49 protein-coding genes and 7 tRNA genes (1 of these 56 running past the window's edge) are annotated in these 57671 nt (G+C 57.1%); 21 read left to right on the top strand and 35 right to left on the bottom strand.

The window, feature by feature from the left end; translation table 11 throughout:
- Positions 1 to 456, top strand: the 3' portion of a protein-coding gene (gene cysZ, locus BW958_RS07660) for a sulfate transporter CysZ (protein WP_076575147.1). It extends 297 nt beyond the left edge of the window; only the last 456 of its 753 coding nucleotides appear in the window; its start codon lies beyond the left edge, outside the window; it ends in the stop codon at positions 454 to 456.
- A gap of 27 nt (positions 457 to 483) precedes the next feature.
- On the opposite strand, the gene BW958_RS07655 is transcribed toward cysZ, so the two are convergent.
- The 4 genes from BW958_RS07655 to BW958_RS07640 form a co-directional block, all read right to left on the bottom strand.
- Positions 484 to 735: a DUF3862 domain-containing protein gene (locus BW958_RS07655; RefSeq protein WP_076575146.1), complete on the bottom strand. Its 252-nt coding sequence runs from the start codon at positions 733 to 735 to the stop codon at positions 484 to 486.
- Positions 736 to 804: 69 nt separating this feature from the next.
- Complete coding sequence (locus BW958_RS07650; protein ID WP_076575145.1) at positions 805 to 1350, bottom strand: peptidoglycan L,D-endopeptidase MepK; 546 nt, start codon at positions 1348 to 1350, stop codon at positions 805 to 807.
- Between the two features lie 145 nt (positions 1351 to 1495).
- Entirely contained in the window at positions 1496 to 2965 is a 1470-nt protein-coding gene (locus BW958_RS07645) for a L,D-transpeptidase family protein (RefSeq protein ID WP_076575364.1), read from the bottom strand.
- A 35-nt stretch (positions 2966 to 3000) separates the two neighbouring features.
- Entirely contained in the window at positions 3001 to 3774 is a 774-nt protein-coding gene (locus BW958_RS07640; protein ID WP_256701907.1) for a substrate-binding periplasmic protein, read from the bottom strand.
- A 268-nt stretch (positions 3775 to 4042) separates the two neighbouring features.
- Between BW958_RS07640 and BW958_RS07635 the strand changes: the two genes are divergently transcribed.
- From BW958_RS07635 to BW958_RS07615, 5 genes are all read left to right on the top strand, one after another.
- Positions 4043 to 4570 (top strand): hypothetical protein, encoded by a 528-nt coding sequence (locus tag BW958_RS07635; RefSeq protein ID WP_076575143.1) that lies wholly within the window; start codon positions 4043 to 4045, stop codon positions 4568 to 4570.
- 34 nt (positions 4571 to 4604) lie between these two features.
- Positions 4605 to 5597: a glycosyltransferase family 2 protein gene (locus BW958_RS07630; RefSeq protein ID WP_076575142.1), complete on the top strand. Its 993-nt coding sequence runs from the start codon at positions 4605 to 4607 to the stop codon at positions 5595 to 5597.
- A complete protein-coding gene (locus BW958_RS07625; RefSeq protein ID WP_076575141.1) occupies positions 5594 to 5965 on the top strand; it encodes a GtrA family protein in 372 nt (123 codons plus the stop codon). The genes BW958_RS07630 and BW958_RS07625 overlap by 4 nt, the downstream gene beginning before the upstream one ends.
- Complete coding sequence (locus BW958_RS07620; protein WP_076575140.1) at positions 5965 to 7110, top strand: glycosyltransferase family protein; 1146 nt, start codon at positions 5965 to 5967, stop codon at positions 7108 to 7110. The genes BW958_RS07625 and BW958_RS07620 overlap by 1 nt, the downstream gene beginning before the upstream one ends.
- Positions 7111 to 7262: 152 nt before the next feature.
- Entirely contained in the window at positions 7263 to 9356 is a 2094-nt protein-coding gene (locus BW958_RS07615) for an alpha-amylase (RefSeq protein WP_076575139.1), read from the top strand.
- A 73-nt stretch (positions 9357 to 9429) separates the two neighbouring features.
- Here the strand turns inward: BW958_RS07615 and pnp are convergent, their stop codons facing one another.
- From pnp to rlmE, 14 genes are all read right to left on the bottom strand, one after another.
- Positions 9430 to 11511, bottom strand: coding sequence for a polyribonucleotide nucleotidyltransferase (gene pnp, locus BW958_RS07610; RefSeq protein WP_372629378.1), 2082 nt, complete (start codon positions 11509 to 11511; stop codon positions 9430 to 9432).
- 219 nt (positions 11512 to 11730) lie between these two features.
- Positions 11731 to 12000, bottom strand: coding sequence for a 30S ribosomal protein S15 (gene rpsO, locus BW958_RS07605; RefSeq protein ID WP_076575137.1), 270 nt, complete (start codon positions 11998 to 12000; stop codon positions 11731 to 11733).
- Positions 12001 to 12123: 123 nt separating this feature from the next.
- On the bottom strand, positions 12124 to 13074 hold the full coding sequence (truB, locus tag BW958_RS07600) for a tRNA pseudouridine(55) synthase TruB (protein ID WP_076575136.1): 951 nt from the start codon (positions 13072 to 13074) through the stop codon (positions 12124 to 12126).
- Positions 13075 to 13076: 2 nt separating this feature from the next.
- Positions 13077 to 13484: a 30S ribosome-binding factor RbfA gene (gene rbfA / locus BW958_RS07595; RefSeq protein WP_076575135.1), complete on the bottom strand. Its 408-nt coding sequence runs from the start codon at positions 13482 to 13484 to the stop codon at positions 13077 to 13079.
- A 50-nt stretch (positions 13485 to 13534) separates the two neighbouring features.
- Positions 13535 to 16234: a translation initiation factor IF-2 gene (infB, locus tag BW958_RS07590; protein WP_076575134.1), complete on the bottom strand. Its 2700-nt coding sequence runs from the start codon at positions 16232 to 16234 to the stop codon at positions 13535 to 13537.
- Positions 16235 to 16253: 19 nt separating this feature from the next.
- Positions 16254 to 17753: a transcription termination factor NusA gene (gene nusA / locus BW958_RS07585; RefSeq protein WP_076575133.1), complete on the bottom strand. Its 1500-nt coding sequence runs from the start codon at positions 17751 to 17753 to the stop codon at positions 16254 to 16256.
- A gap of 14 nt (positions 17754 to 17767) precedes the next feature.
- Positions 17768 to 18226: a ribosome maturation factor RimP gene (gene rimP, locus BW958_RS07580; RefSeq protein WP_083687270.1), complete on the bottom strand. Its 459-nt coding sequence runs from the start codon at positions 18224 to 18226 to the stop codon at positions 17768 to 17770.
- 163 nt (positions 18227 to 18389) lie between these two features.
- Positions 18390 to 18466: transfer RNA gene (locus BW958_RS07575), tRNA-Met, on the bottom strand.
- Positions 18467 to 18552: 86 nt separating this feature from the next.
- Positions 18553 to 18637: transfer RNA gene (locus BW958_RS07570), tRNA-Leu, on the bottom strand.
- Between the two features lie 7 nt (positions 18638 to 18644).
- A complete protein-coding gene (gene secG / locus BW958_RS07565) occupies positions 18645 to 18971 on the bottom strand; it encodes a preprotein translocase subunit SecG (RefSeq protein WP_076575131.1) in 327 nt (108 codons plus the stop codon).
- 211 nt (positions 18972 to 19182) lie between these two features.
- A complete protein-coding gene (glmM, locus tag BW958_RS07560; RefSeq protein ID WP_076575130.1) occupies positions 19183 to 20517 on the bottom strand; it encodes a phosphoglucosamine mutase in 1335 nt (444 codons plus the stop codon).
- Between the two features lie 17 nt (positions 20518 to 20534).
- A complete protein-coding gene (gene folP / locus BW958_RS07555) occupies positions 20535 to 21380 on the bottom strand; it encodes a dihydropteroate synthase (RefSeq protein WP_076575129.1) in 846 nt (281 codons plus the stop codon).
- 69 nt (positions 21381 to 21449) lie between these two features.
- On the bottom strand, positions 21450 to 23393 hold the full coding sequence (gene ftsH, locus BW958_RS07550; RefSeq protein WP_076575128.1) for an ATP-dependent zinc metalloprotease FtsH: 1944 nt from the start codon (positions 23391 to 23393) through the stop codon (positions 21450 to 21452).
- 45 nt (positions 23394 to 23438) lie between these two features.
- Positions 23439 to 24068: a 23S rRNA (uridine(2552)-2'-O)-methyltransferase RlmE gene (gene rlmE / locus BW958_RS07545; protein WP_076575127.1), complete on the bottom strand. Its 630-nt coding sequence runs from the start codon at positions 24066 to 24068 to the stop codon at positions 23439 to 23441.
- A gap of 97 nt (positions 24069 to 24165) precedes the next feature.
- On the opposite strand from rlmE, the gene yhbY reads away from it, so the two are divergent.
- Positions 24166 to 24462 carry a ribosome assembly RNA-binding protein YhbY gene (yhbY, locus tag BW958_RS07540; RefSeq protein WP_076575126.1) on the top strand — a complete coding sequence of 99 codons (297 nt, stop codon included), beginning with the start codon at positions 24166 to 24168 and terminating at the stop codon, positions 24460 to 24462.
- Positions 24463 to 24564: 102 nt separating this feature from the next.
- Positions 24565 to 25140: a PilZ domain-containing protein gene (locus tag BW958_RS07535; protein WP_076575125.1), complete on the top strand. Its 576-nt coding sequence runs from the start codon at positions 24565 to 24567 to the stop codon at positions 25138 to 25140.
- Between the two features lie 50 nt (positions 25141 to 25190).
- On the opposite strand, the gene greA is transcribed toward BW958_RS07535, so the two are convergent.
- The 3 genes from greA to pomA form a co-directional block, all read right to left on the bottom strand.
- Complete coding sequence (greA, locus tag BW958_RS07530; RefSeq protein WP_076575124.1) at positions 25191 to 25667, bottom strand: transcription elongation factor GreA; 477 nt, start codon at positions 25665 to 25667, stop codon at positions 25191 to 25193.
- Between the two features lie 113 nt (positions 25668 to 25780).
- On the bottom strand, positions 25781 to 26680 hold the full coding sequence (locus BW958_RS07525) for a flagellar motor protein MotB (RefSeq protein ID WP_076575123.1): 900 nt from the start codon (positions 26678 to 26680) through the stop codon (positions 25781 to 25783).
- 5 nt (positions 26681 to 26685) lie between these two features.
- The gene (gene pomA / locus BW958_RS07520) at positions 26686 to 27444 is read right to left on the bottom strand and encodes a flagellar motor protein PomA (RefSeq protein ID WP_076575122.1); all 759 of its coding nucleotides are present in this window, start codon (positions 27442 to 27444) and stop codon (positions 26686 to 26688) included.
- Between the two features lie 201 nt (positions 27445 to 27645).
- Here pomA and xseB point away from each other — a divergent pair, with 201 nt between their 5' ends.
- Genes xseB through dxs form a run of 3 tightly spaced genes read left to right on the top strand, consistent with a single transcriptional unit; the run spans position 27646 to position 30675 of the window.
- Positions 27646 to 27897 (top strand): exodeoxyribonuclease VII small subunit, encoded by a 252-nt coding sequence (gene xseB / locus BW958_RS07515; RefSeq protein WP_076575121.1) that lies wholly within the window; start codon positions 27646 to 27648, stop codon positions 27895 to 27897.
- Entirely contained in the window at positions 27898 to 28788 is an 891-nt protein-coding gene (gene ispA, locus BW958_RS07510) for a (2E,6E)-farnesyl diphosphate synthase (protein ID WP_076575120.1), read from the top strand.
- A gap of 21 nt (positions 28789 to 28809) precedes the next feature.
- Positions 28810 to 30675 carry a 1-deoxy-D-xylulose-5-phosphate synthase gene (dxs, locus tag BW958_RS07505; protein WP_076575119.1) on the top strand — a complete coding sequence of 622 codons (1866 nt, stop codon included), beginning with the start codon at positions 28810 to 28812 and terminating at the stop codon, positions 30673 to 30675.
- Between the two features lie 99 nt (positions 30676 to 30774).
- Here dxs and BW958_RS07500 read toward each other — a convergent pair whose 3' ends face one another.
- Genes BW958_RS07500 through dapA form a run of 3 tightly spaced genes read right to left on the bottom strand, consistent with a single transcriptional unit; the run spans position 30775 to position 33926 of the window.
- Positions 30775 to 31878: a phosphoribosylaminoimidazolesuccinocarboxamide synthase gene (locus BW958_RS07500; RefSeq protein ID WP_076575118.1), complete on the bottom strand. Its 1104-nt coding sequence runs from the start codon at positions 31876 to 31878 to the stop codon at positions 30775 to 30777.
- Between the two features lie 58 nt (positions 31879 to 31936).
- A complete protein-coding gene (gene bamC / locus BW958_RS07495; RefSeq protein WP_143233047.1) occupies positions 31937 to 33046 on the bottom strand; it encodes an outer membrane protein assembly factor BamC in 1110 nt (369 codons plus the stop codon).
- Entirely contained in the window at positions 33039 to 33926 is an 888-nt protein-coding gene (gene dapA / locus BW958_RS07490; protein ID WP_076575117.1) for a 4-hydroxy-tetrahydrodipicolinate synthase, read from the bottom strand. The genes bamC and dapA overlap by 8 nt, the downstream gene beginning before the upstream one ends.
- 115 nt (positions 33927 to 34041) lie before the next feature.
- Between dapA and BW958_RS07485 the strand changes: the two genes are divergently transcribed.
- The 3 genes from BW958_RS07485 to BW958_RS07475 all read left to right on the top strand — a co-directional run bounded on the left by BW958_RS07485 (position 34042) and on the right by BW958_RS07475 (position 35683).
- Entirely contained in the window at positions 34042 to 34575 is a 534-nt protein-coding gene (locus tag BW958_RS07485) for a glycine cleavage system transcriptional repressor (protein ID WP_076575116.1), read from the top strand.
- A gap of 20 nt (positions 34576 to 34595) precedes the next feature.
- Entirely contained in the window at positions 34596 to 35063 is a 468-nt protein-coding gene (gene bcp, locus BW958_RS07480; RefSeq protein WP_076575115.1) for a thioredoxin-dependent thiol peroxidase, read from the top strand.
- Between the two features lie 119 nt (positions 35064 to 35182).
- Positions 35183 to 35683: a YfbU family protein gene (locus BW958_RS07475; protein WP_076575114.1), complete on the top strand. Its 501-nt coding sequence runs from the start codon at positions 35183 to 35185 to the stop codon at positions 35681 to 35683.
- Between the two features lie 49 nt (positions 35684 to 35732).
- Here BW958_RS07475 and yfbV read toward each other — a convergent pair whose 3' ends face one another.
- Positions 35733 to 36167, bottom strand: coding sequence for a terminus macrodomain insulation protein YfbV (yfbV, locus tag BW958_RS07470; protein WP_076575113.1), 435 nt, complete (start codon positions 36165 to 36167; stop codon positions 35733 to 35735).
- 291 nt (positions 36168 to 36458) lie between these two features.
- Between yfbV and BW958_RS07465 the strand changes: the two genes are divergently transcribed.
- From BW958_RS07465 to BW958_RS07455, 3 genes are all read left to right on the top strand, one after another.
- Positions 36459 to 37661, top strand: coding sequence for an acetate kinase (locus BW958_RS07465; RefSeq protein WP_076575112.1), 1203 nt, complete (start codon positions 36459 to 36461; stop codon positions 37659 to 37661).
- A 70-nt stretch (positions 37662 to 37731) separates the two neighbouring features.
- Positions 37732 to 39900 carry a phosphate acetyltransferase gene (gene pta, locus BW958_RS07460; RefSeq protein ID WP_076575111.1) on the top strand — a complete coding sequence of 723 codons (2169 nt, stop codon included), beginning with the start codon at positions 37732 to 37734 and terminating at the stop codon, positions 39898 to 39900.
- 418 nt (positions 39901 to 40318) lie between these two features.
- Positions 40319 to 41215, top strand: a complete 897-nt coding sequence (locus BW958_RS07455; RefSeq protein ID WP_076575110.1) for a TIGR01777 family oxidoreductase — start codon at positions 40319 to 40321, stop codon at positions 41213 to 41215.
- Between the two features lie 60 nt (positions 41216 to 41275).
- Here the strand turns inward: BW958_RS07455 and BW958_RS07450 are convergent, their stop codons facing one another.
- Together BW958_RS07450 and BW958_RS07445 are read right to left on the bottom strand one after the other, a co-directional pair.
- Positions 41276 to 43723 carry an ABC transporter permease gene (locus BW958_RS07450; protein ID WP_083687269.1) on the bottom strand — a complete coding sequence of 816 codons (2448 nt, stop codon included), beginning with the start codon at positions 43721 to 43723 and terminating at the stop codon, positions 41276 to 41278.
- Complete coding sequence (locus BW958_RS07445; RefSeq protein WP_076575109.1) at positions 43720 to 44403, bottom strand: ABC transporter ATP-binding protein; 684 nt, start codon at positions 44401 to 44403, stop codon at positions 43720 to 43722. Before BW958_RS07445 ends, BW958_RS07450 begins: the two co-directional genes overlap by 4 nt.
- On the opposite strand from BW958_RS07445, the gene BW958_RS07440 reads away from it, so the two are divergent.
- The gene (locus tag BW958_RS07440; RefSeq protein ID WP_076575108.1) at positions 44402 to 45013 is read left to right on the top strand and encodes an arylesterase; all 612 of its coding nucleotides are present in this window, start codon (positions 44402 to 44404) and stop codon (positions 45011 to 45013) included. The genes BW958_RS07445 and BW958_RS07440 overlap by 2 nt on opposite strands.
- Before the next feature lie 40 nt (positions 45014 to 45053).
- Here the strand turns inward: BW958_RS07440 and BW958_RS07435 are convergent, their stop codons facing one another.
- From BW958_RS07435 to gltX, 7 genes are all read right to left on the bottom strand, one after another.
- The gene (locus BW958_RS07435; protein WP_076575107.1) at positions 45054 to 45992 is read right to left on the bottom strand and encodes a chemotaxis protein CheV; all 939 of its coding nucleotides are present in this window, start codon (positions 45990 to 45992) and stop codon (positions 45054 to 45056) included.
- 269 nt (positions 45993 to 46261) lie between these two features.
- A tRNA-Ala gene (locus tag BW958_RS07430) sits at positions 46262 to 46337 on the bottom strand.
- A gap of 34 nt (positions 46338 to 46371) precedes the next feature.
- Positions 46372 to 46447 (bottom strand) — tRNA-Ala (locus BW958_RS07425).
- 47 nt (positions 46448 to 46494) lie between these two features.
- Positions 46495 to 46570 (bottom strand) — tRNA-Ala (locus BW958_RS07420).
- Positions 46571 to 46620: 50 nt separating this feature from the next.
- Positions 46621 to 46696 (bottom strand) — tRNA-Ala (locus BW958_RS07415).
- Between the two features lie 27 nt (positions 46697 to 46723).
- Positions 46724 to 46799, bottom strand: a tRNA-Ala gene (locus tag BW958_RS07410).
- A gap of 202 nt (positions 46800 to 47001) precedes the next feature.
- Positions 47002 to 48417, bottom strand: coding sequence for a glutamate--tRNA ligase (gltX, locus tag BW958_RS07405; protein WP_076575106.1), 1416 nt, complete (start codon positions 48415 to 48417; stop codon positions 47002 to 47004).
- A 250-nt stretch (positions 48418 to 48667) separates the two neighbouring features.
- On the opposite strand from gltX, the gene BW958_RS07400 reads away from it, so the two are divergent.
- The 3 genes from BW958_RS07400 to BW958_RS07390 all read left to right on the top strand — a co-directional run bounded on the left by BW958_RS07400 (position 48668) and on the right by BW958_RS07390 (position 51997).
- Positions 48668 to 50770, top strand: coding sequence for a methyl-accepting chemotaxis protein (locus BW958_RS07400; RefSeq protein ID WP_076575105.1), 2103 nt, complete (start codon positions 48668 to 48670; stop codon positions 50768 to 50770).
- A gap of 196 nt (positions 50771 to 50966) precedes the next feature.
- The gene (locus BW958_RS07395; protein WP_256701900.1) at positions 50967 to 51569 is read left to right on the top strand and encodes a LysM-like peptidoglycan-binding domain-containing protein; all 603 of its coding nucleotides are present in this window, start codon (positions 50967 to 50969) and stop codon (positions 51567 to 51569) included.
- 218 nt (positions 51570 to 51787) lie between these two features.
- A complete protein-coding gene (locus tag BW958_RS07390; protein ID WP_076575103.1) occupies positions 51788 to 51997 on the top strand; it encodes a cold-shock protein in 210 nt (69 codons plus the stop codon).
- A gap of 102 nt (positions 51998 to 52099) precedes the next feature.
- On the opposite strand, the gene BW958_RS07385 is transcribed toward BW958_RS07390, so the two are convergent.
- Positions 52100 to 57655 carry an Ig-like domain-containing protein gene (locus BW958_RS07385; RefSeq protein ID WP_218641746.1) on the bottom strand — a complete coding sequence of 1852 codons (5556 nt, stop codon included), beginning with the start codon at positions 57653 to 57655 and terminating at the stop codon, positions 52100 to 52102.
- Positions 57656 to 57671: the final 16 nt, after the last annotated feature.

The following is a 57671-nucleotide window of genomic DNA, read 5'->3' as shown; positions in this document are numbered from 1 at the left end:
GCCGCGCCGTTTAACGGCTTGCTGGCCGAGAGAGTGGAGCGCGAGTTAACCGGTGTGGGGCCAGCGGATAGCGGGATGGTTGATGTTGTAAAGGATATGCCGCGCACCTTTCGCCGCGAGTGGGCCAAGCTCAAGTACTATCTGCCCAAAGCCATTGGCTGCCTGATCCTGTTTCTGATCCCTGTGGTTGGACACACAGTGGCGCCCGTGCTCTGGTTTTTACTTAGCGCCTGGATGATGGCTGTGCAGTATGTGGATTATCCGTTTGACAACCATAAGGTCGATTTTGTCACCATGCGCGACACCCTCAAGCAGCACAGAGGCAAGTGCCTGAGCTTTGGTGCGCTGGTCACCCTGTTTTCGGCCATCCCAGTGGTCAATCTGTTCGTGATGCCGGTGGCCATCTGCGGGGCCACTGCGCTGTGGGTCGACGAGATGCGCGAGAAAGTGAAATAACATGAGGGGCCACAAGCCCCTCTTCTGTTATTCCAGTCCGGCGGCGCTAAACAGTACCGCCTTACCGGCGAGAAACTGCACCTTGATATTGCGCCCCTCTTTACCCCAGCTGCACTGCCGGGTGCCAAGCAGGTCATCACACTGATCGGCCTTACCCAGCAAGGCGGTCACCTCATCCTGGCTCATCCCGATTTTGAGCTGATCGTAGTGTTTGAGATCGACCTTGCTGCATGCGCCGAGCAGGCTCGCTAGCAGCAGAACGGTTGCTATACGTTTCATCGCGCCCCATCCAATAACAAACGGCCGTCAACAGGGCGGCCGCGAGTCAGAAAGGATAGTGGAAAAGCATTACCAGTGGCGTATCGGACCGGTGTCGAGGTGTACGAAATTGTCGCGTGGATAATAACCAACACCACCCACCTGTAGTTGCAGTGCGGCTTGGCGCAGATGATTAAGTGCCACCCCCGGCACCCGCACATCAACAGCCTGTCCAAGCGTATGGTAGCTGTGCTTGGCCACACCGCGACTCACTTTACGCTTGCTGTTATTGGTCTGGGCCGAGCGATAACCGCTGATAAGCTCAAAATAGCCTTTGCGATCGAGCTTATGCTGCAGCAGGAACAGTTGATCGAACAGATGGGGATCCATGTCGATCACTTCGTTGCGGCGATGATCGCGCAGGACATGGTTGAGTTCGGCCATGCCATCCTTGAGATAACGTCCGTTTTCCCAATAGCTGGCACTGACCTTTTCACCGGTATTGAGATTATGGATAACCAGTTCACGGCTGGAGGTACTGCGGCTGGCTAGCGCCGTCTGCGGCATCAAACCGGCAGTTAGCAAGCAACCGGCTCCCAGCAGCAGTTTTCGGCGATTCAGCCCCAAATCCAGCATCCGACCGGCACTCCTTCCCATAAAGTGATATGACCGTCCGAAACTACCGGCTGGCGACGAGTCGAGTCAAACCCGGGGCGTAAAAAAGGACGCCAAGTCACAGTCTGGCGTCCTTTTTTGTGATCATGGTCACAGGAAAATGGGGTTAAAGGACGCTCTTGAAGCTGCCTTGATCGAACCCATAAATGTCATTGCGAAAATGCTGCGTGCCCGCACCATCCACCCAGCTACTCCAGTAAACGGTGAAGACCGGGACTGGCGAAGTGAGCGGCATCCAGCGGGTGGTGGTCTCTTTGAGCAGATCCTGAATCTCGTCGAGCTTTTTCGGCGTAGCCCCCAACAACAATTCGGCCAGACTTTCGGCTTTTTCCACTCGCACGCAACCCGAGCTAAGAGCGCGAGCACCCTGATCAAACAGCCCCATTTTGGGTGTGGAATGCAGATAAATGGAGTCATTGTTTGGCAGATAGAACTTGTAGCGACCGAGCGCGTTGTGATCGCCCGGCTTTTGCCGCAACCGATAGGGGAAGCCACTAGCCAGCGCCTGGCTCCACTGCTCGGCGCTCAGTGCCACCGGATTACCCTGCTCGTCGATCACTTCCAGCTGCTGACTGGCCAGATAACCGGGGTCCTTGGCCAGCTTGGGCAAAATGTCCTTGCTCAAGATTGAGCGCGGCACATGCCAAGCCGGATTAATCACGACCGAACGGATCTCGCTGGCCAGAATTGGGGTAGCCCGCAGCTGCTGACCAACGATCACGCGGCTGGTGAAGATCTCACTGCCCTTCTCGACCACGCTCAGGCGATAGTCGGGAATATTGACCAGCACGTAACGCTGATCCGGCAGACGATCGACCACATCCCGCCGCCACAGGTTACGCAGCAGCAGACGAGCCCGCTCTTCAGGGCCGGTGTTGAGCCATTTTTGGGTCTGCCGCCCAACCACTCCGTCAGCCGTCAGGCCGTGACGGGCCTGGAAGGTCTTGACTGCGCTGAAGATGTCACCGCTGTAGACATCGCCCCGCTGATGATCGCGAGGCAGGTCACCGAGGGCGACCAGAATGTCACGAATATTGTCCAGTGCCGGCGATGCATCGCCTTCATGCAAAGAGGGCGTGGAGACCGACGGCCAGCGTTCGGCCATTGGCAACGCCACCAACTTCTTCACCTGAGAACGCACGGCGTTGTATTCGGCAACCGCTGGACGCAGCGAGGTCACCGCCTCAAGCAGATCGCGACCGGGCGGAACCGGGGTAGCCCCCGCCAGATTGAGCGTCATGCTTCCTATTTGCTCGCGTGCAACAAAATCCAGGCTGCGCCAGCGCTGCTGGAAACGAGCCAGCGTGCTAAACGCCTCATCATAGACAGGACCACGCTGCGCGGCAGGTGTGCGCTGCAACGTTTTCCACAAACGGACAAAATCCGGGTGCAACTGAGCCAGCGCAGCTTCAAACAGTTGTTCGGTCAGCTCGTTACGAGCGGCCTCTTCTGTCATCCAGCTATGCGAGAGCTGCTCTGTTGCATCCGAAACCGGCACATGCTCCTGCGCCTGAGCCGATACGGCAGGCCAGCACGACAACCAGGCAGCCAGTGCCAGCCAGAACCTCATTCCCATAGTCACCTCAAAATACCCAGCCATCCCTGTGTCACCTAGCCTTGCGCGGCGGGTGACGGCGTCGATAGAGGATGGATCACTGCCGGTGCATATCGACGCAGCAGCGCATCATACTCTGCACTGCGTAGAAAGGCAGCCAGCGCTGCGTTGAAATCTGTCACAAAGGCCGGGGCGAAATGCTTTCTGCTCAGCATGAAGTGAGACGGCATGGCAGAAACTCGGGTGGCTAGCGGAACAATCTGCTGGGTGAGTCCCTGCTGCTGCAGTCCCCAATGGGTGGCCAACGCATCGCCCAGAAAGCCATCAATGCGGCCACGCAGCAACTTGCCGTAGTTTTGCTGTTCACTCACCAGTGGCGACACCAGGCCGGGATAGCGTGCCAGTTCGCTCATGACCGCGTCACCGTAGAAAAAATCACGCGTGGTACCCAAGCGCCGTCCCTGCTCCAACCAGCGACTCAGGGTACTGTCGCTGTGACGATCTGACGCCTTGACCCACAACAGGGTGCCACCTGGATTATAGGCAGCGGAAAAATAGGCATAACGGGCACGCTCGTCGGTAAACGCAGCCTCCATCGCCATATCGAGGTCTCCGCTGGCCACCAGTTGCAGCGTTCGCTTCCACGGCCGCTCGACAAACTGAACCGAGCACCCCATCTGACGAGCCGTCCCTTGCAACACGGCAGCAGCAAACCCCTGCACCGATTCACCGGGTTTGAGGTAATAGTGATAGGGCGGCCAGTTATCATATCCTACCCGCCAAGGATGGTCGCAGGCGCCCCAGGCCAGATTGCCCGTCAGCAGAAGCATCAGAGCGCACAATCGCATCATCATAAAGTCCCTTATGAGCCTCCTGTGGTCGCTCATTTCACCACTCATGGAGAACACAGACAACCAACCAATCAGGTTCCGATTAAGTCATATCGGCGTTGCACAATCTTTGCACCAGGTAAACATAAAGGGGTAACATATGATCCGGATTTATTTTTGTGATCCCCTAGGCTTTTTCCGCAAATCCTTTAGCATTGGCGGGGAATCGCCCCGTTGGCGTCGCGTAAAGAATTTATAGAGAGTTGTCATGTACAAGAGAGCCGTTTTTGCCTCTGCCATCCTGGCCCTGAGCGGGTTCTATCTCTACACCCTCTATCTGGCTGTCCACCCCCAAGTCAGCCTTGCCTATCGTTATTATTATATGGAGGGTAAGACCAAATTCTGGGAGTACAACTCGGATCTGGTCTACCACGGTAACGAGCTCGATCTCAGCACTCCGAGCCGATTCCTGTCGCGTGAAGGCTGGGATGGTAAGCCCGGCGAACACGGAACCCGTCTGCAAGGTGATGGCGGTCTCTATTTCGTGCTACCCAAGAAGCCCGAGACCCTGACCGTGCTGGCCAAGGTAGATAACCCCAAGGCCGGAACGTTGATCAAGATTGCCCTGCACGACTGGAGCACGACCATCAAGTTGGCCAAGCAGGGGTTGAACGAAATTCGTCTCGACCTGCCGGGTGATCACCTGAGCACCGATCCCAAGCAGCCCAACTATCTGGCTATCTCCACGCCTGAACCCCTGAATGTTCAAACCGTGCAGATGCAAGCAGCACAATAACAAGCGCTATTTCCTAAGCTAAGGATGTCATTCCATGTCGAATACTTCTTTCCGGCTCTCGCTGGTAGTTCCTGTCTATAACGAGGAAGAGAGTATCGATGCGTTCATCGCCGCCATCGACAAAGAACTGGAGCCGCTCAAGGACCAGCTCGAGATTGTATTTGTCAACGATGGTAGCCGCGATCGGACCCGTGAGGTTGTCGAGCAAGCCATTACTCGCGACCCGCGTGTCACGCTGGTTAACCTTGCCCGTAACTTCGGCAAAGAAGCAGCCCTGACGGCCGGCCTGCATCAGGCCAAGGGTGACGCTGTGGTTCCGATGGACGTGGATCTGCAGGATCCTCCAGCCCTGATCCTGGAGTTCGTCAAGCTGTGGCAAACCGGCAACTACGACACCGTCTATGGCATCCGTGTTGACCGCAGTGCCGATACCCCGATGAAGCGGGTCACGGCCGGCGGTTTCTACCGTTTCTTCAACGCGCTCTCCAGCCAGACCAAGCTGCCGGAAAATGCCGGTGACTTCCGCTTGATCGACCGCCGTGTGGTGGAAGCCATCAAGCAACTGCCAGAGCGCAACCGCTTCATGAAGGGTCTGTTTGCCTGGGCAGGCTTTCGCTCGGTCGGTGTTCCCTACGAGCGTCCGGCCCGCCATGCTGGCGAGACCAAGTTCAACTACTGGAAGCTGTGGAACTTCGCCCTCGACGGCGTACTCAGCTTCTCGAGCTGGCCGCTGCGGGTGTGGAGCTACGTCGGTGTCGGCGTATCTCTGGTCGCGTTTCTCTATATCCTCAAGATCATCACCCAGGTGCTGTTCTTCGGTATCGACGTGCCCGGTTACGCCTCCCTGATGTCCGTCATGCTGTTTCTCGGCGGTATTCAGCTCATCTCGCTGGGTATCATCGGTGAATACATCGGTCGCATGTTTGTGGAAGTGAAGCAGCGCCCGGTTTATCTGATTGAAGGCGTGTATGGTGAATACGCCCGTCGTGACAGTGAACAGGCGGCAACGGAGCAAGACGCGCAATGATATCGCGTGACGAGTTCTGGCGTCTGGTCCGGTTCGGGTTTGTCGGTGGCGGCGCCACCTTGGTGGATTTGGGCACGTCGTTTGCCCTTTTCCACACCTGGCCGGGCATCTCCGAGCACCTGGTGACCACCATCGCGTTTGCAGTCGCATTCTGGTTTTCGTTCTTTGGCCATCGCTACATCACGTTTCAGAAGCAGGGTGCTGCCAGCAAGTTTCTGCTGGTCGCCCTCTTCTCACTGGTGGTGCGTAACCTGATCCTGAGCGGTCTGCTGTGGGGGGGAATGGCTGGCCTGCTGCCAGTCGTTATCGCCACCCTGACAGTGACCATCCTGACCTACGTATTGTCGAGAATCTGGGTATTCGCCTGATGACTGAATCTGCACTGACGGGACCTTATCGTCCCTCCCTGCGTCTTGGCGGCCGTGACTGGTGGCTGGTCATAGCAGCATTCCTGCTAAGCCGTATTGCGCTGTATGGACTGGGTTATGCCGGCGTTCAACTGTACGGCACCAACCCGAGTCTGGGTCCGTTCCAGGCTTACTGCCAGTTTGACTGCGTCTGGTTCCTGCGCATCATCGAGAACGGCTACGATCTCTACCCGCGTTGGCTCACCAAGGGCAATGCGGCCAACTGGGCCTTCATGCCGCTCTATCCCATGCTCAGTGGCTTTGTCGCCAAGTTTATTGGTGACACCCTGATCTCCCTGATGCTGGTCGCCAACGTGGCATTCTTCTTTGCGCTGCCGGCCATGCTGCTGGTGCTGCGCCAACTGAAGATGGACGAAGCCACTGCCCGCTTTGGCGTCTGGCTGCTGGCCTTCTCCCCCTTCTCGGCCTATTTCGCATCTGGCTACGGCGAGTCAATGTTCATGCTGTTTATGCTACTCATGTTCCTGTTTGCCTACCGGCAGCAGTGGGTGTGGGTGGGTATCATCGGCGTGCTCATCTCCGGCACCCGTAACCTCGGCGTGATGATGGTGTTCCCGGTGCTGATCCTGGCGCTGCAAGCCTATGGCTGGCGCGAGTTCTTCCGCTTTACCGAACGCGCCTTTGCCGTGGTGTTTGCCCTGTGGATGATTCCGCTCGGCTTGTTTGCCTACATGTTCTATCTCTACCACCTGACCGGTGACGCCTTTGCCTTCAAGCATATCCAGATTGCCTGGGGCCGTTACATGGACAGTCCGCTGGACTGGTGGATGACCGGTTTTGAACTGGGTGGACGCAAACTCTACCTCTCTATCATGGTGGTCTTTGGTTGGCTGCTTAACCTGTGGCTGCTCGGCAACCGCCGCTGGGCCGAAGCTCTGATGATGTTTATTTGCTGCACGGTGCCGTTGACCACCGGCCTGAACGCCATCCCGCGCTACATGTTCGGTCTCTATCCGACCATGCTGGCACTGGTGTTGTTTGCGCAGCGCTGGCCGGCCATTCGCCCCGCCATGTTGTGCGTCTGCGCGACTGTGTCATCGTTTATCGCAGTAGCCTTCGTCAACTTCAAGTTCTTCACCGTCTAAATACATAGCGGGGCCACAGGGCCCCGCTTCTCTCTATCTTGTTGAAACCGTTGTCATTTCAACCTGCTTCACAGAACTGTTCTCACGCAGTAACCATCTGAATTTTCCCTGCCTAGAATGTGGCCCGTTGCCTGGTCTGCAAGGAGCTCCACATGCGCCGCGCCCTCTCTGTTCTCGCTCTCGCCCTGTTTTCCCACTCAGTCCACTGCGCCCCAGCGCTGTTTCTGATGGTGGATAATCAGCCGGTGGACCAACCCTTTACCGCGAAAGCAGGCGAGCAGCAAGTGACGCAGCACCTTGCCAAAGGCTCTTATCGCATCCAGATTGCCGATAAGCAGCGCAGCTGTGATTTCACCTTCGGCCCCGCGCAAGATGCCCCACTCCCCTTTGGGTCGAACCAATCCCTGACCACTTGCGCCGGTGAGCGAGCTTTTACCCTGAAAGTGCTGCTGCCGGGGGATTATCAGTTTAGTTTTAATCAAGAAAATGGCTCTTTGCGGGTGCTGCGCGCCACCAAGGCAGCCGTGGTGAAACGCACACCGCCAGAGGTCGCCTGTGCCAGCTGGAATGGCGGTCCGGTCACGGTTAATCTGGCCAAGGTGTGGCCGGATGGCACCCAGCTGCGCGATGCCTACAGCGGCCAGCAAGCCACCGTGACCCAAGGGCATATCACCCTGACACCACTACGAGAAAGTGAGGGCGTACTGCTGCTAGAGCCCACCGGCAAGGCGCAGCCGGCCCCCTTTAGCTGGGATCAGGCCAGCGTCTATTTTTTGCTGACCGACCGCTTTAATAACGGCGACCCAACTAATGATCACAGTTTCGGTCGACAAAGAGATGGCCAGGACGATATAGCCACCTGGCATGGTGGTGATTTCAAGGGGCTGACCGAGAAGCTCGATTACATCAAGGCGCTCGGCATGAATGCCATCTGGATCACCCCCATGGTCGAGCAGGTACATGGTTTTATCGGTGGTGGTGAGCAAGGCTCTTTTCCTTTCTATGCCTACCACGGCTACTGGGCGCTGGATTTCACCAAGATAGACCCCAACTACGGCGACGAGGAGAGCCTGCGCACTCTGGTGGATGAAGCCCACCGGCGTGGCATCCGTGTCTTGCTCGACGTGGTGATGAACCATGCCGGTTACGCCACCTTGGCTGATTTGCAAGACTTGGGGCTGACCGAGGTAGTCAGTCGTCCCAACGCCTTGCCAGCACGCTGGAGCGACTGGAAACCGGCTGCTGGAGAGAGCTGGCATGGCTATCACAGCGCTCTTGACTACCAATCCAGCGCCTGGCGCAACTGGTGGGGTGAACATTGGGTGCGCGCCGATCTGCCCGGCTACCCCAAACCCGGCACCGATGATGTCACCGGCACTGTCGCCGGTCTGCCAGACTTTCTAACCGAATCGGATAAACCCGTCACCCTGCCCCCATTCTTGCAGCACAAGCAAGATACCCGGGCGAAGCCACTGACAAACGCCACCGTCAGCGATTATCTGGTTCAGTGGCACTCGGACTGGGTACGCCGCTTTGGGATCGACGGCTTTCGCGCCGATACGGTCAAACATCTGGAGCCCGCACTCTGGGCCAAGCTCAAACAGGCCGGAACGGCTGCACTCAAAGAGTGGAAAGCGGCCCATCCTGACAAGAAACTCGACGATCTCCCTTTCTATATGGTCGGGGAAGTGTGGGACCACGGGGTGAGCAAGGATTTCTGGTACCAAAACGGTTTCGATTCGTTGATCAACTTTGACTACCAGCGCGAAGGAGCACTCACGCAGGCGCAATGTATGAGTCAGGCGGAGCAAACTTACGCTTCTTACGCCGAGCACATTAACCGCGATGCGCACTTCAATGTGCTGAGCTATATCTCCTCCCACGATACCAAGCTGTTCTTTGGGGATTATCAGGATCTGGCGTTGCAGCGCAGGGTTGCCAACAGCTTTCTGCTACTGCCAGGCGGCGTTCAGGTCTATTACGGTGATGAGTCGGGGCGCGGATTGGTCAAAGATGGCGGCGTGTTCGATCAAGGCGTGCGCGGTGATATGAACTGGAGCGAACTGGCCCAAGGCGATAACGCAGCACTGCTGGCTCACTGGCAAAAGCTCGGGCAGTTCCGCGCTCATCACCCGGCTATCGCGGCCGGAACTCACCAGAAGCTCTCTGATGCGCCCTATGCCTTTGTGCGCGAGAAGGGCAGTGACAAGGTTGTGGTGGTGTTTGCCGGTCGGCCATCCCGCTGACTTACGTTAGTGGCCAATCGCAAAGAATAAAAAAACCGCCCGAATGGGCGGTTTTTTTAGCAGGGATAATCCCTTATTCAGCAGCCGGCTCATCAGCAGCGGCAACCGGAGCCTCAGCAGCAGCCGGAGCGACGCTGGTGTTGGCTTCCTTGATGGAGAGACGGACACGACCTTGACGGTCAACTTCCAGTACCTTCACCTTCACCACATCGCCAACCTTGAGGTAGTCAGCCACGTTTTGCACGCGCTCGTCGGTGATCTGGGAGATGTGCACCAGACCATCCTTGCCCGGCAGGATGTTGACGAAGGCACCGAAGTCAGCCAGACGAACCACCTTACCTTCGTAGATACGACCCACTTCCACTTCGGCAGTGATCGCTTCGATACGACGGATGGCTTCCTTGGCGGCATCACCATCAACAGCGGCGATGCGGACAGTACCGTCATCATCGAGCTCGATGTTGGTGCCGGTCTCTTCGGTCAGAGCACGGATCACAGAGCCACCCTTACCGATGACGTCCTTGATCTTCTCCGGGTTGATCTTGATGGTGTGGATGCGCGGAGCGAAATCGGAGATCTCGGCACGCGGAGCGCTGATGGCTTCATCCATAACCTTGAGGATATGCAGACGGGCTTCACGAGCCTGCTTCAGGGCGATCTGCATGATCTCCTTGGTGATACCCTCGATCTTGATGTCCATCTGCAGCGCGGTCACACCTTCGGTGGTACCGGCTACCTTGAAGTCCATGTCGCCCAGGTGGTCTTCGTCACCCAGGATGTCGGAGAGAACCACGAAACCGTCTTCTTCCTTCACCAGACCCATGGCGATACCGGCGACGGAAGCCTTGATCGGCACACCGGCGTCCATCAGTGCCAGCGAGGAGCCGCACACGGAAGCCATGGAGGAGGAGCCGTTGGATTCAGTGATTTCAGACACCACACGAACCACGTACGGGAATTCGTCGGCACTCGGCATCACGGCAGCAACGCCGCGCTTGGCCAGACGGCCGTGACCGATTTCGCGGCGCTTCGGGCTACCCATCATGCCGGTTTCACCCACGCAATAGGGCGGGAAGTTGTAGTGCAGCATGAAGCGATCGGCGCGGTTGCCGGTCAGCTCGTCGATGTTCTGGGCATCACGCTCGGTACCGAGGGTGGCAACGACCAGCGCCTGGGTTTCACCACGGGTGAACAGGGCAGAGCCGTGAGTACGCGGCAGTACGCCAGTGGCCACGTTCAGGGCACGGATCATGTGCGGATCACGACCGTCGATACGCGGTTCGCCACGCACAACACGGCCACGCACGATGCGGCTTTCCAGGTTGTGGAACTCTTCGCCGATCTTCTTCGGATCCAGCGAGGCGTCAGCAGCAACCATCTGCTCAACAACACGTTGCTTGATGCCAGCGATGGCTTCGTAGCGAACAGCCTTCTCGGTGATGCGATAGGCTTCACCCAGATCGCTAGTGGCCAGCGCGGCAACCTGGTCCTTCAGGGACTGGTTAACAGCAGGAGCAACCCAGGCCCACGGCGTGGCGCCAGCTTCTGCGGCAAATTCCTTGATGGCAGAGATAACGGTTTGCAGTTGCTCGTGGCCATACACCACGGCGCCCAGCATCACGTCTTCCGGCAGAATGGCGGCTTCAGATTCAACCATCAGCACGGCGCTGGCAGTACCGGCAACAACCAGATCCAGTTGGCTGGTTTCCAGCTCTTTCACGGTCGGGTTCAGCAGGTATTGGCCATTGAGGTAACCAACGCGGGCAGCACCGATCGGGCCGTTGAACGGAATGCCGGAAACAGCCAGGGCGGCAGAGGCACCGATCATGGCAACGATGTCCGGGGAAACCAGCGGGTTTACCGACATCACAGTGGCAACCACCTGAACCTCATTGAGGAAGCCTTCCGGGAACAGCGGACGGATCGGGCGGTCAATCAGACGCGCGATCAGGGTTTCACCCTCGCTCGGACGGCCTTCACGACGGAAGAAACCACCCGGGATACGACCGGCAGCGTAGGTACGCTCCTGGTAGTTAACAGTCAGCGGGAAGAAATCGCGGCCGGGATCAGCCTCTTTCTTGCCTACCACGGTAACGAACACGCAGGTGTCGTCCATGCTGACCATGACCGCACCGGTGGCCTGGCGGGCCATCATGCCGGTTTCGAGAGTGACGGTGTGTTGACCGTACTGGAAAGACTTTACAATAGGATTCACGTGAATTTCCTTTTATCAATTTGGCCTTCAAATTTCGCGCACAAGTATACTTGATTCATACCAAAAGGTAACGGCGCAACAGGGGCCAAGTCCCGAATTGGTAATGAAAAAAAGGGGGAACCTTGCGGTTCCCCCTCTTGCTTGAAATCTTGCCGTCGATTAGCGACGCAGACCCAGCTTGGCGATCAGAGCGGCATAACGCTCGGAGTCCTTGCGCTTCAGGTAGTCCAGCAGCTTACGACGCTGGGAAACCATGCGCAGCAGACCGCGACGACCGTGGTGGTCCTTGGCGTGCTGCTTGAAGTGATCTTGCAGGTGGTTGATCTGGGCAGTCAGCAGGGCTACCTGAACCTCGGGGGAACCGGTGTCGTTGGCGCCACGAGCGTGTTCGGCAACGATTTGAGCCTTGATTTCAGCGTTTAGAGACATGTCAGTACTCCAGCAGAGTGTTTAAAGGTTCACAGCCAATCTCTAATTCAGCCGTGAAATGAGGGCGGTATGATACCATCTTTGCCAGACTTGGCAACGACAGGATGGCACACCGCCAAGGGGTCACTCTTCTTCGCCGAGACGGACCAGGCGGCGCGGAGCCACACGGCCATCATCGTCGATTTCACCGACCCCGATAAATTCGCGCTCGGTGCCAACGGTCATGCGCACCAGCCCTTCTTGCGGCGCCCCCGCCACCTGAACCGCCTGGCCCTGGTTGACGTAAGCGGCCACAGCTGGCTGCAAATTGACTTCCGGCAACGAGGCAACTGCGGTGTCCATCGGCAGCAACAGCGGGTCGAGATGCTCGCGCGGCGGCACGGTCTGGGCACGGGCGTGCTCGAAGATGCACTCGAGCTGTTCCAGTGTCAGCATCCGGTCATAGGGATACTGGGCAACCTGGGTACGGCGCAGGGCGGTGACGTGAGCGCCACAGCCGAGCAGTTCGCCCAGATCGTCGACCAGAGAGCGGATGTAGGTGCCCTTGCTGCAGTGCACTTCCATCTTGATCTCGTCCCCTTCCACACTGATGAGCTTGAGCTCATAGATGGTAATGGGGCGGGCTTCACGCTCGATCTCGATGCCTTCACGGGCATATTCGTAGAGCGGACGGCCATTGTGCTTGAGCGCCGAATACATCGACGGCACCTGCATGATGGGACCGCGGAACTTGTCGAGCGCTTCGATGATGTCGCCAGTTGCCACATTGACCGGGCGGGTCGATACGACGGCGCCATCGGCGTCGCTGGTATCGGTACGCACACCCAGCTTGGCAGTGACCTGATAACGCTTGTCAGCGTCGAGCAGGAACTGGGAAAACTTGGTCGCTTCGCCCAAACAGATGGGCAGCATACCGGTGGCAAGAGGATCGAGCGCACCGGTGTGACCGGCCTTGGCGGCGTTGTAAATCCGTTTGACCTGCTGCAACACATCGTTGGAGGTCAACCCGGCCGGTTTGTCGAGCAGCAAAATGCCGTGCACTTCACGGCCCTTGAAACGACGTCTTCGAGACATCTTCAGTTTTCTTCCTCTTCAGAGCGGCCAGCTTCGGCCATGCGGCGCTTGTCGTCCCGGATGGTCGTGCTGACCAGGTTGGACATGCGCATCCCTTCTACCAGGGTTTCGTCGTAGTAGAACCGCAGTTCAGGTACGACACGCAGACGCATGGCACTGCCAAGCAGACTGCGAATATAACCGGCAGCCTCGGTCAGAATGGCCAGGGCTTCCTTGATGCGTTCAGCATCGTTGTCCAGTTGCAAGAAGGTGACATAGACCTTGGCGTAGTTGAGATCTCGCGAGACCTCTACGTCCGACACAGTCACCATCCCGATGCGCGGATCTTTCATCTCGCGCTGCAGAATCAGCGCGATTTCACGCTGGATCTGTTGTCCGACCCGACGGGTCCGACTGAATTCTTTCGCCATGTTGATACCTGCGATAAAGGGGGGCCGCAGCCCCCCAGTAGACGTTTGAGTTACAGAGTACGCTGGATTTCCACCGTCTCGTAAACTTCAATCTGGTCGCCGACCCGCACGTCATTGTAGTTCTTAACCGCGATACCGCACTCGTAGCCGTTCTTGACTTCGTTGACGTCATCCTTAAAGCGGCGCAGAGATTCCAGCTCACCTTCGTAGATAACCACGTTGTCACGCAGCACACGGATACGGTTGGAGCGCTTGACCACGCCCTCGGTGACCATACAGCCGGCAACAGCACCGAACTTGGGCGACTTGAACACGTCACGCACTTCGGCCAGACCGATGATCTCCTGCTTGTATTCCGGAGCCAGCATACCGCTCATGGCCTGCTTCACTTCGTCGATCAGATCATAGATGACCGAGTAGTAACGCAGATCCAGGCTTTCAGCATCGATAACCTTGCGGGCAGACGCGTCGGCACGGACGTTGAAGCCCACCAAGATCGCGCTGGAAGCAGCAGCCAGGGTAGCGTCGGTTTCGGTGATACCACCGACACCGGAACCCACAATCTTCACCTTCACTTCGTCGGTGGAGAGCTTGACCAGTGCGTCGCAGATTGCTTCCACGGAGCCCTGTACGTCGGCCTTGAGCACCACGTTGACTTCGGACACTTCGCCCTCGGTCATGTTGGCGAACATGTTCTCCAGCTTGGCCTTCTGCTGGCGAGCCAGCTTGACTTCGCGGAACTTGCCTTGACGATAGAGAGCCACTTCACGGGCCTTCTTCTCGTCACGTACAACGGTAGCTTCGTCACCGGCAGACGGAACACCAGACAGACCCAGAATTTCCACCGGCAGGGAAGGACCGGCTTCCTTGATCTCTTTGCCCAGTTCGTTACGCATGGCACGAACACGACCGTATTCGAGACCACACAGCACGATGTCGCCTTGACGCAGGGTACCTTCTTGTACCAGCACGGTAGCAATCGGGCCACGGCCCTTGTCGAGGAAGGACTCGATGACCACACCGCTGGCCATGCCATCAACCACGGCCTTGAGCTCAAGCACTTCGGCCTGGATCAGGATGGCTTCGAGCAGCTCGTCGATACCTTCACCGCTCTTGGCGGAGACGTGGACGAATTGGCTATCACCGCCCCAATCTTCGGACATCACGTTATAACGAGCCAGCTCGGTCTTAACGCGATCCGGATCGGCTTCCGGCTTGTCAATCTTGTTCACCGCCACGACCAGCGGCACACCGGCAGCCTTGGCGTGCTGGATAGCTTCGATGGTTTGCGGCATGACGCCGTCATCGGCCGCTACAACCAGAACCACGATATCGGTCGCCTTGGCACCACGAGCACGCATCGAGGTAAACGCCGCGTGACCCGGGGTATCCAGGAAGGTGATCATGCCGCTTTCGGTTTGTACGTGATACGCACCGATGTGCTGGGTAATACCACCGGCTTCGCCAGCAGCAACCTTGGCCTTACGGATGTAGTCGAGCAGCGAAGTCTTACCGTGGTCAACGTGACCCATGATGGTCACAACCGGTGCGCGCGGCTTGGCTTCGGAGGTCTCGTCACGGTCAGACAGAACGGCTTCTTCCAGCTCGTTCTCACGACGCAGTACTACCTTGTGACCCATCTCTTCGGCCACCAGTTGGGCGGTCTCCTGATCGATCACCTGGTTGATGGTCGCCATGGCGCCCATCTTCATCATGGCCTTGATGACTTCCACGCCCTTGACGGCCATCTTGTTAGCCAGTTCGGCCACACTGATGGTTTCGCCGATCACCACTTCGCGGTTGACCGGAGCAGCCGGCTTGTTAAAGCCGTGCTTCATGGCGTTCGGGGTAGCCATCTTGCCACGCTTGCCCTTGCGAGCACGCGGGTCGCGGGAACGATCATCACGGTCGTCTTCGCGGCGGCCGGTCTTCTTGGGACCCTTGGCAGCAGCGGCAGTACGACGGCGGCTCTCTTCCTTGCTGTCTTCTTCATCTTCAGCTGCACGAGCATGCATGGAGGTAGTGACGTGATAGTCACTGCTCTCGGTGGCACGCTTGGCATCTTCTTCAGCCCAGCGGGCCGCGTTTTCTTCAGCCATACGGCGGGCTTCTTCCGCCTTGGCGGCTGCCAGTTCTTCCGCTTTTTTAATGGCGGCTGCTTCCTGTTGGCGCTTCAGTTCTTCTGCTTCGCGCTTGGCCATCTTCTCTGCCTCTTGCTGAGCTTTGCTATCGGCGGCTTTGGCGGGCTGTGGTTGAGCCTGTCGAGCCTTTTTCTCTGCCTCGATTCGCGCCTTTTCCTCAGCTTCCAGGCGAGTCTGCTCAGCCGCAAGGCGAGCCTTCTCTTCAGCCTCACGACGAGCCTTTTCTTCGGCTTCGTGGCGGGCTTTCTCTTCTGCTTCCAAACGCGCTGTGTCTTCGGCTTCCTGACGCTGTTGATCTTCCAGCGCCGAGCGTCTCACATAGGTGCGAGACTTGCGCACTTCTACCTGCACTTCCTTGTTCTTGCCGCCGGTACCCTGAACACTCAGAGTGCTCTTGGTCTTGCGCTGCAAGGTCATGCGGGCAGGCGCAACGGTCTCGTCACCACCATGCTGTTTTTTCAAATGGGTCAGCAGAGTCTGCTTTTCAGACTCGCTAACCATATCGTCGGCCTTGCTCTTGTCGATACCGGCCGCTGCAAACTGCTGGAGAAGACGATCAACCGGTGTGTCGATGTCAGTGGCAAGTTGTTTTACTGTGACTTCTGCCATTCATTACCTCCGTTTGATCTCACTCAGACTGCTCTCCGAACCAACAGATATTGCGAGCAGCCATAATCAGCTCACCGGCCTTCTCGGCGGTCAGCCCTTCGATATCAGCAAGGTCATCAATGCCTTGCTCTGCCAGGTCTTCCAGGGTACCGATGCCACGGGCAGCCAGGGCATAAGCGGTCGGGTGATCCAGCCCTTGCAGAGCCAACAGCTCTTCAGTCGGTTCAACCCCTTCCCGGGACTCTTCGCTGGCCAGTGCCTTGGTCGTCAGAGCGTCCTTGGCACGCTTGCGCAGCTCTTCCACCATGGTTTCATCCAGACCGTCAATGGCCAGCAGCTCTGCTACCGGTACATAGGCGATCTCTTCCAGGGTGGAGAAACCCTCTTCCATCAGCATCTCGGCAAAGTCGTCGTCGATATCGAGTGCATTGGTGAAGAGGCTGATGATGCGATCATTTTCGGCCTGGTGCTTGGTACGCATGTCCTCAACGGTCATGACGTTCAGCTCCCAACCGGTCAGCTGGGAAGCCAGGCGCACGTTTTGACCGTTACGGCCGATGGCTTGCGCCAGGTTGGCTGCTTCCACCGCGATGTCCATGGTGTGGCGATCTTCATCCACAATGATGGAAGCCACATCGGCCGGAGCCATGGCATTGATGACGTACTGAGCCGGGTTGTCATCATACAGCACGATATCAGCACGTTCGCCACCCAGTTCAGCGGAAACCGCCTGAACACGAGCACCACGCATACCGATACAGGCACCGATCGGATCGATACGACGATCATTGGTTTTTACCGCGATCTTGGCGCGGGAACCCGGGTCACGAGCCGCACCCATGATCTGGATAACCTCTTCACCGATTTCCGGCACTTCAATACGGAACAACTCTTTGAGGAAGTCCGGGCTGGAGCGGCTGACAAACAGCTGGGAACCACGCGCTTCCGGACGAACGGCATAGAGCAGACCGCGAACACGGTCACCCGGGCGGAAGGTTTCGCGCGGCAGCATGTCATCACGGAAGATCACGGCTTCGGCGTTGCTGCCGAGATCCAGAATCACGTTGTCACGATTACTCTTTTTAACCACGCCACTGATGATGGAGCCTTCCTTGTCCTTGAACTGCTCAACGACTTGGGAGCGCTCGGCTTCGCGCACTTTCTGCACGATAACCTGCTTGGCGGTCTGAGTGGTGATACGGTCGAAGGTCACCGATTCGATCTGATCTTCGACATATTCACCAAGCTGGATTTCCGGTTCTTCAACCTGAGCGGCTTCAAGGGTGATCTCGGCGTACGGGTTTTCCATCTCGGCCTGGTCGCCAATCACCTTCCAGCGGCGGAACGTATCAAAATCACCGGTCTTGCGGTCGATGGCGACACGTACTTCGATCTCGCCTTCATATTTCTTCTTGGTCGCGGTGGCCAGTGCGGTCTCCAGCGCTTGGAAGATCTTCTCGCGAGGAACGGCCTTTTCGTTGGAAACTGCGTCAACGACCAGCAAAATCTCTTTATTCATGTGGAAAAGCCTCGTTAACCAAAGTGCGGCACAATGTTGGCTTTCTGAATGTTGGTGAAAGCCAGTACTTCGTCCTTACCATCGACCGTCAGAGTGATCATATCGCCCTGAACAGCTTTGATTACGCCCTTGAACTTGCGGCGATTGTTTGTAGCCATCCGAAGCGTTATCGCCGCCTCCTGGCCCACATATTTTTCGAACTGGGCCACGCTAAACAGCATCCGATCCAGTCCGGGTGAGGAGACTTCCAGGTGATACTCCTCGATGATGGGGTCTTCCACATCCAGCAGTGCACCAACCTGATAACTAACCTCAGCACAGTTATCGACGGTGATACCATTCTCGCTGTCGATATAGACACGCAGAGTGGAGTGTTTGCCGGCACGAATAAATTCGATGCCCCACAACTCAAAGCCCAACGCTTCGATCGGGGTAGCAAACAACTCAGTCAAACGTTGTTCCAAGGTAGCCAAAGTCACCCTCCGAAAAACAAAAAAGGGCATAAAGCCCAGGTCTGATCAGATCAGAGTAAATCGCACATAACAAAAAGCCCCGATATCAAATCGGGGCTTGGCGCTTTACCCTGATTGTCGCCTCGCAGCGACCGCTTTCCTGAGCAGTGGAAAGCGTGAAATTTGGTTGCGGGGGCCGGATTTGAACCGACGACCTTCGGGTTATGAGCCCGACGAGCTACCAGGCTGCTCCACCCCGCGTCCGAAATCGTGCGAGATTATATCCATTCAAACTTGATGCTTCAAGATTTCAGGATATCCCGATTTGCATCGGGTCACTTCAAAATTGGTGCCGTGGGCGGGACTCGAACCCGCACACCGTGAGGCACTACCCCCTCAAGATAGCGTGTCTACCAATTTCACCACCACGGCATAAACCTTAGTTGGGAACGTCAGCGTCTTTCTTTACCGGCGCTTCAGTCTTTTCCACCTGCTGGGTTTGCTGCAGGTTTTCCCACTCGCTACCCTGTTTCGGCTTGTGCGTGGAGAGGTTGCCCAGCACGAGACTAATCACGAAGAACAGAGTTGCTAAAATCGCAGTTGTACGGGTCAGGAAGTTACCTGAACCGGACGAGCCGAAGATGGTATTCGACGCGCCGGCGCCAAAGGAGGCACCCATATCAGCTCCCTTACCTTGCTGCACCATCACCAAGCCAATCAGACCCAGCGAAATCAGCAGATAAAGAACCAACAGAATTTCGTACATTTCACTTACCTTTTAGGAATGGGCCGTCAGGCCATTTCAGATTCGTGCTTGCCTCGCAGCTTATTCGCGCCAGGCTTGAATCTTCACTCCCTTGCGAAAGCGAGGCAGATAATATCGACCGCCCCCGGCACTGACAAGCACTTTTTTGAAGTTTTTGAATCGTTTGAACAAGATACCATCAAGGCGGCCAAAAAGCCGCCTCAAATGCTGCTTAAATGGCCGATTTAACCTGTTCAACGATGCGTTCAGCCATGGCACGAACCTGCTCTTCGTGTTCACCTTCCACCATGACCCGAATCAATGGCTCGGTACCGGACTTGCGCAGCAACACGCGGCCACGGCCTGCCAACTCCTGCTCAACCTTGGCCACTTCGTCTTGAACCGAGCGAGCGGCCAGCGGATCGCCACCTTCGGCAAAACGCACATTAAGAAGGACTTGCGGGAATTTGCTCATGCCAGAGCGCAACTTGCTAAGCGGCAACTCGGCAGCACGCATAGCGGCCAGCACCTGCAAACCAGCCACAATACCGTCGCCGGTGGTGGTTTGATCCAGGCAGATGACGTGGCCGGAGTTTTCACCGCCAATGCGCCAGCCTTTCTCTTCCATCATCTCCAGCACGTAGCGATCCCCCACCTTGGCGCGAGCAAACGGAATGCCCAGCGTCTGCAGCGCCAGCTCCAGCCCCATGTTGGCCATCAAGGTGCCGACCACACCGCCCTTGAGCTTGCCATTACGCAGCGCATCACGAGCAATGATATAGAGGATCTCGTCACCGTCGATGAGATAGCCGGTATGGTCAACCATCATGAGCCGGTCGCCATCACCATCAAAGGCGATACCAAGGTCTGCGCCACTCTCGAGCACCTTGGCAACCAGTGCCTGCGGCGCCGTCGAGCCCACCCCCTCATTGATATTGAGACCATCTGGAGTGCAGCCGATGGCAATGACCTCGGCGCCCAACTCGCGGAAAACCGACGGGGCGATGTGATAGGTGGCGCCATGTCCACAATCGACCACAATCTTGAGCCCATCGAGGCTCATGTGGGAGGGGAAGGTGCTCTTGCAAAATTCGATATAACGGCCGGCGGCGTCATCAACGCGCACCGCCTTACCGAGCAGGGCGGAATCAACGCACTTGATCTCCTGATCCAGCTCGGCCTCGATAGCCAGCTCCACCTCATCGGGCAGTTTGGTGCCATCGGCGGAGAAGAACTTGATACCGTTGTCGTAATAGGGGTTGTGCGAGGCACTGATCACGATCCCCGCCTCGGCGCGGAAGGTGCGGGTCAGATAGGCCACGGCCGGCGTCGGCATCGGACCGAGCAGGGTTGCCTTCAAGCCGGCAGCAGAGAGGCCGGCCTCCAGAGCCGCTTCCAGCATATAGCCGGAGATACGGGTATCCTTGCCAATCAACACTTTCTTGGTGCCGCGCTTGGTCAGCACCTGACCGGCAGCCCAGCCGAGCTTCATGACGAAATCAGGAGTAATGGGAAAATCGCCAACCTTGCCGCGGACACCGTCGGTCCCGAAATACTTTCTTGTCATTGTGTGCTCTTTTCGTATCAGGATTGCTGAATATCATGCCCGGTCATGGTCATCCAGGCGATGCGCAGGGCGTCCATGGTGGCTGCGACGTCGTGGACGCGGATAATCCGACCACCTTTTTGCATACCGATCACGGCGCAGGCCAGACTGCCGGCCAGACGCTCTTCGACCGGGCGCCCCAACAGGTTGCCTATCATAGACTTTCGCGACATACCGACCAAGAGCGGCAACTCATAATCGAGTAGCTCATCCTGGCGGGCCAGCAATTGATAGTTATGCGCAACCGTCTTGCCAAAGCCGTAGCCCGGGTCCAGCAGCAGCTGGCTGCGAGCAATACCGGCACGCTCACAGGCAGCGATACGCTCGTCAAAAAATGTCCGGATCTCTCCCAGCAGATCGTCATAATGCGGGGCTTGCTGCATGGAGCGCGGCGCGCCCTGCATGTGCATCAGACAAACCGGCACATCTGCCTCAGCGGCCGCCTCCATGGCCCCCGGCTCTAGCAGTGCCCGTACGTCATTGATGAGATGGGCACCGGCGCGGCAGCCTTCACGCATCACAGCCGCTTTAGAGGTATCGAGCGAGATCATCACCTCGACCTCTTTCACCAATTGCTCGACCACCGGAATCACCCGATCCAGCTCTTCCTGCTCACTCACATCCGGTGCGCCCGGGCGGGTTGATTCGCCGCCGATATCGATCAGCGTCGCCCCTTGGCTCACCATGTCACGGGCGTGCTCCAGGGCTTTATCGATGCGGTTCCAGCTACCGCCGTCCGAGAATGAATCCGGGGTGACGTTTAAGATACCCATCACATGGGGACGCGCCAGAGAAAGGCGGATTCCCTTGCTTTCCAGCAACATACAACTCCTTGTCGCATTTGGTATAAATAGAAAAACCCCGGGCAAGCCCGGGGTTTGGTGTCATCAGATTTACTGGGCTGGCAGATCGTTGGCCTTGTTGATTTCAGGCTCGGTCTGCGGCGCGCTCTCGGCAGCAGGCTTAACATCGGCCGCCGGTGCACCGCCTTGCGGGGTATCACCATGCTCGTCATGCCAGTTGCTCGGGGCACGCACATCGCGACGCGCCATCAGATCGTCGATCTGCTTGGCATCGATGGTTTCATACTTCATCAGGGCATCCTTCATGGTGTGAAGGATATCCATGTTGTCGATCAGCATCTGCTTCGAGCGGTTGTAGTTCCGGTCGATGATCTGTTTGACCTCGGCATCGATAACACGCGCGGTGTCATCAGACATGTGCTTGGCCTTGGCCATGCTGCGACCGAGGAACACTTCACCATCTTCTTCGGCATACAGCATCGGGCCGAGACGCTCGGACATGCCCCACTGGGTCACCATCTTGCGGGCGATGTCAGTGGCACGTTCGATGTCGTTCGAAGCACCGGTCGATACCTTCTCGGAGCCGTAAATCAGCTCTTCGGCCAGACGACCGCCATACAAGCTGGAGATCATCGACTCAAGATGCTGCTTGGAGTGACTCCAGCGATCCTGCTCTGGCAGATACATGGTCACACCCAGCGCACGGCCACGGGGAATGATGGAGACCTTGTAGACCGGATCGTGATCCGGCACCAGGCGACCGATGATGGCATGGCCCGCTTCGTGATACGCGGTCATCTCCTTCTCGGACTCCTTCATCACCATGGAGCGGCGTTCGGCGCCCATCATGATCTTGTCTTTGGCTTTTTCAAACTCGGCCATGGAAACCACGCGGCGGTTCTCACGGGCAGAGAAGAGCGCAGCCTCGTTCACCAGGTTGGCCAGATCGGCACCGGAGAAACCGGGGGTACCACGGGCGATCAACGCAGCATTGACGTCATCGGCCAGCGGCACACGACGCATATGCACCTTGAGGATCTGTTCACGACCACGTACATCCGGCAGACCCACCACCACCTGACGGTCGAAGCGGCCTGGACGCAGCAGAGCCGGATCCAGCACATCCGGACGGTTGGTAGCGGCAATCACGATGATGCCTTCGTTACCTTCAAAACCATCCATCTCAACCAGCATCTGGTTCAGGGTCTGTTCACGCTCATCGTGACCACCACCGAGACCGGCACCACGCTGACGACCGACCGCATCAATTTCATCGATAAAGATGATGCAAGGGGCAGACTTCTTGGCCTGATCAAACATGTCGCGCACGCGGGATGCACCCACACCGACAAACATTTCAACGAAGTCAGAGCCAGAGATGGTAAAGAAAGGCACCTTGGCTTCGCCGGCAATCGCCTTGGCGAGCAAGGTCTTACCGGTACCGGGAGGACCAACCATCAGCACACCGGTCGGGATCTTGCCGCCCAGTTTTTGGAATTTGCTCGGATCACGCAGGTAATCCACCAGCTCCTTGACCTCTTCCTTGGCTTCATCACAGCCAGCCACGTCGGCGAAGGTGGTCTTGATCTGATCTTCGCTCATCAGGCGCGCCTTGCTCTTACCGAAGGACATGGCACCCTTGCCGCCACCGCCCTGCATCTGACGCATGAAGAAGACCCAGACACCGATCAGCAACAGCATCGGGAACCAGGAGATAAAGATGGAGGTGATCAGCGACGGCTCTTCCGGCTTAACGCCTTCAACCTTCACATTGTGGTTGATGAGATCGTTGAGCAACTGATCATCCGGAGTCGGCATCACGGTCAGGAACCGTTCACCGCTACGTTTGACACCGTTAATGACCTTACCATCGATCCGCACTTCACGGATTTGGTCTTGGGTCACATCCTTGACAAAGCTGGTGTAGTCCAGCTGTCGCCCGGCGGTATCACTGGGGCTGAAGCTGTTGAACACCGACATCAGGACGACGGCGATGACCAGCCACAGGATTAAGTTTTTCGCCATGTCACTCAAATCGGTAACCTCGCAGACTGACTGTTAACGCCAAAATTTAGGGTACTACAGTTTAAAACCGCTAGCCACAATGTAGACCTCGCGCGAACGGGATCTGGAAGAGTCTGGCTTGCGAATTTTCACACTTTTAAAAATCTTTCTGATTTCATCAAGATAGCTATCAAAACCTTCTCCTTGGAAGACTTTGACCACAAAGCTGCCATCACTGCGCAGCACCTGATGACACATATCCAGTGCCAGCTCGACCAGATACATGGAACGAGCCTGATCCACCTGCTGGGTGCCACTCATGTTGGGGGCCATGTCTGACATCACCACATCAACCTTATCAGGACCGACTCGTTCGAGTAGCGCACTTAGCACAGTATCCTCGCGAAAGTCCCCTTGCAGGAAATCGACACCGACTATCGGATCCATCGGCAGAATATCGCAGGCGATGACCCGCCCCTGATCTCCTACCTGCTCGACGGAGTATTGGGACCAGCCGCCAGGGGCCGCCCCCAAATCCACCACCGTCATGCCACTACGCAGCAGACGGTCCTTACCCTGGATCTCTTCGAGCTTGAATACCGCACGGGAGCGCAGCCCCATTTGCTGAGCTTTTTTAACGTATTGATCGTCAAAGTGTTCTTTTAACCAGCGGGTAGAGCTGGCCGAACGTTTTTTCTGAACCATAATGTCCGACTTTAAAAAACCACGGAGGTTATTACTATTGTGAGCTAAGTGGGGTTAGAATACGCCCCTTTCAACCCTGACTAACGAAGAAAATGCCATGACGCTGAACAACAAACAGAAACAGTACCTGAAAGGTCTCGCCCACAGCCTGAAGCCCGTGGTCCTGCTCGGCCAATACGGTCTGACCGAAGGCGTGCTGGCTGAAATCGACATTGCCCTGGCCCACCATGAGCTGATCAAGGTGAAGGTTGCCGCGGCAGACCGTGAAACCAAGCAACTGATCATCGACGCCATCATTCGTGAAACCGCCGCTGAAAAAGTGCAAACCATGGGTCACATTCTGACGCTCTACCGCCAAGCTCAAGAGCCGAAAATCCAGCTGCCCCGCAAATAAGTGGAAAGAGCATTGCTCTTTCCCTGTTTCCTACCCGCTTAAGTCATTGCCAAACTAGCGTCATGCCTCTTAACCTGTGATGAATGTCACCAGGAGGCACAGATGAACAGCCTGTCACACCTCACTCCCGACGAATTGGCCATGCTACTGGAAGGTGACATGGCGCATTCTGATGCCGCTTTACTGGCCGGGGAGCTGCAGGAGCCGCTACTCAACCTGCTGCAGCGCTCAGACCGGGTGACGCTGGAAGCCGAAGTCGACAACCACCGACTGCGCTTTCCATTAACGCTGCATCCGACCGCAGAAGGGGCGATTGAACCGCATCTTGCTCCCCCCGCCATCGAAGAGTTGCATGGCAACCATCCCCGCCCCTGGCGACTGCATGAGAAGATCGATCTCTGGGCTGGCCCCTTCCGCTGGCAAGTGCTGGATCTATCAGAGCAAGGGATGCTGGTTGATACCGGCGGATTTGAACCCAACCCGCAGCATCCACTCTCTGCCCTGCTCTGCCTCACAGAATCCCGCCCGCTGCCCCTGTTAGGGCAATGGGTGAGGTTGGCGCGCCCACCCTGTGGCTGGGCACTGCAATTTCATATGCACGAGAGCGACCAAACGGCACTGCAGCAGTGGTTGTTTGAGCGCCATCAGCAGAACTTGCGCGACAAGGCTCCTCACTGAATGCAGAACGGGGAGCATCAGCTCCCCGTTACACATCGACACCAAGACGTTTAGAGATATTTCACGTCGAGGATTTCGTATTCCACGTCACCGGCAGGTGTCTTGACGATGGCAACATCGTCCACCTCCTTGCCAATCAGCGCACGGGCAATCGGTGAGTTGACGGAGATGAGGTTCTGTTTGATGTCAGCCTCATCATCACCCACGATACGGTAGGTCATCTCTTCTTCGGTGTCGCTCTTGAGCAGGGCGACAGTCGCACCAAAGATAATGCGACCATTGTTGGCCATCTTGGTGACGTCAATCACCTGGGCATTGGCCAGCTTGGATTCAATTTCCTGAATCCGCCCTTCGCAGAAGCCTTGCTGCTCGCGGGCGGCATGATATTCGGCGTTCTCCTTGAGGTCGCCGTGTTCACGCGCTTCGGCAATCGCTTCGATAATCTGCGGGCGAAGCACAGTCTTGAGATGTTCAAGCTCTTCACGCAGCTTTTCAGCGCCGCGCACAGTCATCGGAGTATGATTCATAGTCGAAACCTGGGTTACCTAAAAAACAGAGACAGCGGCCGAAACCGACCACTGTCACGCGTCATTGGGCTGGCATCTTAATATGAAGCCGCCACAAATCCAAGTTAAGCAGGTCACTGCAGAGGGACGGACAGGGGGGAGGATTCGCTCGGTTTTCCCTGCATGATGGCGATCTCTACCCGCCGGTTCATGCGCCGGTTTTCCTCACTGTCATTGGCTTTCAGCGGCTTGGTGTCAGCCAATCCCTGCACCACCAGACGCTGCTGTCCGAGCCCACGCACCTTGATCATCTGGTGCGCTACTGCCACTGCCCGCTGGGTGGAAAGATCCCAGTTGGAGGCAAACAGCTCGTTGTCAGTCGGGCTGTCATCGGTATGGCCGGAAACGGTGATCTCCCCGGGCACATCCTTAAGAACCGTGGCAATTTTCTGAATCACCGGCCAGAACTGCGGCTGTAAAAAGGCCGAGCCAGCCGGGAAGGCCGCTTTCTCGCGAATCCGGATAACAACCTGCTGACCCAGCGCTTCAATCTCGATGGAGTGATCCTGGATTTGGGCGGTGAGTTGCTCGGCCAGTTGTTTGGCCAACTGACTGGCACTGGCCTGAGCCTGAGCACTGCTCACCTGCTCTTCAGGTTTGGCTCCACCGGTTTGCTCGCCATCACTGTTCTTCTTGCCGCCCGCCGTTTCAGTCTCTCCGGGCAGAAAATCCAGCTCGGTCTTGGTCAAGTCCACGGTTTGCTGCATAACGGTATCAATAGGCGTTGGCTCGGGTCGGCCCGGACGAAACTCCATCGCAATCACCGACGTGCCCTTGGGAATGTCTTTGACCTCCAGAATGTTCTGCACCCCGAAGGCTTTCTCCATCGAACCGGCTATCTGTTTGAATTTCTGGACATCCATCTCGGCAAACGAGAGCAGCAGAACAAAGAAGCACATCAGCAGCGACATCAGGTCGGCAAAGGTTCCCATATAACCGGGCAACCCGGGCGGCGGACATTTGCACTTGGACATGGTCCCTACTCCTTGCCGCTAGCGCGCTTGGATTGGCTCAGGTAGTTTTGCAGCATCGCCTCGATAACCCGCGGATTTTGCCCATCCTGAATGCCCATCACCGCATCCAGAATCAGGTTACGGGTCAGCTGCTCCTCACCACTACGCAAATCCAGCTTGTCCGCGATCGGCAATGCCAGCATATTCGCCTCGATGGCACCATAGAGGGTGGTCAGCAGCGCCACCGCCATCGCCGGACCGATTGATTTCGGGTCACTCATATTAGCCAGCATCGCCACCAGACCAACCAGCGTACCGATCATCCCCATGGCCGGCCCAAGATCACCGATAGTCTTGAAGACCTTGATAGCGATGGTGTGCCGCTCGGCGGTGAGTTCGATATCCTTTTCCATTACTGAGCGCACCACTTCGGCATCGTGACCATCCACCAGCATGTCGATGCCTTTTTTCATAAAGGCATTGGGAATTTCCGCCGCTTCAAGGGCTAAGAAACCACCTTTGCGAGCCGCATCGGCCAGCTCAACCGACTTGGCGATCAAATCCTCTATACGATCGCCCTTGTACATAAAGGCCTTGCCAGCCACTTTGAACGACATCAGAAACTGGCCCAGGTTGAACTTCATCATGGCGATAAAGAGCGAGCCTAATATGGTGATGTACACCGAGGGCATGTCCACGTACATGCTCATGGGTCCCCCCAACAGCATGCCGTACACCACCACGCCAAATCCCAGAACAATCCCGATAAGACTTGCCAGATCCACTTTCTACCTACCTCTGCCAGTGCAACGAAACACATCCCCGAATATTAATCATCATATCTCAAATGGTGCCAGCGCGGAGCCGACAGCCCCTCTCTATCGGCAAAACAAGCACCAAGTTGAACCACAGAGCCGATTTCGTTCTCCCCGCCTCGCTGCTGGCAGTGTTACTATAGGCCCTTGTTTCACGCCCCGAGGATCAAGATGGCCAGCAAAAAAAGTGATCGTCTCAGCTTTGATGCCACTCTGGCTGAGCTGGAAACCATCGTCCAGCAACTGGAGCAAGGCTCACTGCCACTGGAAGAGGCGCTCAAGCAATTCGAGCAGGGCATTCATCTGGTTCGCGCCGGACAGCAGAAGCTGGAGCAGGCCGAGCAGAAGATTCAGATCCTGATGAGCGACAACCAAGGCGAGGTAGAGCTGACCGAGTTCCACCCCGAGCAAGGAGAGAAGTGAGTGTCTCTGGCAAGCTTTCGCGATCAGCACCGCAAACGGATTGATGACCATCTTGCCCGGCAACTTGATGCCCTGCCTCTGATTGCTCCCCGCTTGAAACAGGCCATGTCTCATGGTCTGCTGCTGGGTGGCAAACGGGTACGCCCTTTTCTGGTGTATGCCGTCGGTGAGATGCTGGGGGTGGCTGCCGAGGTGCTCGATGGCCCGGCTGCCGCCGTGGAGTGCATTCACGCTTACTCCCTGATTCACGACGATCTGCCGGCTATGGACGATGATGATCTGCGCCGCGGACAACCCACCGTCCATAAAGCCTTCGATGAAGCCACCGCGATTCTGGCCGGCGATGCCCTGCAGACGCTGGCCTTCGAGATCCTCGCCAGCCACGCCATGCCGACAGATCTGCTTGGCAACCGGCTGCGTATGGTCTCTGAGCTGGCCCGCGCTTCCGGTTATGCCGGCATGTGCGGCGGTCAGGCGCTGGATATGGATGGCGAGCACAAGCAACTGGGCCTGTCACAGTTGGAAACCATCCATCGTCACAAGACCGGCGCACTGATTATCTGTGCAGTCACCCTCGGCGCACTGTGCCGCCCTGATATTGATGAGTCGACACTGGCCGCCCTGCAGGAATATGCTGCGGCAATTGGTCTGGCTTTCCAGGTACAAGACGACATTCTGGATATCGTCAGCGACACCGCCACCCTGGGTAAACGCCAAGGCGCCGATCTCGCCCACGAGAAGAGCACCTATCCCGCCCTGATCGGTCTCGATGGCGCCCGTGAGCTGACCCGCGAATTGCATCAACGCGCCTTAACGGCGCTGCAAGGCTTGCCCTACAATACCGACATTCTGGAAGCGTTCGCCGATTACATCATAGAGCGAACCCATTGAGCGCTGGATAACAGACATAACATGAGCCTCGACATTAGCCATTACCCCAATCTGGCCTTGGCCGACACCCCGATCGAGCTGAGATCCCTTCCTCGCGAGCGCCTGCCCCTGCTGTGTCAGGAGCTGCGCGACTACCTGCTGCGCTCGGTCAGCCGCTCCAGCGGCCACCTGGCCTCCGGGCTTGGCACCGTCGAACTGACTGTGGCGTTGCACTACGTCTACAACACTCCGTTCGATCGTCTGGTCTGGGACGTGGGCCATCAGGCCTATCCGCACAAAATTCTGACCGGGCGGCGCGACCGTATGCACACCATCCGCCAGAAGGATGGTCTGCACCCGTTCCCGTGGCGCGAAGAGAGCGAATATGACGTGCTCTCGGTCGGTCACTCCAGCACCTCCATCGGTGCCGCGCTCGGGATGGCAGTTGCGGCCGAAGAGGAGAATCTCGGCCGCAAGGTAGTGGCCATCATCGGTGATGGTGCCCTGACCGCCGGCATGGCGTTCGAAGCGCTGAACCACGCCGGCGACGTGCACAAAGACATGTTAGTCATTCTCAATGACAACGAGATGTCGATCTCCGAGAACGTGGGGGCAGTGAACAACAATCTGGCCCGGCTGATGTCCGGCAAGCTCTACACCACCATCCGTGAAGGGGGCAAAAAAGTGCTCTCCGGCCTGCCTCCGGTCAAAGAGCTGGCCAAGCGTGCGGAAGAGCACCTCAAAGGCATGGTGGTACCGGGTACCCTGTTTGAAGAGTTCGGATTCAACTACATCGGCCCCATCGACGGGCATGACATTGATGCGCTGATTGAAACCCTGCGCAATATGCGTAGCCTCAAAGGCCCGCAACTGCTGCATGTCAAAACCAAGAAGGGCAAAGGCTACGAGCCGGCAGAGCGCGATCCTATCGGCTATCACGGCGTGCCCAAGTTCAATCCGGACGAATGCGCCCTGCCCAAGAGCGCAGGTGCCCTGCCAAGTTTCTCGGCCATCTTCGGCCAATGGTTGTGCGACATGGCGGCAGCTGAGCCGAGTCTGGTGGGCATCACACCGGCCATGCGCGAAGGGTCGGGGCTGGTGAAATTCAGCCAGCAATATCCCGAGCGCTATTTCGACGTGGCGATTGCCGAACAACATGCGGTAACATTCGCCGCCGGTTTGGCTATTGCTGACAAAAAACCGGTGGTGGCCATCTATTCCAGCTTCCTGCAGCGCGCCTATGACCAGGTGATCCACGATGTGGCGCTGCAAAATCTGCCGGTGCTATTTGCCATTGACCGCGCCGGGCTGGTCGGTGCCGACGGTCCCACTCATCAGGGGGCGTTTGATATCAGTTTCCTGCGCGCTGTCCCCAACATGGTCATCATGACCCCGTCCGATGAGCGTGAGTGCCGCCTGATGCTAAACAGCGGCTTCTATCACAAGGGGCCGGCTGCAGTACGTTACCCGCGTGGCAGCGGTACCGGCGTTGCAGCAGGCAACGATCTGGAGACGTTGCCCATCGGCAAGGGCCGGATTGTGCGTGAAGGCCACCAGGTTGCGATTTTGGTGTTTGGCACCCTGCTCGCCCAGGCGCGTGTCGCCGCCGAGGCGCTGGATGCCACTCTGGTTGACATGCGCTTTGTCAAACCGCTTGATGAAGCGCTGCTGCGCGATCTGGCCGCGCGCCACCCACAGTTGGTCACGCTGGAAGATAATGCAGTGCAAGGCGGCGCCGGCTCGGCAGTGAACGAGTTTCTGATGCGCGAGCGACTGCTGCGCCCGGTGCTCAATCTGGGTCTGCCCGATCGCTTTATCGAGCAGGGGACCCAGGAAGAGATCTACGCCCAGCTGGGTCTGGATGGCGCCGGCATTCAGGCGGCCATCGAGCGTGAACTGGCGCGCTAAGCGCCTTTGTTCATAAAAAACGGGCCATTCGGCCCGTTTTTTATTTCTGGCGCCCCACGATTTGCCAAGGCAAACGTTTGAGCGTGGGAGCTGGCAATATCAGACGATAAGGCCGTACTCGGCTGCCAGAATGTCGATGATCTCCTGCTTCGGATTGGCAGCCAGCTCTAGTTTGTGGCCCACAATCTTCTCGGCAATCCCGACGTAAGTACGGGAGATATCCATCATCACATCAACCGGCAACTTGTTGTCACGGGCCAGACCAAAGCGCTCTTCCATCCGGTTTTTGTTGAGCAGGATATCCGGATCCGGGAAGTGATTGAGCAACCACTGACGGAAGCCTTCCTTGGATTGCTCAACGATCTCGCCATTGCGCCAGGCTGCACCGTCCCAAATACGGGAGCTGTCGGGCGTACCGACTTCATCCATGTAGATGAGCTTTTCGTTACCGGCAGCATCTTTGACGTAGCCAAATTCGAACTTGGTATCCACGAAGATCTCGTCGAGCTGAGCCAGCGCATCGCTGATAACGGCAAAGCCTTCCTTGAGCAGCACTTCGTAGCGGTCGATGTCGGCCATGCTGCGGAAGTTAAAGCCCTGATAGTGACGCTCCAGATCGGCACGGGAAACGTTTACGTCATCGGCCTCAGGAACCCCTTCGAGACCGCGCAAAATCCCCTTGGTGGACGGAGTAATCAGCAGCTCTGGCAGTTTCTGATCTTTTTGCAGACCTTCCGGCAGCGTGATGCCGCAGAATTCGCGCTCACCGCTCTTGTAGGCACGCCACATGGAGCCGGTAATATATTGACGGGCAATCGCTTCAACCATGACCGGGCTGGCTTTTTGCACGATCCAGACGAACGGATGCGGGATATCGAGGATGTGGCTGTCAGCCAGTCCCTTCTCCTTGAACAGCTTGAACCAGTGGCTGGAGATGGCGTTGAGCGCCGCACCCTTGCCCGGTACGCCGGCCAGTCCATCTTCCCCTTGCCAGATGCAATCGAACGCCGAGATGCGGTCGCTGATCACCATGATGGCCAGCGGCGTGTCGGCCGGCACGTTGTAGCCCTTCTCACGGATCAGACGGGCGCTGTCTTCCGCGGTCAGCCAGTAGACACTGCGCACCTTGCCGGAGTGGACGGGGCGATCGGTACGGATCGGCAGGTCATCGTTTACCGCCAGTACTTTGTCTGCAAGACTCATGGGTAATAACACTTCCTGTTGTGGGGGGTAACAAAACAGGGGCACAAGGCCCCCGTTTTTACTGGTTGTCCAAGGCCTTGGCAAAGGCCTGCGACAGTGTGGTATGCATTTGGGATACCACCTCGGACTTCACCGGCTTCTTGTCTTCGTCGAAGAGAGTGATGGAGGTTTTGCCACCCCCCATCTCGCCGAGCTGGAAGCGGTACTTGCCCTCTTCCAGTTTGAACGGTGTCATGCCGTTCTTGTCCCAGAACGACTGGCCCGGATCATCATACTCAACGTCGATCCAGCCCAGCGACTGTTGGGAATCCTTGATCTCGAAACCATAGCGCGGCAACAGATTCTTCATGCGCAGCCACACCTGTTCGAACGGTGCATCGGCAATCCAGGCACTGAGATCGTTGTTGTCATTGCCAAGCTCCAGCCCCATCGAGCCAGTTGCACGGTGCATGTCGCGAGCCTTGAGCTGCTCTTCATAGTAGAGGCTGAACTGGTTGAGCAGACGCACGGCATAGCGGCGCGCTTCCACTTCACCGATCGAGGTGCTCTTGGCGCCGTCAATATCCTCTTCATGCTGCAGCACGCGGGCGGAGAGGTTCACGCCATGGCGTACATCATCACGCTTGAGGGTGAACAGATAGCGCTGGCGGATCTGGAAGTCATCATCATCTTCCGCCCAACCATCAAGCGCCGCACTGTTGCTAAACCAACCGGTCTCGAGCGTACCGGCAGCGGCATCCTGTTTCTCAACGGATGCGCCATTTTTGGTCAGGAAGCTTTGCAGGAAGCGCCAGGTATCGGCACTGACGTCCTGACTGGTGGTCAGGGCGTAGAAGGAAACAGTCGGCTCACTGCCACCTTGCACAATCTGGCTGCCGGGAACGACAGTCAGCAGCTGGGCCGGCGGGCGAACGTCAACCTTGTCGGCGACAGGGCCCTGACGGCTGGCATCGGGCAGCGCCGGCACATCATATTCGCTGGTGAAGCCGGGGGATTGCAGGCCGGAGGGAATCAGGAAAGCGCGGTTTTCCAGCTTGGCTTCCGTGTAATCAAACCCGCGATTGGCGGTCTTGCGCTCTTGCGGACTGCTGCAGGCAGCCAGCACGGCCATGGTGATGACGCCCAACGTCAGGCGGGCAGCGCGTACTCTTCCGTTTGCTTTAGACACTCGCAATCAACTCCGCACTCTTGAGCGCTTGCTGCATCGCCGTCTCGCCCGGTTGGGTCAGTTCGGTCAGCGGCAGGCGCAGGGTGGCCGACGCAATCAGATCGAGCTGGGCACACGCCCACTTGACCGGAATCGGGTTCGGCTCGATGAACAGGGTTCGGTGCAACGGCATCAATCGCTCATTGATGGCGCGCGCCTTGTCACTTTCCTGGGCCAGAGCGGCACGGCACATCTGTGCCATCTGGGCCGCTGCAATGTTGCTGGTGACCGAGATCACTCCGTCACCGCCCTGCAGCATGAAATCACACCCGGTGGCATCATCGCCACTGTAGAGTGCAAATGCCTCCCCGCACAACTCGCGCAGCAGCGGGGTACGCGTCAAATCGCCGGTGGCTTCCTTGATACCGATGATGTTGGCGTGGCTGGCCAGCCGTCCCACGGTCTCAGGCTTGAGGTCACAGGCAGTACGACCGGGCACATTATAAAGGATTTGCGGCAGACCACTAGCATCAGCGATGGCGCAATAGTGGCGATAGAGCCCTTCCTGGGTCGGCTTGTTGTAATAGGGGGTCACCGAGAGACCGGCCACCACGCCCATGTGTTCCAGTTGGCGCGACAGGGAGATAGCGTGGGCGGTATTGTTGGAGCCACAGCCGGCAATCACCGGGATACGCCCCGCCGCCAGCGCAACCGTCTTCTCGACCACCGCCAGGTGCTCTGCCTCACTCAGGGTCACCGATTCACCGGTAGTACCGACCGCCACGATGGCACTGGTACCACTGGCCACATGATATTCCACCAGATGTCCCAGGCTGTCCCAGTCAACTTCACCGCTGGCGAGCATGGGGGTGACGAGCGCAACGATACTACCGCGTAACATGGTTTTTTCTCCTGAAATTCAGGGGCGTAATGGTAAGGTGCACGCACAGCAAAAACAAGGAGCCCCGGGTCCAAGCGTGATACCATGGGCGAAATTTCAGGACGAGAGAGGACACATGACCCATTACCTGGTAGTGACGGCGATCGGCACCGACAGGCCTGGCATTGTCAACGAAGTGACCCGTCATGTGACCGACTGCGGCTGCAATATTGTCGACAGTAGGTTGGGCATCTTCGGACAGGAGTTCACCTTTATTATGCTGCTGTCAGGGGACTGGAACAGCCTGATGCAGCTTGAGATTACCCTCCCCTTGCGCAGCCAGGAGTGGGATCTCATCACCATGATGAAACGCACCGAACGTCACCAGACCCGCGACTACGCGCTCTCGGCCGTTGCCGAATTGTTGATCCGTGACGAGCCCGGCATCGTAAGTCGTTGTACCCAGTTTTTCACCTCGGGCGGATGGGACATTCACGCCATGCAGTCCGAGACACTGGAGCAGGCGCCCTACAACCGGCTCAAGGTCAGTTTCGAACTGAAACTCGCCGCCCCTACCGAGTGTCAGGATCATCAGAGCGCCTTTGACGATTTTTGCCGTGAACTGGGCGCCGAGAGCTTTCGTATCGCGCTCAACCCACGGCCTTTGTGAACCTTCGCCAAGGAGTCATCATGCCTTTATTGCAAGCCGGGAGCACTGCACCGGATTTCACTCTGCCGGACCAAGATGGTCAGCCGGTCTCCCTCTCCCAATTTCGCGGTCGTAACGTGCTGGTCTATTTCTACCCCAAGGCGATGACGCCGGGATGCACCACTCAGGCCTGTGGCCTGCGCGATGTGAATGCCGAGTTGGCCGAGCTGAACACCGTCGTGCTTGGCATCAGTACCGATAGCCCTAAGCGCCTGAAAAAGTTTATCGAGCGTGACGGTCTTAACTTCACGCTGCTCGGCGATGAAGATCACGCAGTGGCTGATGCGTTTGGGGTGTGGGGCCCGAAGAAGTTTATGGGCAAGGAGTATGACGGCATCCATCGAGTCAGCTTCCTGATCGACCCTGCCGGGCACGTCTCTCACGTATTCGATGACTTCAAGACCAGCAACCACCATCAAGTGGTGCTCGACTACCTGAAACAGGTATGATTTCCCGCGGGAGCCAACTGCTCCCGCTGCTTTTCTCTGTTTTCGCCCTGCCAGATCAAAAAATTCATTTCATATATGCGTTAACGTGTTTTCAATTCTCTTAGCTGTGAGACCGCATCATGAACATGAGCCCTACCGAACGCCTGATCCTGAGCAACCAGTACGAGATTCTGGCCAAGCTGAATCCGGAAAAAACCGCCTTCTACCAGCGCGCCCAGACCATCATTGAGCGCGGCTACTGCCTGCAGCTGCTAGAGCTGGAAAAATCGTTCGGTCATTTGACCAAAGAGACCTGCCAGGAGGTGATCGACACGCTCGAGATGCACCATGCGCTGGCGGTCTCCTGGGATAACCTGACACCCGTCGATCAGGCCGAATTCACCCCGGGCCGGTTCAAGTTCCACGGTTACAGCCGCAGCCAGGAGCACGAGCTGGCCGACTACGTCTGCTTCTTGCTGGAAGTGGACAAGCGCTTCCCGGAAGTGGACTGTCCTTGCGAAGAGCTCTCCAGCGACATCGCCATGCGCGACAAATATCAGCGCATGCTGGCCATCTGGCGCGAGTGCCCACGTCATTACAAGCTCTCGGTACAAGAGCTGCGCAAGATCATCAACGCATAAATGCAATTAAGGCGCCGCAAGGCGCCTTAATTTCACCGGGAAAACCGGGTTACTCATAGAGAAAAGATTTATCAAGCTGCTCAAATGCGGCTTTGAGCGTCTCGGCCAGCTCCTGATAGCGCGGCTTGGTCACCAGATGACGGACCGGGCCAGCTTCGTTCATGCGGCCGTTGATCTGGCGATACCAGGTAGCCAGCGTCGGCGGTAACAGGGTTTCGGAGCGACGCCCCAGCCAGTAGTAGCCCTGCAGCGGCAGGCTGAGCAGAAAGATCACCGAGGTGAGTACCGACGGCCAATAGAGCGGATCCCCGTACTGGTATTGCAGCATCAGGCAGATCACCACCATGGGGGGCACTACCTTGACGGCAAATTCGATAGCCAGGATGATCCGGTTTTCCGGAAACAGGGCGTTGAGCTCGGGGCGACGTGGCCAGACGGCCAGATAGCGACGGCCAAGCTGTAATTTAGTTCCAAAAAGAGTCATCGCTACGCACCTCCCCGTCATAAAAACGCGCTCTGGGGCACAAAACCTCAACAAAAATTGATTCAGGCCAACGTCCATTGAGGATGACTTTGTTATTTTCCAACAATAAGGTTATCCTTTACGCGCCTTTTTTGGCGTTGCCGCAGCATGCCGGCAATGTCGGTCATCGGCCCTTGTCTAACAATATACAAGGCAAAGGCAATAAATTGCCAATCTTCCCGATGACCCTGTCAGTCGCCTCGTACTCGAGTCGGACGCCTGATCAACCATATTCTGCGATAGGATTAATTCATGAGTAAGCTGGTTCTCGTACTTAACTGTGGCAGCTCTTCCCTGAAGTTTGCAGTGATCGACGCCAATAGCGGTGACGATCTGCTGTCCGGTCTGGCTGAATGCTTCAACCTGCCGGATGCCCGTATCAAGTGGAAACTCAATGGCGAGAAAGGCAATGCCGACCTGGGTGCCGGCGCCGCTCACCAGGAAGCCCTGGACTTCATCGTCCACAAGATCCTGCCGCTCAACCCTGAACTGGCTGCCAATCTGATCGCCATCGGCCATCGCGTGGTACACGGTGGTGAGAAGTTCACCTCCTCCGTGGTTATCACCGACGAAGTGGTCAAGGGCATCGAAGATTGCGCCACCCTGGCTCCGCTGCACAACCCGGCTCACCTGATCGGTATCCGTGCTGCGCTGAAGGTATTCCCGCACCTGGCTGACAAGAACGTCGCCGTGTTCGACACCGCCTTCCACCAGACCATGCCGCAGGAAGCCTACCTGTATGCCCTGCCGTACAAGCTCTACAAAGAGCACGGCATCCGTCGCTACGGCATGCACGGTACCAGCCATTACTACATCAGCCTGGAAGCCGCCAAGATTCTGAACAAGCCGGTCTCCGAGCTGAACATCATCAACTGCCACCTGGGCAACGGCGGTTCCGTCTGCGCCATCAAGGGCGGCCACTCTGTTGATACCTCTATGGGTCTGACCCCGCTGGAAGGTCTGGTCATGGGCACTCGCTGCGGCGACATCGACCCGGCCATCATCTTCCACCTGCACGACAACCTGGGCATGAGCGTGAAAGATATCAACGCCATGCTGACCAAGGAGTCTGGCCTGCAGGGTCTGACCGAAGTCACTTCCGACTGCCGTTATGTTGAAGACAACTACGACACCAAGGAAGAAGCCAAGCGCGCCATGGACGTTTACTGCTACCGTCTGGCCAAGTACATCGGCGCTTACGCTGCCGCGATGGACGGCCGCCTGGACGCCGTGGTGTTCACCGGTGGTATCGGTGAGAACTCTGCCCCGATCCGCGAGATCACCCTGGGCAAGCTCTCTCTGATGGGCTTTGACGTTGATCATGATGCCAACCTGGCTGCCCGTTTCGGCAAGGGTGGCGAGATTTCCAAGCCGGGCTCTACCAAAGCCCTGGTCATCCCGACCAATGAAGAGTGGGTGATCGCCCACGATGCACTGGAACTGGTCGGTGCCTAATTCGCTGTAATAGCAAGGCCGCCCTCGGGGCGGCCTTTTTCCTGATCCCAACACAAGCAAGGGGTATAAAGTGGCACGCACTATTATGCTTATCCCGGTCGGCACTGGTGTTGGCGTAACCTCCGTGAGCCTCGGTGTGGTTCGCGCGATGGAACGTCACGGTGTCAATGTCAGCTTCTTCAAACCGGTCGCCCAACCGCGTCCGGGTGAAACCGGTCCGGAGCGCTCCAGCGCCGTGATCCGCGCAGCTGCCAACATCAATCCGCCGGAGCCGTTCGCCCTCTCCTATGCCGAGAACATGATCACCAGCAGCAACACTGACATTCTGCTGGAAGAGATCGTGGCTCGCTTCGAAGAGCACGTGAAGACCAGTGGCGCTGAAGTGGTCGTGGTCGAAGGTCTGGTTCCGACCGACAAGCAACCGTTTGCCAACAAGCTGAACTACGACGTGGCCAAGGCGCTCGACGCCGACATGGTCTTCGTCACTCACCCGGGCAACGACTCCAGCCAGAAGCTCAAAGAGCGTATCGAGCTGGCCTGCTCCAACTTCGGTGGTGTCACCAACCCGCGTATCGTCGGCTGTGTCATCAACAAGGTTGGCGCTCCGGTTGACGAGCACGGTGTCACCCGTCCGGACCTGACCGAGATGTTCGAAGCACATCATCATGCTGCTGATGCTGCTCACAACCTCGAAGTCCTGCAGGTATTTGGCAAGAGCCCGCTGCGCATCCTGGGTTGCATTCCCTGGAACACCCAGCTGATCGCTCCGCGTGCCAAGGATCTCGCCAAGCACTTGTCTGCCAAGGTCATCAACAAGGGTGAGCTCGATACCCGTCGTCTGCAAACCGTGACCTTCTGTGCCCGCTCCATCCACAACATGGTCGAGCACTTCCGTCCGGGTAGCCTGCTGGTCACCTCCGGTGATCGTTCTGACGTCATCGTATCCGCCTGCCTGTCTGCCATGAATGGCACCAAGCTCGGCGCGCTGCTGCTGACCGGTAACTACCATCCGGAGCCGCAAGTGATGGCCCTGTGCCAGCAAGCGATGGCTACCGGCCTGCCGATCATGATGATCGGTACCAACACCTGGCAAACTGCCGTCAGCCTGCAGAACTTCAATGTCGATATCCCGGAAGATGACCGTGAGCGTATCGAACTGGTGCAAGACTATGTGGCTGGCCACATCGACAAGCACTGGATCGAATCTCTCTCGGCCAAGTCGACCCGTTCCCGCCGTCTGAGCCCGCCGGCTTTCCGTTATCAGCTGACCGAGCTGGCCCGTCAGGCCAACAAGCGCGTCGTGCTGCCGGAAGGCGAAGAGCCGCGGACCATCAAGGCTGCCGCCATCTGTGCCGAACGTGGCATCGCTCGTCCGGTGCTGCTGGGCAACCCGGAAGAGATCCGCCGTGTGGCTGATCAACAAGGCGTGATCCTGACCGACCGCGTCGAGATCATCGATCCGGTTGAAGTGCGTGAGCGCTATGTGCCGCGCCTGGTTGAGCTGCGCAAGAACAAGGGCATGACCGAAGTGGTTGCTCGCGAGCAACTGGAAGACAACGTTGTGCTGGGCACCATGATGCTCGAGCGTAACGAAGTCGACGGTCTGGTCTCCGGTGCCGTGCACACCACCGCCAACACCATCCGTCCGCCGATGCAGATCATCAAGACCGCTCCGGGCTCGTCCCTGATCTCGTCGATCTTCTTCATGCTGCTGCCGGATCAAGTACTGGTGTACGGTGACTGCGCCATCAACCCGGATCCGACCGCCGAGCAACTGGCTGAAATCGCCATCCAGTCTGCCGAGTCTGCCGCCGCCTTCGGCATCGAGCCGCGCGTGGCCATGATCTCCTACTCCACCGGGACTTCCGGTGCCGGTGCTGATGTGGACAAGGTCCGCGAAGCTACCCGCATCGCCCAGGAGAAGCGTCCGGATCTGGTGATCGACGGCCCGCTGCAATACGACGCCGCCATCATGGAAAACGTGGCCAAGTCCAAGGCGCCGAACTCCCCGGTTGCCGGTAAGGCTACCGTGTTCGTGTTCCCGGACCTGAACACCGGTAACACCACCTACAAGGCCGTACAGCGCTCAGCTGACCTGGTCTCCATCGGCCCGATGCTGCAAGGCATGCGCAAGCCGGTGAACGACCTCTCCCGTGGCGCGCTGGTAGACGACATCGTCTATACCATCGCCCTGACCGGGATCCAGGCTGCCCAGCAGGATGCAGCCGCCAAGGCCTGATCATCCATCTGCTGACCCAAGCCCCGCACCTGCGGGGCTTTTTTCTGTCCGTTTGATCTCGGGGATCAACAAACTGGATCCGCAGCAGGATCCTATGAGTCTTGCTACGAGCGAGCAGCCGCGCAAGCAATCACTTACCTACCGGCAAACCCTTGCACATTCGCACTACATTTCGGATCATCACGAAATAGTCTTTAAGGATCATAGAGATACTTAAGCAACCACGGCTAATCTACAGAGTTGTCCACAGAATTTGTGGATAGTTTTCAGATCTTTTGAAAGAAAATAACGAATGAGCCCCGTGGATCCGGCCGCTGGACGCAGATCCACACGCATCACAACAAGATCAAAAAATACAACGAGTTGCCAGTGAGCCATTGGCTAACTAGAGTAATGTTAGCCAGCCTGAGGAGGCATCATGAAGATCCTGATCACCGGCGCGACCGGCTTCATTGGCCGCAAATTGGTCGCTCGCCTGTTACCCCATCACAGCCTGATCATTCTAAGCCGCCGTCCCGAGCGGGCCAGAGCCTTGCTGGGCAGCGCCCCGGAGTTCATCGAGAACCTGGATCATCTGGACGATCTGGATGGTATTGATGCGGTGATCAACTTAGCAGGCGAGCCCATCGCTGCCGGGCGCTGGAGTGAAGAGCGCAAAAACCTGCTGTGTGAAAGCCGCTGGTTGCTCACTGAACAGCTGGCCGATCTGATCAAGCTCTCCAGCCAACCGCCTGCCGTGATGATCAGTGCATCCGCCGTCGGTTGGTATGGCCGCCAAGGTACAAGCCGGCTCGACGAGAGTTGGAACCGGCCACATAACGAGTTTACCCATCAACTCTGTCAACGCTGGGAATCCCTGGCGCTTGAGGCTGACAGTTCGCAAACCCGGGTTTGCCTGCTGCGCATCGGTATCGTACTCGGGGAAGGTGGCGGAGCCCTGCCGCGCATGCTTCCACCCTATCGCCTTGGACTCGGCGGCCCGATGGGCAGTGGCGAGCAGATGATGAGCTGGATCCATGTGGACGATCTGCTCAACATCATTCTCTATCTGCTGACCCATGCCGATTGCCGCGGCGTGTTCAACGGCACTGCGCCCAATCCGGTCAGCAACCGGGAATTTAGCCGCACCCTGGCGCACACTCTGAACCGGCCACATCTGTTCTTTGTTCCGGCCCCTTTGCTGCGCTTGGTGATGGGAGAGGCCAGTGATCTGCTATTGACCGGTCAGGCGGTGATGCCGGCTCGTCTGCTTGAGGCCGGTTTTCACTTTCAATATCCCGACCTGCAAGATGCGCTGAACGACCTGCTGACCTAAGTAGAGACGGCGAGGTAAGCACTGGCTCACCTCGCCGTCACAATAAAGCGCACAACCAGATTAGAGCAGCCCCTGCCCCATGGTGCGCAAGCGACCGGCTATCACCCCACCGAGCAGGTGGCGACGCCACCCCTGACCAACCAGCGTCACCAGCAGCGCCCCCAAAAGCGGTAGCCCGAGCCAGAGCGACAGATGCCAACTCGCCGCGCCGGAGAACCACCATGTCTGCAAGAACAAGACGCACCCTTCTGCCACCGCAGCCGCGCAAACGCCGGCCAGCGCACCAGTGACCATCAACTCCCAGCCCAGCATGCGTGAGAGCAGCGCTCCCGGCGCCCCTAAGGTACGCATCAGCACCAGTTCGCTGCGCCTGGCAGCCATCGAGGCCTGAGTTTGCGCCAGCAGCACCAGCAGCGCCGCGGCGGTGATAAGGGCAAGCATCAGCCCCAGCGCGCGACTGACCTGATCAGAGACCGCCGTTAATCGCCGGATCAGCTCATCCACATCCACCAGACTGATGGTGGGATATTGACGCACCAATTCAAGCTCAGCCTTTTGCATCCCGCTTGGCAGCCGATAGCTGCCCATCCAGGTCAGGTTGAACGAGGCGAGTACATCTTCCGAGAAGATCATGTAAAAATTTGGCCTAAGTGAATCCCAGCGGATAGCACGCAGACTGGTGACGGTCGCCGACACATCGCGCCCCTCGATGGTGAAATCGAGCTTATCACCGAGTCGGATCCCCAGCCGCGCGGCCACCTCCGCATCCACCGACACCTCACCCGGGCCTGCCAACCAATGCCCTGAGACGATTCGATTTTCAAAGGGCAGCGCGGGCGCAGTCGTGAGATTTAACTCACGATCGATGCCCGGTCGGCCCGGTTTACCTTCGCTTGCCACCTGCTCGCCGGCAATGTGGGTCAAACGGCCGCAGATCATAGGATAAAAATCAGACGTGCTGGCACCGGCTTCTTTAAGCAGTGCCAACACCGGGATGCGCTCTTCTGGCATCAGGTTGACCAGAAAACGGTTGGGCGCATCTGCCGGCAGGTGCTGGCGAATATCGCCGAGCAGATCGCTGCGCACCGCCCACAACAGCCCAAGCAGCAGCAGCGCCAACGAAAAGCCGGCCAGCTGGAACAAGCCTCTGCCGCGTTCACGCACCATCCGAGACAGCGCCAGACGAAGGGGTGCCGGCCCCTTCACTCGCCGTCCCAAACGCAGTAAGCCGCTGCCAAGCAGTGCAAGCAGACCCATCAGCAGGGCCATGCCGCCAATCAGGCCCAGTGCCAGCAGGGCATCTCCCATAAAGACCCAGGTCAGGATAAACAGGCCGCCAAGCGCCAGCGGGATTCCCCACCAGGCCGGAATATCGGCGCTGATCTCACGGCGCAGCACTCGCAGCGGGGCGATACGCATCAGGCGCAGGAAAGGAATAAACGACAGCAGCACGGTGACAAACAGCGCGACGGTCAGCGCCAGCGCAAACGGGCGCCAGGAGGGCGGCGGCAGATCAGGCGGTAGCAAGCCACCGAGTTGGCTTAGCATCACAGACTGGATCCCGAGCCCAATGAGCAGTCCCAGAACGCTTCCAACGAGAGTGAGGGCCAACAACAATCCGCCCAGCAGCTGCCAAAGAGTGCGCCGTGATGCCCCCAGTGTCTTGAGTAGCGCCAGCATACCGGTCTGGCGCTCAGCAAACTGGCGTACTGCGATCGCCATGGCCAGGGCGCCGAGCAGCACCCCGGTCAGCGCAGCCAAGCGGAAAAAGCGCTCGGCATTAGCCAGCGTCTTGCCACTGCGACTATCGCTGCTAGAGGGCGTCAGCCAACGCTGACCCGGCAGAGGCAGACGTTGCCTATCCAGTTCAGCCAACTGCTCGCGCGGCACCTTGAGCAGATAGCGCCACTCCTGGCGGCTGCCCGGCAGCAGTGCGCCAATTCGCTCCAGATCGTCACTACTCACCAGCGCCCGCGGCGCCATTTGAAAAGGGCTAAAGCCCTGATCTGGCTCTTCTTGCAACACGCCTGCTACCGTCAGGCTGGCGTTACCCACATCTATCGCATCACCCGCGTTCACCGCCAGTAACTGCATTAGACGTGCAGACAGCCAGATCTGGCCGGGACGGATGTCGCTTTGCGGCGCAATCTTCAATGTGCCATAGAAAGGGAAGCCGGCTGGCACCGCCCGCACCGAGGCCAATTGCAGTGCCTCACCGTGAAACAGCATGGTGTTGAAGTTCACTGTGGCCTGCACCTCGGCGCCGCTGCGTTGCCAGCGCCCAAGCTGCAGCGCATCAACTGGCCGGGAGGCCACTAAAACCCGGTCGCCACCAATAAACTCCCGCCCGGAAGATTTCAGCCCGGCATCCAGCCGGTCAGCCAGCAGCGCCACACTCACCACACAGGCCACGCAGAGCGTCAACGCCAGCACAAACCAGCGCAGCTCTCCCTGCCACCCCTCGCGATAGAGCAGACGCACAACCAGACGCGCTATGGGACGATTCATGCAGCACTCTCCTGCAGGCGTCCGGCGTTCATCACCAAGCGCCGCTCACAGCGCGCCGCCAACTGGCTATCGTGGGTGACAACCAGCAAGGTGGTGCCCTGCTCGCGATTTAATTCAAACAGCAGATCAATAATGCGCTCACCAGTACGACTATCGAGATTACCGGTTGGCTCATCAGCCAGCAGCAAGCTGGGGCGACTCATAAAGGCGCGGGCAATGGCCACCCGCTGCTGCTCGCCGCCGGAAAGACGTGAGGGCAGATGATTCATCCGCTCGCCCAGCCCAACCTTGCCAAGCAGTTCACGGGCCCGAGCCTCACTGTCGCGCTCTCCCTGCAACTCGGCGGGCAGCATGACGTTTTCCAGCGCGGTCAGGGTCGGCAACAGCAGGAAGGATTGGAACACAAAGCCCACATGGCGCGCTCTGAGCAGAGCCCGCCCCTCTTCATCCAGCCCGGACAGAGGCTGCCCTTCAATCAGGATCTCACCGTCACTGGGCAGATCCAGCCCGGCCAGCAAACCAAGCAGCGTCGACTTGCCAGAGCCGGATGCCCCGAGCAGGGCCACCGTCTCACCTCGCTTGACTTGCAGCGAGATCCCTTCAAGGATGGTCAGGGTTTCCTGCCCGAGTGTCACCTCTTTGCCAATGTGTTGGGCTTCGATGATGGGAGTGTTCGTCATGCCTCGTATCCTGCTTGCCGTGTTGTTCTGGTTGGGTTCAATTGCAATGGCGCAGGCCCAGAGCCTGCTTGTTCTCGGTGACAGCCTTAGCGCCGGCTACCAGATGCCGCTTGAGAAAAGCTGGCCATCGCTGCTGGCCGCCAAATGGCAGCAAAGCGGTGAGCATCAGCTGATCAATGCCAGCATCAGTGGAGAAACGACCCAGGGAGCACTCTCTCGCCTGCCTGCCCTGCTCAGCGAGCACCAACCACAGTGGGTATTGATTGAGCTCGGTGGTAACGATGGTCTGCGCGGGTTCCCCCCCGCCGTCACCGAGCGCAACCTCAGAGCCATGATTACTGCCGCCAACGCAGCCAATACCAAGGTCATCCTGACCCAGATCAGGCTGCCGCCCAACTATGGCGCTCGCTATATCAAGCAGTTCGAGCAGATTTACCCTATGCTGGCGACACAGTATCAGCTGCCACTGATGCCTTTCTTTCTCGATGATATTGCCCTTCGCCCTGAACTCATGATGAATGATGGCATCCATCCCAAGGCTGAAGCACAGCCACAGATCAGTGACACCATCGGCCGCTTCGTCGAGCCCCTGCTGACCAGTACCCAATGAAAAAAGGGGCCATTTGGCCCCTTTCTGTATCTTTCTGTCATCAGTTCGCCTGACGCAGGCGCTCCTGCACCGACTGCACCAGCAGATCGGGCTGGAATTTGGAGATAAACCGGTCGCAACCCACCTTCTTGACCATGGCCTCGTTGAAGCTGCCACTTAACGAGGTGTTGAGGGTGATAAACAGATCGGACATACGCGGATCGCTGCGCACCTCGTGAGTCAGGCGATAGCCATCCATTTCCGGCATCTCGGCATCGGTAATCATCAGCAGGATCTCGTCATTGACCTTCTTGCCCGCATCACACCAGCCTTTGAGCAGGTCAAGCGCCTGCCGGCCATCATGGCATTCAATGACTTGCAGGCCGAGTTGGGCCAGCGTATCGCGCACCTGGGCACGGGCGGTGCTGGAGTCATCGACGATCAGCACCTTACGGCCGGTCATCTGCGGCAACAGCTCTTTGTCGAGAACCTCTTCGGAGATGGAGACGTCATAGGTGACGATCTCGGCCAGCACCTTCTCCACGTCGATGATCTCGACGATCTCCTCAACGCCTTTCTCTTCAACCCGGGTAATCGCCGTCAGATAGTTGGCACGCCCTGCCGTTTTGGGCGGCGGCAGGATCTCCTTCCAGCTCATGTTGATGATGTGGGCCACCTGACCGACCAGGAAGCCCTGCACCGAGCGGTTGTATTCGGTGATGATAAGATTGGCTTCCTGACCCATTTCAATGGCGCGCAGACCGATGGCCCCACGCAAATTGATCACCGGGATCGAGGTGCCACGAATATTGGCCACACCGCAAATATGGGGATGGGAACCCGGCATCCGGTTCAGGGGCGGCATCTTGACCACTTCACGCACCTTGAACACGTTGATAGCAAACATCTGGCGGTTTCCAAGGCGGAACATCAAGAGTTCAAGCCGGTTTTCGCCAACCAGTTGGGTTCGTTGATCTACTGAATCCAATATGCTTGCCATACAGTCACTTCCATTCGGTCATCGGACGATCTCTAGTATAGAGTCACCATTGTGGGAAAGTCAGAGGCTTTTTCCCGGGATTGACCCCAAGACACGCTTTCTGCCAGCGAGCCAGCCAACTACCTGCATCGCAGAGAGAACCTCTGGCATAGCATAGCGACGAAAGCGGAGGAAAAACTGAGCCTGCCACCGACAAACCTGCCTGTTTGCATGGATATCGGCCGAAAGCAGAAAAACAAAAGGCCACCGCGATGCGGTGGCCTTCGATATGGTGGAGCTACGCGGGATCGAACCGCGGACCTCTTGCATGCCATGCAAGCGCTCTCCCAGCTGAGCTATAACCCCGATATGTGTGGACGACGATACATCGTTCTGAATTTGGTGGAGCTACGCGGGATCGAACCGCAGACCTCTTGCATGCCATGCAAGCGCTCTCCCAGCTGAGCTATAACCCCAAATTCGGCACTCGATAAACGGTTCTGGCGGCCGTCTACCTAAATAATGGTGGAGCTACGCGGGATCGAACCGCGGACCTCTTGCATGCCATGCAAGCGCTCTCCCAGCTGAGCTATAACCCCACAAGGTTGGCTTGGGTGTACACACCACACTGCCCTGGGCATCCGGAACCTGGTGGAGCTACGCGGGATCGAACCGCGGACCTCTTGCATGCCATGCAAGCGCTCTCCCAGCTGAGCTATAACCCCAGCGTTCCAGATAATCCGAGGAGAATTTGGTGGAGCTACGCGGGATCGAACCGCGGACCTCTTGCATGCCATGCAAGCGCTCTCCCAGCTGAGCTATAACCCCACTCACCTCGGCATTGTCGGCCTATTACAACCGGCAACGGAGGCGCATGATAGGCATCGCCCCATTTGATGTCAACCCTTAAAACATCCGGCGCGGTGCGTTCAGCCATTTTTCGAGCAATCACTTAGGCTTAGCCAAACCACGCCGTAATCGGCAGCGACGAAAAAGGGCTCCGCAGAGCCCTTGTAACGCAATCGATGCCTTATTCGGCAGCCATACGCTCACTGATATAAGCCAGCGCGCGGTCGATACGAGCCAGCACGCGGTCCTTACCAACCAGCGCCATCACGGCGTCGATGGAAGGAGACTGGCCCAGACCGGTTACCGCCACGCGAAGCGGCATGCCGACCTTGCCCATGCCCTGACCCAGCTCAGCGGCAGTGGCTTCAATCACTTCGTGCAAAGACTCGGTCGTCCAGCTCTCCAATGCAGCCAGCTTCTGCTTGGCCAGTGCCAACGGCTCAGCCGCCACACCACGCAGGTGCTTCTTGGCAGCCGCTTCGTCAAGCGCTTCGTACTCTTCGAAGAAGTAACGGCTTTGGGCAGCCAGTTCACGCAGGGTATTGCAGCGCTCGGCCAGCAGAGTGATGACGTCGGTCAGGGCGGGGCCATGGCTGGTGTCGATCTTCTGATCGGCCATATGCCATGCCAGATGCTTGGCCACGTAGGCCGGATCCAGCGTGCGCATGTAGTGGTTGTTCAGCCACAGCAGTTTGTCGGTGTTAAACGCAGACGCCGACTTGGAGATGGCATCAAGGCGGAACAGCTTGATCATCTCGTCCAGGCTAAAAATTTCCTGATCGCCATGAGACCAACCCAGACGTACCAGATAGTTGAGCAGCGCCTCCGGCAGGTAGCCATCGTCACGGTACTGCATGACCGAGACTGCGCCGTGGCGCTTGGAGAGCTTGGCTCCATCGTCACCCAGGATCATGGAGACGTGGGCAAACTCCGGCACCGGCGCCTGCAGCGCCTTGTAGATGTTGATCTGGCGCGGGGTGTTGTTGATGTGATCTTCACCACGCACCACGTGGGTGATCTCCATATCCCAGTCATCGACCACAACGCAGAAGTTGTAGGTCGGCGCGCCATCAGAGCGGCGGATGATCAGATCATCAAGCTCAGTGTTGGCAAACTCGATGCGGCCACGGACGTGATCATCGAACACCACGGAACCTTCGGTTGGGTTACGGAAACGGATAACGTGCGACTCATCGTCGCCATGATGGTGGGCGTGGTCACGGCATTTGCCGTCATAGCGCGGCTTCTCGCCGTTGGCCATCTGCTCTTCGCGCAGCGCTTCGAGGCGCTCTTTCGAGCAGTAGCACTTGTAAGCGCGACCATCGGCCAGCATTTCGTCGATCAGGCCGTTATAGCGGTCAAAACGCTTGGTCTGATAGTAGGGGCCCTCGTCCCAACCCAGTCCCAGCCACTCCATCCCTTCGATGATGGCGTCGATAGCCTCCTGGGTCGAACGTTCCAGGTCGGTATCCTCGATACGCAGCACGAATTCACCGCCCTGATTGCGGGCGAACAGCCAGGAATAGAGTGCGGTACGAGCGCCACCGACGTGCAGGAAGCCGGTCGGGCTGGGAGCAAAACGGGTTTTGACTTTCATGGTTAAGCCTTGTCGTGGGGGCCCCGGGGGCCGATTCGCCTTAAAAACCGCGGCATTTTACCACCTGCTCAAGCAGATGGGAAAAGCCGCTGCAGCTTTTCCCGCCGCATCGTCGGCAATAGATTTTTTGAGCATGATCTCAACACGAAGTGCGATTTTACGATTAGCTAGCCACTCCTTGCTTTCCGACGCTTTATTTGCGAATCGGATACTTTAATAAAACAAAATACTGAGCCTAGAGGACCACGGGATGCAGTTCCGCTCAATCCAGACCAGAATTCTGGTGCTGGCCGGCGTTGCCATGACGGCCGCCCTTACCCTTCTTATTCTGCTGAACTATCACTCAGGCCAGCAGACCCGGCAATTGACCACCAGCTCCAGCCGCGAGGTGCTGAAAAACGAGGCGTGGCAGAAAGTCACCGCCAACGCCCGCGCCGAAGCTGCCCACATCACCCAGCTGCTGCAAAAGAATCTCTCTTATACCCAGCAACTGGCTGCCACTCTCTCGTTGCAGCAGCAAGGCAAGCTGACCCTGACCCGTCAGGATGTCATCACTCTGCTGCACAGCCAGCTCACGCTCGATAGCTCGATTTACGGCAGTTTTGCCGGCTTTGAGCCCAATGGCTTTGATGGCCAGGACGCTACCTTTGCCGGTCAAGCAGCCAGTGGCAGTGATGAGAAGGGGCGCTTTGTCCCCTATTTCTATAAAGATGGCGACAAGATCGGCGCCGACTTACTGCTTTCCATCGAGAAGAGCGAGAAGGATGACTTTGGCAATCCGGCCAACGACTACTACGCCTGCCCCAAGCAAGAAGGACGCCCCTGCCTGGTTGATCCCTTCCAGGTGGATATCAATGGCAAGAAGGTGCTGGTGAGTACCATCACCACTCCCATCATGGTCAATGGTCAATTTCGCGGTATCGCTGCGGCAGACCTTGAGATCAGCGCTCTCAGCCAACAGGCTACAACCCTCAACAGCAACATCTATGGGGGCCAGGGCGAAACGCTGATCATCAGTGCGGCTGGCGTAGTAACCGGGACCAGTGGTGATGAGAGCAAGCTGGGGCAACATGCCAGCAATGTGCTTGGCACAGAGTGGCGCCGCTATCTCTCCAATGACGTGCAACGCGAAGAGTTGGATGGCGCGTTTCGCATCTCCGTTCCTATTGCCGTACCGGGGCTGGCACGCAACTGGGCCATTCTCGTGACCCTGCCCTATAACGTGGTGCTCGCCGACGCCGAACGCCTGGAAAACCAACTGGATGAGATGAACCAACAGGCCGTCACCCAGCAGCTGATTGGTGCGCTCGTGGTGCTGTTCCTGTCGCTGCTGATCATGGCCCTGATTGCCCGCAACATCACCGGCCCCATTCGGCAGATGGTGCTGTTGGTCGATGACATTGCCGATGGTGAAGGGGATCTGACCAAGCGCCTGAGCACTGGTTCGGTCGATGAGCTGGGCGCACTGGCCAAGGGAATCAACCGCTTCATCGACAAGCTACAGTACCTGCTGGGCAGTGTGCTGGCCACCGCTGGCGACGTCGGTCGTCATGCCGGCGAGACCGACCAGATTGCTGCCAGAACCGACGAAAACCTGCAGCACCATCAGGCCGAGATGGATCAAATGCTCACCGCCGTACAGGAGATGTCTTACGTCAGCCAGGAGGTAGCGACTCACGCCAACAGCACCGCCAACTCAGCCAAACAGGCCCAGCAATCTGCCGAGCAGGGAAAAACGCGTTTCAACCAGATGATTGAGTCGATGCACAAGGTTGCCACCGAAGCCGGACGTGGCGCCGAAGTGGTTGCCAGCCTGGCCCATGACAGCGAGCAGATCACTAGCATCTTGACGGTGATTCAGGGCATAGCCGATCAAACCAACCTGCTGGCACTCAATGCTGCTATCGAAGCGGCTCGCGCCGGCGAACAAGGGCGTGGCTTTGCCGTAGTGGCCGATGAGGTACGCAAGCTTGCCGGTCATACCCAGCAAGCCGTGCAAAACACCCAGGAGCTTATCGAGAAGATCCGTCACAGCTCGGACAATGCGGTGCAGGCCATTAGCCACAGCCGACAACTGACTGAGCAAGCCGTCGGCGAAGCAGATCAGGCCGAAGAGGCGCTGGGTCATATCTACCAGTCCATCTCCACCATCAATGACATGACCTATCAGATTGCTTCTGCCGCCGAGGAGCAGAGCACGGTTTCCGAGACGGTTTCAGGCAATCTGTCAAAGACTAACGCACTGGCAGTCGAGATAGCCAAAGATGCAACCCAGACGGCGCAAGCCAGTCAGGCTCTGCGTCAGGCGGCAGAACAACTGCAAAAACTGCTCGCCCAATTCCGCCTACAATAAGCATTTTTCCTCCACGGGCTCTCCCCCTCGGGGGCGAGTCCGTTTAACATAAGTGGCAAATTCGCCTGTCCGGGCAATACCAGAAGAGGAAAAAGCTGTGCCAACTCCGGATCGCCGACCCCGTGGCCAGAACAGAAGGGCCAGACAGGGACACCGTGCGCCTACAGAGGGATCCCTGTTACAACGCATTCAAACCATGGCGCAAAAGTGGCGTGAACAGCGCCAGGCTCCGACCCCGAAAGCCGTGAGCAAGGAGAGTGCTCCCGATACACGCCCCGCCTCACGCTTTGCGTTCGCTGTCCGCTGGCGGCTGCTCCCCCGTACTCATACCATCGCGCTGCTGATCCTGATTCCCGTTTGGTTGGGCGTATTGGCCTGGCAACCGGCTGCGGTTGACGCGACGGCGGCGCAAGCCCCCTCAGGATCGTTGGCGGTTCCGATTGCCGTACCGGTAGAAGCGCAGCAAACACCAGCCGGACAGACGGTCCAAGCCAAACCCAAGCCGGTAGAGCAACTGCCCGCAGGCTGGCGCTGGCTCAATCACGATATCAGCGCTGGAGAAACGCTGTTTACCGTTTTCCGCAACTTCAAGCTACCGGGAGCGGAAATGAGCCGCTTGGTGGCCATTGAGGGCCCCGATCGTCCGCTAACCCGCCTGCCAGCAGGGAAAAGTGTGAATATTCTGCTCGACAATCAGGGACGAATTCAGCGCGTCGAAATCCGTGACCACGACGAAGCAACCTATCGCTATGAACGTGACAAAGAGGGGTTTGTCCAAAAGGAAATTCGCAACCGCTAACCCCCCGATCAGGGGAGAATCACTCTCCCCTTTTTATCAATATTTTTAGCTTGCTCAAAAAACCATAATCCTTTCTTTGACTTGTCATACCTCCCCCGTAGAATCGATTGCGCTTGGGACAGGGATTAGTGCGTTTACCAATGACTAACCGCCAGGTCTTGAGATGTTGTGACCCCATCACAGGGTCTGTGTACCTTTGTTATTGATAGGATTGACACATGTCTGATATTCGCACCGGCCAAGTAAAATGGTTCAACGAGACCAAGGGCTTTGGCTTCATTGAGCAGTCTCAGGGTCCGGACGTTTTCGTTCACTTCTCTTCCATCCAGGCCGCCGGTTTCAAGACCCTGGCTGAAGGCCAAAAGGTCCAGTTCACTGTGACCCAAGGCAAAAAAGGCCCGCAGGCTGAGAACGTGACCCTCCTCTGACTACTTAGTCGGTGAAATAAAAAAGAGGAGTATGACTCCTCTTTTTTTATACCTGAAAACAGGCATTAAACGGAGCGGCAGAATAGTCTGCCGCTCTTGTTATTAATGCTTGTCAATATTAAGTATTGAGTGATTAACCAAATCGTCGATCACCTTACTGGATATTTCCGAACTAGACCCACTCAACAGGGAGGTATCGGATACCAACGTCGACAGTTTGGTATTTTGCAGCACGATTTCCTGCACGTCGGTAGTCGAACTGGCGCTGGCCTTCACATGCACATGGACACCATCAGACTGTTCATCGATAGAGAGCAGTGACTTGAGCTCGGTAATACCCTTGCTACCGTCATGATCCAGCAAATCGGACAAATCGAGTTTGTCTCCCTCCGATTTGTTGAAATCAGTAATGGTATCTTTGGCCGGCGCCGACGTTGTGGCATCACCCTGTTTCCAGACGAATGTATCAGCGTCGCCGCTACCAGTCAGAATGTCGTTACCCAGACCGCCTTGCAGGGTATCGGCACCCGCGCCACCATCGAGCGTGTCATTACCGCTGCCACCGTAAAGGCTATCACTGCCGACCTCACCATAGAGCTTGTCAGCCCCCGAGCCACCAAACAACAGATCATTGCCACTGCCTCCCCACAGCGAATCATCACCGCCCTGGCCAAACAGGATGTCATTACCATCATCCCCATACAGTTGATCGCCCTGATCATTACTGAAGGATTGATCAAAGTCGCTGGCATGGTTGGTGATATAGGTATGCACCTGCTCATCGGTGACGGCGCTGGCACTGACACCGGTCGCACTGGCAACATAGTTTTTCAGTGCCGTATCGCCCTGTCCATCAACGCCACTAAAGTGCACTGCGTCACCAAAGATAATGTCATTACCGGCACCACCGTGCAGGGTATCGCTACCCGGCAGGGTTTGCACCGAAGTGCCGAGGATTGTAGTGGCAAGATTTTTGACATCCACACCAGTATGCAACACACCATCTGAATCATATTTTTTCAGATCATCCGTCGAGATACTATCACCAATACCTATTGCCTCAACTTTAACCCCCAGACGAGTCAATAGTGAGAAGCCATCTTCCGAATTCGTGGTAACTGTATTAGTTGTAGTATTACCATTGCCACCGATCGAGTAATAGACATAACCACCATGGCCATCAGAGCGAACATAACCATCCACATTATTATCACGCTCGTATTCATATACGGCACCGGAGGCGTCGATCACCACAAAATCCCCGATTTTATAGACTTGGCCAGGAACATATGTGTTCTTAGTTACATCACTAAGATAAATTGCATTCCCCCACCAGTTGTAGGCTATTATCGGATCGTCGCCTTGACTCTCAACATAGTAAGTGGGTTTACCATCAGTAATAAAGTAGGTGATATTACTGGCCCCCGTATTGGCTTTAATTGCTGAACTACTGAACCAGTTTGCCACTGTTTGGAAAGCATCCTCATAGTTAGTTCCGCCGCCACTGCTCATGCTGTCAATCACCGCCTGCAACTTACTGAGCGCACTGCTATCTTTCAAATTTACACTGACAGTTGAGTGGGTCATGGTATCAAAATCAACCAGCATGATATTGACGGTGCCACTTCCATCCGCCCCTACGCTCTCCTTCAGCGAGGTGAAAATAGATTTCAGTTGGTCCTTGATGGTCGTCATTGAACCATCACCAATACTGCCAGAACTATCGACAATAAAGGCAATGTTGTAGCTCTTACCAGGAACAACCACGCTGCCATCTTGATCGCCCACCACCAGGTCTTGAGCATTGGTCAGGGTATAGCTGTTATTCCCAGCAGTTCCTTCTGTGACCACATAACTCAGTTGTGGTGTCACCGAGATCGCTCCGGTGTAACTGTCGCCATCGGAGTCAGTAATGGTGACCTTGAAATCCAAATCTCCATCAGAAGTGGCGGTCATCTTCTGATATTGATAAAAATCCCATTGGCCTGTGCTGGGAGTAAATTGCAAGGTAAAGACCAAATCACCGGAATCATCCTTCCCTGTGATGGTATTTCCACTTTGCGTCACCGTCACCGCTTCACCGGCTGCAGTCGTTAGCCCGGTTTCATCCGTCCCGGCCAATACCAGTGACTTCAGACCATCGGCGCCAGCACTGGTTGATACCTGTCCGGAGGTGTAGGCAATCGCCGCCTCGGATACACCAATAAAGCTGATGCCCTTGACCGTGAAATCACTGTTATCACCATATCCATTACCATTATTGGCAGCCTTGATAATGACCTTATCAAAACCGCCCTCTGCATAGGTAAAGCTGGCATCGTACTGACCGCTGACCGAATTAGACGAGAATCTGTTGCTAGCGACCAGCACACCATTACGCCAAAACTCAATCACACCAATTTCAGCACCGCCGGAATCGGTCGAGAAGAAATAACTCAGGTCGAGTGTGACCCCATAAGCCAACGTATTATTGTCCAGCTGCACCACGATTTGTTCTGAGGCACCAGTTCCGTCTTTAAAAAGACGGTAATCAACTTCGCTATCGAGGTCATAATAGGGTTCGTTGGTACTGGCCACACCGATCCCGGCACTGGTGCCAAACAGATCGACCTTGGTCATAGTAGTGGCACTGGTGGTTCCACCACCAAAGCCAGTGGCAGTAATAGTAAAACCCTTAAAATCAATCTCGCTGTGTGAACCGCTATAGCCGGTCAAACTATAGGTCCCCGACAAGACGGTCGGCGCCGACGTCAGACTTGTTGCCGTCCCGCTACTATCGGTCAGAGTCGGAGAATCATCCTCAACGCTCACCACAAACGAACTACCCACCGTTGAACCATGCTGGTCATCAACCGATACACCGATGGTCAGGTTCAGCACGTCCTCTACTGACTTATCGGCATGATCCAGCGAAGCACTCTGAGTAACGGTATAACTCCAGGTGTTGGCACTGGTCAGACTCAACACAACCGTCATTACAGTGGTAGTGCCTGCCACACCAACCAGTGTCAACGTGTCGGCGTTCCAGCTCCAAGTAACTGCAGTACCATGCGACGTCAGTCCGCTCGGGCCCGTCAATGTGACCTTCGCGCTGTCCCCATCCACATCGGTGACCTTGATCGACCCCGTCGCTGCTGCGCTATCACCTTGATCAGATGTTCCTACTGCGTCCTTGTTTCCGCCCGCAAGCCCCTCCTCAGAGAGGTGAGCATTGGTGGTTGCCACAACCGGAGCATCATTGGTACCCGTCACGGTAATGGTCAATGTGGCTGTATCGGTGCCACCCTGGCCATCGCTCACGGTATAGGTGAACGTCTCTGTCGCTGTTTGTCCGGCTTTGAGTTGGTCAGCCGCATCCTTGTCAGCCACGTAGCTGTAGCTACCGTTGGCATTCAAGGTGAGGGTGCCATAGGTACCCGACAACGAGGTCCCCACAGTACCACTGGTGCCGGTGCCGGTTTCTGTACCCGTTCTCACCGCAATCACCGTCAGCGTGCCACCATCTACATCCGAGTCATTAGCCAGCACACCTGCGCTGGCAGACACGCTCAGCGTGGCATCTTCATTGACACTACCCGTGTCATTGACAGCGACCGGACCGTCATTCGTCCCAGTCACAGTAATCGTCAGCGTCGCAGTATCCGTTCCTCCCTTACCATCACTGACGGTGTAGGTGAACGAATCGGTCGCCGTTTGTCCGGCTTTGAGTTGGTCAGCCGCATCCTTGTCAGCCACGTAGCTGTAGCTACCGTTGGCATTCAAGGTGAGGGTGCCATAGGTACCCGACAACGCAGTCCCCACAGTACCACTGGTGCCGGTGCCGGTTTCTGTACCCGTTCTCACCGCAATCACCGTCAGCGTGCCACCATCCACATCCGAGTCATTAGCCAGCACACCTGCGCTGGCAGACACGCTCAGCGTGGCATCTTCATTGACACTACCGGTGTCATTGGCTGCTATGGGACCGTCATTGGTCCCGGTCACGGTAATCGTCAGGGTCGCAGTATCCGTTCCTCCCTTACCATCACTGACGGTGTAGGTGAACGAATCGGTCGCCGTTTGTCCGGCTTTGAGTTGGTCAGCCGCATCCTTGTCAGCCACGTAGCTGTAGCTGCCATCAGCATTCAAAATCAAGGTGCCGTAGGTACCAGCCAGCGCAGAACCAATAGTACCTGCATTACCTGAGCTGCTTTCAGAACCAGTACGCACTGCAGTTACCTGCAGCGAATCCTGATTGGCATCATGATCATTAGCCAGCACCCCCTGCCCCGCCGCGACGGTCAGTGTGGCATCTTCATTCACACTACCGGTATCGCTAACTGCAACAGGCGCATCATTGTGTGTCAGCGCCACAGTGATGGATTGAGTCGTGGTTTCGCTATCACCATTACTGCTTTCTGTTGATGTGACGCTAGCGGTCAGCACAAACGAGCTGGTGTAGCTGGATGGAACCTTCATTTGCAGGCCATTTAACTGGCTCTGGGTCAGAATCCAGTTACCGTTACTATCCTTGTAGCCAGCGGTCAGCGTGATGGATGACGGAATACCACTGAGCGTAATCACCGATAGTGTTTCACTGCCGTCGGTGTCTGTCAGCCCGGCAGAGATCGACAGATTGTACAGGTGAGTCGTGTCAGTAAAGCTGGTTGTTACCTCGGCAGAAGCAGGTACTACGGTGCCATCAGCAAAAATAATCCCGGCAATATTGTTAAACGACATGGTCTTGCCAGTGTCTTTATCCGTGATCTGGCCATCAGTTCCCGAACCGGTATGGGTATTGACGCCACTCAGCGTGTAGTGGGATGCATCCTTGTCAAAGTAGATGTAGTCGGTGTTCTGGCCATTAAAACCCGTGAAGTAATGTTCACCGATAACAGCCACCACATCGACTTTGTGCTCGGAGCCTAACGGATTGCTTGAGGTACTGCTCCAGCTCGTGTTGCTACCACCATACGTAATAACTTCACCACTGATCGTCTCACTGACAACTGCGTGATTGCTGATAACGACTGTACCGGCAGAACCCAGATTGATAACCAGCGCACTACCACTACCCGTTGTTGTACCACTATCGGTAAGAGCAAGAGTCAAAGACGGGGCATCCGCCACAGCAGTGACATCGACACTCATCGATGCACTGTCACTGGTCGATGAACCATCGGTAACCTGATAACTGAACTTGGCATAGTCAGCTTGCTGATCGCCGACGCCAGTTCCGGAATAAGAGTTCGAACCCGAGGCATCCTCAGCCGGAACAAACCGCAAGTGACCCGCAGCTACCTCTGCTTGTGTAATCGTGACGGATCCCGTCAAGGTGACCCAGGCGCCATTAATATATTGCTGCAGGGCACCACCGCCTTGTAGCGAAGAGGCGTTAATGACCACACTCAACCCTGTAGTATCGGTGTCTACATCCGTCGCCTTAAATTCTGCCCATGTGAACACATGTGGAGTATCTTCAGTCGTCACCACACTGCCAGGGCCAGAAATAGTAGGAAAATCGTTCTGGGCCGCCACCTGGATGCTGACCGTGGCCGTGTCGGTATCGCCATCGGCGTCCCGGGCCACGTAGTCAAAGCTGATCTCGCCGTTGAAGTTGGCCGCAGGCACAAAGCTGATGCTGCCGTCGGCCGCAATCTCCACCGTGCCGTTGGTCACCGCAATGCTCTGCGCA

Origin of the sequence: Aeromonas sp. RU39B (assembly GCF_900156095.1) — a bacterium.
Taxonomy (GTDB): Bacteria; Pseudomonadota; Gammaproteobacteria; order Enterobacterales; family Aeromonadaceae; genus Aeromonas.
Note: the sequence above shows the minus strand (reverse complement) of the source record. Positions and strands in the feature narration are given on the sequence as shown.

Coding starts and splice junctions, on each gene's coding strand:
- BW958_RS07655 (WP_076575146.1), bottom strand. CDS start 735: ATGAAACGTATAGCAACCGTTCTGCTGCTAGCGAGCCTGCTCGGCGCA.
- BW958_RS07650 (WP_076575145.1), bottom strand. CDS start 1,350: ATGCTGGATTTGGGGCTGAATCGCCGAAAACTGCTGCTGGGAGCCGGT.
- BW958_RS07645 (WP_076575364.1), bottom strand. CDS start 2,965: ATGGGAATGAGGTTCTGGCTGGCACTGGCTGCCTGGTTGTCGTGCTGG.
- BW958_RS07640 (WP_256701907.1), bottom strand. CDS start 3,774: ATGCTTCTGCTGACGGGCAATCTGGCCTGGGGCGCCTGCGACCATCCT.
- BW958_RS07635 (WP_076575143.1), top strand. CDS start 4,043: ATGTACAAGAGAGCCGTTTTTGCCTCTGCCATCCTGGCCCTGAGCGGG.
- BW958_RS07630 (WP_076575142.1), top strand. CDS start 4,605: ATGTCGAATACTTCTTTCCGGCTCTCGCTGGTAGTTCCTGTCTATAAC.
- BW958_RS07625 (WP_076575141.1), top strand. CDS start 5,594: ATGATATCGCGTGACGAGTTCTGGCGTCTGGTCCGGTTCGGGTTTGTC.
- BW958_RS07620 (WP_076575140.1), top strand. CDS start 5,965: ATGACTGAATCTGCACTGACGGGACCTTATCGTCCCTCCCTGCGTCTT.
- BW958_RS07615 (WP_076575139.1), top strand. CDS start 7,263: ATGCGCCGCGCCCTCTCTGTTCTCGCTCTCGCCCTGTTTTCCCACTCA.
- pnp (WP_372629378.1), bottom strand. CDS start 11,511: ATGATGGCCCGCCAGGCCACCGGTGCGGTCATGGTCAGCATGGACGAC.
- rpsO (WP_076575137.1), bottom strand. CDS start 12,000: ATGTCTCTAAACGCTGAAATCAAGGCTCAAATCGTTGCCGAACACGCT.
- truB (WP_076575136.1), bottom strand. CDS start 13,074: ATGTCTCGAAGACGTCGTTTCAAGGGCCGTGAAGTGCACGGCATTTTG.
- rbfA (WP_076575135.1), bottom strand. CDS start 13,484: ATGGCGAAAGAATTCAGTCGGACCCGTCGGGTCGGACAACAGATCCAG.
- infB (WP_076575134.1), bottom strand. CDS start 16,234: ATGGCAGAAGTCACAGTAAAACAACTTGCCACTGACATCGACACACCG.
- nusA (WP_076575133.1), bottom strand. CDS start 17,753: ATGAATAAAGAGATTTTGCTGGTCGTTGACGCAGTTTCCAACGAAAAG.
- secG (WP_076575131.1), bottom strand. CDS start 18,971: ATGTACGAAATTCTGTTGGTTCTTTATCTGCTGATTTCGCTGGGTCTG.
- glmM (WP_076575130.1), bottom strand. CDS start 20,517: ATGACAAGAAAGTATTTCGGGACCGACGGTGTCCGCGGCAAGGTTGGC.
- folP (WP_076575129.1), bottom strand. CDS start 21,380: ATGTTGCTGGAAAGCAAGGGAATCCGCCTTTCTCTGGCGCGTCCCCAT.
- rlmE (WP_076575127.1), bottom strand. CDS start 24,068: ATGGTTCAGAAAAAACGTTCGGCCAGCTCTACCCGCTGGTTAAAAGAA.
- yhbY (WP_076575126.1), top strand. CDS start 24,166: ATGACGCTGAACAACAAACAGAAACAGTACCTGAAAGGTCTCGCCCAC.
- BW958_RS07535 (WP_076575125.1), top strand. CDS start 24,565: ATGAACAGCCTGTCACACCTCACTCCCGACGAATTGGCCATGCTACTG.
- greA (WP_076575124.1), bottom strand. CDS start 25,667: ATGAATCATACTCCGATGACTGTGCGCGGCGCTGAAAAGCTGCGTGAA.
- BW958_RS07525 (WP_076575123.1), bottom strand. CDS start 26,680: ATGTCCAAGTGCAAATGTCCGCCGCCCGGGTTGCCCGGTTATATGGGA.
- xseB (WP_076575121.1), top strand. CDS start 27,646: ATGGCCAGCAAAAAAAGTGATCGTCTCAGCTTTGATGCCACTCTGGCT.
- dxs (WP_076575119.1), top strand. CDS start 28,810: ATGAGCCTCGACATTAGCCATTACCCCAATCTGGCCTTGGCCGACACC.
- BW958_RS07500 (WP_076575118.1), bottom strand. CDS start 31,878: ATGAGTCTTGCAGACAAAGTACTGGCGGTAAACGATGACCTGCCGATC.
- dapA (WP_076575117.1), bottom strand. CDS start 33,926: ATGTTACGCGGTAGTATCGTTGCGCTCGTCACCCCCATGCTCGCCAGC.
- BW958_RS07485 (WP_076575116.1), top strand. CDS start 34,042: ATGACCCATTACCTGGTAGTGACGGCGATCGGCACCGACAGGCCTGGC.
- bcp (WP_076575115.1), top strand. CDS start 34,596: ATGCCTTTATTGCAAGCCGGGAGCACTGCACCGGATTTCACTCTGCCG.
- BW958_RS07475 (WP_076575114.1), top strand. CDS start 35,183: ATGAACATGAGCCCTACCGAACGCCTGATCCTGAGCAACCAGTACGAG.
- yfbV (WP_076575113.1), bottom strand. CDS start 36,167: ATGACTCTTTTTGGAACTAAATTACAGCTTGGCCGTCGCTATCTGGCC.
- BW958_RS07465 (WP_076575112.1), top strand. CDS start 36,459: ATGAGTAAGCTGGTTCTCGTACTTAACTGTGGCAGCTCTTCCCTGAAG.
- BW958_RS07455 (WP_076575110.1), top strand. CDS start 40,319: ATGAAGATCCTGATCACCGGCGCGACCGGCTTCATTGGCCGCAAATTG.
- BW958_RS07450 (WP_083687269.1), bottom strand. CDS start 43,723: ATGAATCGTCCCATAGCGCGTCTGGTTGTGCGTCTGCTCTATCGCGAG.
- BW958_RS07440 (WP_076575108.1), top strand. CDS start 44,402: ATGCCTCGTATCCTGCTTGCCGTGTTGTTCTGGTTGGGTTCAATTGCA.
- BW958_RS07445 (WP_076575109.1), bottom strand. CDS start 44,403: ATGACGAACACTCCCATCATCGAAGCCCAACACATTGGCAAAGAGGTG.
- BW958_RS07435 (WP_076575107.1), bottom strand. CDS start 45,992: ATGGCAAGCATATTGGATTCAGTAGATCAACGAACCCAACTGGTTGGC.
- gltX (WP_076575106.1), bottom strand. CDS start 48,417: ATGAAAGTCAAAACCCGTTTTGCTCCCAGCCCGACCGGCTTCCTGCAC.
- BW958_RS07400 (WP_076575105.1), top strand. CDS start 48,668: ATGCAGTTCCGCTCAATCCAGACCAGAATTCTGGTGCTGGCCGGCGTT.
- BW958_RS07395 (WP_256701900.1), top strand. CDS start 50,967: ATGGCGCAAAAGTGGCGTGAACAGCGCCAGGCTCCGACCCCGAAAGCC.
- BW958_RS07390 (WP_076575103.1), top strand. CDS start 51,788: ATGTCTGATATTCGCACCGGCCAAGTAAAATGGTTCAACGAGACCAAG.